56 protein-coding genes and 1 tRNA gene (2 of these 57 only partly in view) are annotated in these 57,671 nt (G+C 40.1%); 36 read left to right on the top strand and 21 right to left on the bottom strand.

The window, feature by feature from the left end:
• A protein-coding gene (locus AC27JP_RS05910; RefSeq protein WP_487113488.1) for an RNA recognition motif domain-containing protein crosses the window boundary here: on the bottom strand, positions 1 to 234 show its 5' portion. 3 nt of this gene lie to the left of the window's left edge; 234 of the gene's 237 nt are visible here — the first part of the coding sequence; it begins with the start codon at positions 232 to 234; its stop codon lies beyond the left edge, outside the window.
• Positions 235 to 436: 202 nt separating this feature from the next.
• Here AC27JP_RS05910 and AC27JP_RS05905 point away from each other — a divergent pair, with 202 nt between their 5' ends.
• Positions 437 to 1,054 carry a MarC family protein gene (locus tag AC27JP_RS05905; protein ID WP_487112962.1) on the top strand — a complete coding sequence of 206 codons (618 nt, stop codon included), beginning with the start codon at positions 437 to 439 and terminating at the stop codon, positions 1,052 to 1,054.
• A 35-nt stretch (positions 1,055 to 1,089) separates the two neighbouring features.
• Here the strand turns inward: AC27JP_RS05905 and AC27JP_RS05900 are convergent, their stop codons facing one another.
• From AC27JP_RS05900 to AC27JP_RS05890, 3 genes are all read right to left on the bottom strand, one after another.
• Positions 1,090 to 2,181 (bottom strand): hypothetical protein, encoded by a 1,092-nt coding sequence (locus AC27JP_RS05900; protein WP_487112960.1) that lies wholly within the window; start codon positions 2,179 to 2,181, stop codon positions 1,090 to 1,092.
• Between the two features lie 133 nt (positions 2,182 to 2,314).
• Positions 2,315 to 3,013, bottom strand: a complete 699-nt coding sequence (locus AC27JP_RS05895; protein WP_487112958.1) for an exonuclease domain-containing protein — start codon at positions 3,011 to 3,013, stop codon at positions 2,315 to 2,317.
• Between the two features lie 15 nt (positions 3,014 to 3,028).
• The gene (locus AC27JP_RS05890) at positions 3,029 to 4,882 is read right to left on the bottom strand and encodes a putative nucleotidyltransferase substrate binding domain-containing protein (protein ID WP_487112956.1); all 1,854 of its coding nucleotides are present in this window, start codon (positions 4,880 to 4,882) and stop codon (positions 3,029 to 3,031) included.
• 348 nt (positions 4,883 to 5,230) lie between these two features.
• Between AC27JP_RS05890 and AC27JP_RS05885 the strand changes: the two genes are divergently transcribed.
• The 4 genes from AC27JP_RS05885 (at position 5,231) to AC27JP_RS05870 (ending at position 11,368) form a co-directional block, all read left to right on the top strand.
• Positions 5,231 to 5,482 (top strand): DUF4212 domain-containing protein, encoded by a 252-nt coding sequence (locus AC27JP_RS05885; RefSeq protein ID WP_487112954.1) that lies wholly within the window; start codon positions 5,231 to 5,233, stop codon positions 5,480 to 5,482.
• Positions 5,482 to 7,218: a sodium:solute symporter family protein gene (locus tag AC27JP_RS05880; RefSeq protein ID WP_487112952.1), complete on the top strand. Its 1,737-nt coding sequence runs from the start codon at positions 5,482 to 5,484 to the stop codon at positions 7,216 to 7,218. Before AC27JP_RS05885 ends, AC27JP_RS05880 begins: the two co-directional genes overlap by 1 nt.
• Before the next feature lie 179 nt (positions 7,219 to 7,397).
• Positions 7,398 to 7,838 (top strand): hypothetical protein, encoded by a 441-nt coding sequence (locus AC27JP_RS05875; RefSeq protein WP_487112950.1) that lies wholly within the window; start codon positions 7,398 to 7,400, stop codon positions 7,836 to 7,838.
• A gap of 92 nt (positions 7,839 to 7,930) precedes the next feature.
• The gene (locus AC27JP_RS05870; protein WP_487112948.1) at positions 7,931 to 11,368 is read left to right on the top strand and encodes a hybrid sensor histidine kinase/response regulator; all 3,438 of its coding nucleotides are present in this window, start codon (positions 7,931 to 7,933) and stop codon (positions 11,366 to 11,368) included.
• A gap of 30 nt (positions 11,369 to 11,398) precedes the next feature.
• Here AC27JP_RS05870 and AC27JP_RS05865 read toward each other — a convergent pair whose 3' ends face one another.
• The 4 genes from AC27JP_RS05865 to coaBC form a co-directional block, all read right to left on the bottom strand.
• Entirely contained in the window at positions 11,399 to 12,061 is a 663-nt protein-coding gene (locus AC27JP_RS05865) for a response regulator (RefSeq protein WP_487112946.1), read from the bottom strand.
• Positions 12,062 to 12,268: 207 nt separating this feature from the next.
• Entirely contained in the window at positions 12,269 to 13,741 is a 1,473-nt protein-coding gene (locus tag AC27JP_RS05860) for an aminoacyl-histidine dipeptidase (protein ID WP_487112944.1), read from the bottom strand.
• 71 nt (positions 13,742 to 13,812) lie between these two features.
• Positions 13,813 to 14,397, bottom strand: a complete 585-nt coding sequence (gene slmA / locus AC27JP_RS05855; protein WP_487112942.1) for a nucleoid occlusion factor SlmA — start codon at positions 14,395 to 14,397, stop codon at positions 13,813 to 13,815.
• Positions 14,398 to 14,513: 116 nt separating this feature from the next.
• Positions 14,514 to 15,752, bottom strand: coding sequence for a bifunctional phosphopantothenoylcysteine decarboxylase/phosphopantothenate--cysteine ligase CoaBC (gene coaBC, locus AC27JP_RS05850; RefSeq protein WP_487112940.1), 1,239 nt, complete (start codon positions 15,750 to 15,752; stop codon positions 14,514 to 14,516).
• Positions 15,753 to 15,833: 81 nt separating this feature from the next.
• On the opposite strand from coaBC, the gene radC reads away from it, so the two are divergent.
• The 8 genes from radC to AC27JP_RS05810 all read left to right on the top strand — a co-directional run bounded on the left by radC (position 15,834) and on the right by AC27JP_RS05810 (position 21,049).
• Positions 15,834 to 16,517: a RadC family protein gene (gene radC, locus AC27JP_RS05845; protein ID WP_487113486.1), complete on the top strand. Its 684-nt coding sequence runs from the start codon at positions 15,834 to 15,836 to the stop codon at positions 16,515 to 16,517.
• A gap of 35 nt (positions 16,518 to 16,552) precedes the next feature.
• Complete coding sequence (locus AC27JP_RS05840) at positions 16,553 to 16,876, top strand: PilZ domain-containing protein (protein ID WP_487112938.1); 324 nt, start codon at positions 16,553 to 16,555, stop codon at positions 16,874 to 16,876.
• A gap of 85 nt (positions 16,877 to 16,961) precedes the next feature.
• Positions 16,962 to 17,630, top strand: a complete 669-nt coding sequence (locus AC27JP_RS05835) for an AAA family ATPase (RefSeq protein WP_487112937.1) — start codon at positions 16,962 to 16,964, stop codon at positions 17,628 to 17,630.
• Positions 17,617 to 18,003 (top strand): hypothetical protein, encoded by a 387-nt coding sequence (locus tag AC27JP_RS05830; protein ID WP_487112935.1) that lies wholly within the window; start codon positions 17,617 to 17,619, stop codon positions 18,001 to 18,003. The genes AC27JP_RS05835 and AC27JP_RS05830 overlap by 14 nt, the downstream gene beginning before the upstream one ends.
• A gap of 238 nt (positions 18,004 to 18,241) precedes the next feature.
• Positions 18,242 to 18,478, top strand: coding sequence for a 50S ribosomal protein L28 (rpmB, locus tag AC27JP_RS05825; RefSeq protein WP_159822134.1), 237 nt, complete (start codon positions 18,242 to 18,244; stop codon positions 18,476 to 18,478).
• Between the two features lie 9 nt (positions 18,479 to 18,487).
• The gene (gene rpmG, locus AC27JP_RS05820; RefSeq protein ID WP_033078277.1) at positions 18,488 to 18,643 is read left to right on the top strand and encodes a 50S ribosomal protein L33; all 156 of its coding nucleotides are present in this window, start codon (positions 18,488 to 18,490) and stop codon (positions 18,641 to 18,643) included.
• 45 nt (positions 18,644 to 18,688) lie between these two features.
• Positions 18,689 to 19,012, top strand: a complete 324-nt coding sequence (locus tag AC27JP_RS05815; RefSeq protein ID WP_487112933.1) for a hypothetical protein — start codon at positions 18,689 to 18,691, stop codon at positions 19,010 to 19,012.
• Positions 19,013 to 19,237: 225 nt separating this feature from the next.
• Complete coding sequence (locus AC27JP_RS05810) at positions 19,238 to 21,049, top strand: metallophosphoesterase family protein (protein ID WP_487112931.1); 1,812 nt, start codon at positions 19,238 to 19,240, stop codon at positions 21,047 to 21,049.
• 94 nt (positions 21,050 to 21,143) lie between these two features.
• On the opposite strand, the gene AC27JP_RS05805 is transcribed toward AC27JP_RS05810, so the two are convergent.
• Positions 21,144 to 22,886: a DUF885 domain-containing protein gene (locus AC27JP_RS05805; protein WP_487112929.1), complete on the bottom strand. Its 1,743-nt coding sequence runs from the start codon at positions 22,884 to 22,886 to the stop codon at positions 21,144 to 21,146.
• A gap of 129 nt (positions 22,887 to 23,015) precedes the next feature.
• Here AC27JP_RS05805 and AC27JP_RS05800 point away from each other — a divergent pair, with 129 nt between their 5' ends.
• From AC27JP_RS05800 to AC27JP_RS05785, 4 genes are all read left to right on the top strand, one after another.
• The gene (locus AC27JP_RS05800; RefSeq protein ID WP_487112927.1) at positions 23,016 to 23,513 is read left to right on the top strand and encodes a hypothetical protein; all 498 of its coding nucleotides are present in this window, start codon (positions 23,016 to 23,018) and stop codon (positions 23,511 to 23,513) included.
• Between the two features lie 67 nt (positions 23,514 to 23,580).
• Positions 23,581 to 24,477: an ATP-grasp domain-containing protein gene (locus AC27JP_RS05795; protein WP_487112925.1), complete on the top strand. Its 897-nt coding sequence runs from the start codon at positions 23,581 to 23,583 to the stop codon at positions 24,475 to 24,477.
• A gap of 1 nt (position 24,478) precedes the next feature.
• On the top strand, positions 24,479 to 25,372 hold the full coding sequence (gene mutM / locus AC27JP_RS05790; protein WP_487113484.1) for a bifunctional DNA-formamidopyrimidine glycosylase/DNA-(apurinic or apyrimidinic site) lyase: 894 nt from the start codon (positions 24,479 to 24,481) through the stop codon (positions 25,370 to 25,372).
• Between the two features lie 107 nt (positions 25,373 to 25,479).
• Positions 25,480 to 26,337, top strand: a complete 858-nt coding sequence (locus AC27JP_RS05785) for a multiheme c-type cytochrome (protein ID WP_487112923.1) — start codon at positions 25,480 to 25,482, stop codon at positions 26,335 to 26,337.
• Positions 26,338 to 26,406: 69 nt separating this feature from the next.
• Here the strand turns inward: AC27JP_RS05785 and coaD are convergent, their stop codons facing one another.
• Positions 26,407 to 26,898 (bottom strand): pantetheine-phosphate adenylyltransferase, encoded by a 492-nt coding sequence (gene coaD / locus AC27JP_RS05780; RefSeq protein WP_487112921.1) that lies wholly within the window; start codon positions 26,896 to 26,898, stop codon positions 26,407 to 26,409.
• Between the two features lie 243 nt (positions 26,899 to 27,141).
• Between coaD and AC27JP_RS05775 the strand changes: the two genes are divergently transcribed.
• Positions 27,142 to 27,798 (top strand): TetR/AcrR family transcriptional regulator, encoded by a 657-nt coding sequence (locus AC27JP_RS05775; protein ID WP_487112919.1) that lies wholly within the window; start codon positions 27,142 to 27,144, stop codon positions 27,796 to 27,798.
• A 28-nt stretch (positions 27,799 to 27,826) separates the two neighbouring features.
• Here the strand turns inward: AC27JP_RS05775 and AC27JP_RS05770 are convergent, their stop codons facing one another.
• Positions 27,827 to 28,582, bottom strand: coding sequence for a 3-deoxy-D-manno-octulosonic acid kinase (locus tag AC27JP_RS05770; RefSeq protein WP_487112918.1), 756 nt, complete (start codon positions 28,580 to 28,582; stop codon positions 27,827 to 27,829).
• A gap of 48 nt (positions 28,583 to 28,630) precedes the next feature.
• On the opposite strand from AC27JP_RS05770, the gene AC27JP_RS05765 reads away from it, so the two are divergent.
• From AC27JP_RS05765 to AC27JP_RS05745, 5 genes are all read left to right on the top strand, one after another.
• Positions 28,631 to 29,719, top strand: coding sequence for a glycosyltransferase family 9 protein (locus AC27JP_RS05765; protein ID WP_487112916.1), 1,089 nt, complete (start codon positions 28,631 to 28,633; stop codon positions 29,717 to 29,719).
• A 35-nt stretch (positions 29,720 to 29,754) separates the two neighbouring features.
• On the top strand, positions 29,755 to 30,162 hold the full coding sequence (locus AC27JP_RS05760; RefSeq protein ID WP_487112914.1) for a GNAT family N-acetyltransferase: 408 nt from the start codon (positions 29,755 to 29,757) through the stop codon (positions 30,160 to 30,162).
• 8 nt (positions 30,163 to 30,170) lie between these two features.
• Positions 30,171 to 30,617, top strand: coding sequence for an NUDIX domain-containing protein (locus AC27JP_RS05755; protein WP_487112912.1), 447 nt, complete (start codon positions 30,171 to 30,173; stop codon positions 30,615 to 30,617).
• Between the two features lie 51 nt (positions 30,618 to 30,668).
• Positions 30,669 to 31,265 (top strand): PepSY domain-containing protein, encoded by a 597-nt coding sequence (locus AC27JP_RS05750; RefSeq protein ID WP_487112910.1) that lies wholly within the window; start codon positions 30,669 to 30,671, stop codon positions 31,263 to 31,265.
• A gap of 86 nt (positions 31,266 to 31,351) precedes the next feature.
• Positions 31,352 to 32,362, top strand: a complete 1,011-nt coding sequence (locus AC27JP_RS05745; RefSeq protein WP_487112908.1) for an alpha/beta hydrolase family protein — start codon at positions 31,352 to 31,354, stop codon at positions 32,360 to 32,362.
• 16 nt (positions 32,363 to 32,378) lie between these two features.
• Here AC27JP_RS05745 and waaA read toward each other — a convergent pair whose 3' ends face one another.
• Entirely contained in the window at positions 32,379 to 33,668 is a 1,290-nt protein-coding gene (gene waaA, locus AC27JP_RS05740; RefSeq protein WP_487112907.1) for a lipid IV(A) 3-deoxy-D-manno-octulosonic acid transferase, read from the bottom strand.
• Between the two features lie 115 nt (positions 33,669 to 33,783).
• Positions 33,784 to 34,212, bottom strand: coding sequence for an Lrp/AsnC family transcriptional regulator (locus AC27JP_RS05735; RefSeq protein WP_487112905.1), 429 nt, complete (start codon positions 34,210 to 34,212; stop codon positions 33,784 to 33,786).
• A gap of 177 nt (positions 34,213 to 34,389) precedes the next feature.
• Here AC27JP_RS05735 and AC27JP_RS05730 point away from each other — a divergent pair, with 177 nt between their 5' ends.
• Genes AC27JP_RS05730 through glpG form a run of 4 tightly spaced genes read left to right on the top strand, consistent with a single transcriptional unit; the run spans position 34,390 to position 37,833 of the window.
• Entirely contained in the window at positions 34,390 to 35,604 is a 1,215-nt protein-coding gene (locus AC27JP_RS05730) for a glycine C-acetyltransferase (RefSeq protein WP_487112903.1), read from the top strand.
• Positions 35,605 to 35,606: 2 nt separating this feature from the next.
• Positions 35,607 to 36,635 (top strand): L-threonine 3-dehydrogenase, encoded by a 1,029-nt coding sequence (gene tdh / locus AC27JP_RS05725; RefSeq protein WP_487112902.1) that lies wholly within the window; start codon positions 35,607 to 35,609, stop codon positions 36,633 to 36,635.
• Positions 36,635 to 36,967, top strand: coding sequence for a thiosulfate sulfurtransferase GlpE (glpE, locus tag AC27JP_RS05720; RefSeq protein WP_487112900.1), 333 nt, complete (start codon positions 36,635 to 36,637; stop codon positions 36,965 to 36,967). The genes tdh and glpE overlap by 1 nt, the downstream gene beginning before the upstream one ends.
• On the top strand, positions 36,967 to 37,833 hold the full coding sequence (gene glpG, locus AC27JP_RS05715) for a rhomboid family intramembrane serine protease GlpG (protein WP_487112898.1): 867 nt from the start codon (positions 36,967 to 36,969) through the stop codon (positions 37,831 to 37,833). Before glpE ends, glpG begins: the two co-directional genes overlap by 1 nt.
• 38 nt (positions 37,834 to 37,871) lie before the next feature.
• Here the strand turns inward: glpG and AC27JP_RS05710 are convergent, their stop codons facing one another.
• Positions 37,872 to 38,252 carry a flagellar basal body-associated protein FliL gene (locus tag AC27JP_RS05710; protein WP_487113482.1) on the bottom strand — a complete coding sequence of 127 codons (381 nt, stop codon included), beginning with the start codon at positions 38,250 to 38,252 and terminating at the stop codon, positions 37,872 to 37,874.
• Between the two features lie 276 nt (positions 38,253 to 38,528).
• Between AC27JP_RS05710 and AC27JP_RS05705 the strand changes: the two genes are divergently transcribed.
• Both AC27JP_RS05705 and ubiA read left to right on the top strand, forming a co-directional pair.
• Positions 38,529 to 39,092, top strand: coding sequence for a chorismate--pyruvate lyase family protein (locus AC27JP_RS05705; protein WP_487112896.1), 564 nt, complete (start codon positions 38,529 to 38,531; stop codon positions 39,090 to 39,092).
• A 12-nt stretch (positions 39,093 to 39,104) separates the two neighbouring features.
• Complete coding sequence (gene ubiA / locus AC27JP_RS05700; protein ID WP_487112895.1) at positions 39,105 to 39,965, top strand: 4-hydroxybenzoate octaprenyltransferase; 861 nt, start codon at positions 39,105 to 39,107, stop codon at positions 39,963 to 39,965.
• Between the two features lie 62 nt (positions 39,966 to 40,027).
• Here ubiA and plsB read toward each other — a convergent pair whose 3' ends face one another.
• Positions 40,028 to 42,469 carry a glycerol-3-phosphate 1-O-acyltransferase PlsB gene (plsB, locus tag AC27JP_RS05695; protein ID WP_487112893.1) on the bottom strand — a complete coding sequence of 814 codons (2,442 nt, stop codon included), beginning with the start codon at positions 42,467 to 42,469 and terminating at the stop codon, positions 40,028 to 40,030.
• 178 nt (positions 42,470 to 42,647) lie between these two features.
• Between plsB and AC27JP_RS05690 the strand changes: the two genes are divergently transcribed.
• The 7 genes from AC27JP_RS05690 (at position 42,648) to AC27JP_RS05660 (ending at position 51,864) form a co-directional block, all read left to right on the top strand.
• Complete coding sequence (locus tag AC27JP_RS05690) at positions 42,648 to 43,139, top strand: NYN domain-containing protein (protein ID WP_487112891.1); 492 nt, start codon at positions 42,648 to 42,650, stop codon at positions 43,137 to 43,139.
• Between the two features lie 158 nt (positions 43,140 to 43,297).
• On the top strand, positions 43,298 to 44,242 hold the full coding sequence (locus AC27JP_RS05685; RefSeq protein ID WP_487112889.1) for a response regulator: 945 nt from the start codon (positions 43,298 to 43,300) through the stop codon (positions 44,240 to 44,242).
• Between the two features lie 163 nt (positions 44,243 to 44,405).
• Complete coding sequence (locus AC27JP_RS05680) at positions 44,406 to 45,056, top strand: cupredoxin domain-containing protein (RefSeq protein ID WP_487112887.1); 651 nt, start codon at positions 44,406 to 44,408, stop codon at positions 45,054 to 45,056.
• A gap of 14 nt (positions 45,057 to 45,070) precedes the next feature.
• A complete protein-coding gene (locus AC27JP_RS05675; protein ID WP_487112885.1) occupies positions 45,071 to 47,389 on the top strand; it encodes a putative bifunctional diguanylate cyclase/phosphodiesterase in 2,319 nt (772 codons plus the stop codon).
• A gap of 9 nt (positions 47,390 to 47,398) precedes the next feature.
• Positions 47,399 to 48,634: a hypothetical protein gene (locus tag AC27JP_RS05670; protein ID WP_487112883.1), complete on the top strand. Its 1,236-nt coding sequence runs from the start codon at positions 47,399 to 47,401 to the stop codon at positions 48,632 to 48,634.
• A gap of 202 nt (positions 48,635 to 48,836) precedes the next feature.
• Positions 48,837 to 51,464 (top strand): reprolysin-like metallopeptidase, encoded by a 2,628-nt coding sequence (locus tag AC27JP_RS05665; protein ID WP_487112881.1) that lies wholly within the window; start codon positions 48,837 to 48,839, stop codon positions 51,462 to 51,464.
• Positions 51,454 to 51,864, top strand: coding sequence for a hypothetical protein (locus AC27JP_RS05660; protein WP_487112879.1), 411 nt, complete (start codon positions 51,454 to 51,456; stop codon positions 51,862 to 51,864). Before AC27JP_RS05665 ends, AC27JP_RS05660 begins: the two co-directional genes overlap by 11 nt.
• A gap of 272 nt (positions 51,865 to 52,136) precedes the next feature.
• Here AC27JP_RS05660 and AC27JP_RS05655 read toward each other — a convergent pair whose 3' ends face one another.
• The 6 genes from AC27JP_RS05655 to AC27JP_RS05630 form a co-directional block, all read right to left on the bottom strand.
• A complete protein-coding gene (locus AC27JP_RS05655; RefSeq protein WP_487112877.1) occupies positions 52,137 to 53,390 on the bottom strand; it encodes a sensor histidine kinase in 1,254 nt (417 codons plus the stop codon).
• Positions 53,383 to 54,066: a response regulator transcription factor gene (locus AC27JP_RS05650; RefSeq protein WP_487112875.1), complete on the bottom strand. Its 684-nt coding sequence runs from the start codon at positions 54,064 to 54,066 to the stop codon at positions 53,383 to 53,385. The genes AC27JP_RS05655 and AC27JP_RS05650 overlap by 8 nt, the downstream gene beginning before the upstream one ends.
• A gap of 184 nt (positions 54,067 to 54,250) precedes the next feature.
• Complete coding sequence (locus AC27JP_RS05645; protein WP_487112873.1) at positions 54,251 to 55,426, bottom strand: alpha/beta hydrolase; 1,176 nt, start codon at positions 55,424 to 55,426, stop codon at positions 54,251 to 54,253.
• A gap of 69 nt (positions 55,427 to 55,495) precedes the next feature.
• Positions 55,496 to 56,269, bottom strand: coding sequence for a MipA/OmpV family protein (locus AC27JP_RS05640; RefSeq protein WP_487112871.1), 774 nt, complete (start codon positions 56,267 to 56,269; stop codon positions 55,496 to 55,498).
• Positions 56,270 to 56,562: 293 nt separating this feature from the next.
• Positions 56,563 to 56,638 (bottom strand) — tRNA-His (locus AC27JP_RS05635).
• A gap of 206 nt (positions 56,639 to 56,844) precedes the next feature.
• Positions 56,845 to 57,671: the final stretch of a methyl-accepting chemotaxis protein gene (locus AC27JP_RS05630; RefSeq protein WP_487112869.1), read on the bottom strand. Its footprint extends 1,102 nt past the window's final position; only the last 827 of its 1,929 coding nucleotides appear in the window; its start codon lies beyond the right edge, outside the window; it ends in the stop codon at positions 56,845 to 56,847.

The following is a 57,671-nucleotide window of genomic DNA, read 5'->3' as shown; positions in this document are numbered from 1 at the left end:
TTGCGCTATTTTTACGCGGATCTTATTTTTAGCAACTCTTGTTTCATGCAAGCTAGACAAAGCTGACTTTGCTTCTACTTCATTTGGCATTTCAACGAAGCCAAAGCCTTTTGATTTACCGGTTTCCTGATCTAATACTAAGCTACATTCAGTCACTGAACCGTGCTCAGAAAATAGAATACGAATTTCTTGTTCAGTGGTTGTGCGAGAAAGATTACGAACTAAAAGTTTCATCATGAACCTTTGATATGTGATTGCGGCCTTAATTGTCTCACAGTTTTACTATAGTCCAAGTTATTTTGTGCATTTAACCAAAATAACTTATGGTGATGTAATCGCAGTAAATCAGCAAAAAAGTAATTTCATAATAATTAACATAGTTTATATACCTTGAATCTTGTTAGCTTTGTTGAGCAGAAAATGGAAACGTTAATTTATGAGTGAGATATATACCCAGGCCATGACAGTGTTTCTAGGTTTTTTCGCCATCATGAACCCGGTAGCCAATACCGCAGTTTTTGCTGGTTTAGTTGGTGATAAGTGTAAAGCTGAGCAAATAAAAATTGCCGCAAAAGCATTAGTGCTCACTTTCTGTGTGATTTTATGCTTTTCGGTACTCGGCAAGGCTATTTTTCATATGTTTGGTATTACACTTTCAGCCTTGAGAATTACCGGTGGCATATTAGTATTCTTGGTTGGTTACCATATGCTGAATGGGCAAGGTTCTAAGCTGCACTCTGCGGAAAGTCATGATGAATCTGATATCGCAGTTTCACCATTAGCTGTGCCCTTGCTGGCTGGGCCAGGCACTATTGCCACAGCGATGAATTATTCTTCCTCAGGTGAAACTACCGGGATTTTAATAACTGTCGCAGTATTTGCCTTGCTCTGTTTAATCACTTTTTTCTGTTTTATTTTTAGCGCCAATATTCTTAAGGTTATTGGTAAGGCTGGCCTCAGCATTGTGACACGTTTGATGGGCTTAATTCTTGCGGTAATAGGCACGCAAATGGTGATTGTGGGCGTAACCGCGGTTGCTAGTAACTTAGCATAATGTCTTGAAAAAGCCTTTTAATCTTGAAGGTTTGTTTATAATAATAGTGCTTTATCTTCTCTAAGGTTACCAATAAGCTTAGTTAGTTTAGGAAGTTTTTGATTCATTTCTGCTTTATTGTAGAGTGCCTGGTCCAATACCGGCATGCGGATCTTTTCTTCACTCAAAAAAATCGTAAGTTGCTTTTTTCTGTCGCCACTTCTCATAGGGTAATTGGTAAATTTACCTTGTGGTTCTAGTGTTGCTAATTCAATGCTTTGCCAGTTCTTATACCAAATGGCGTGGATATCTTTTGCGTTGAGATTTTCGGCCAAAGAAATATTGGCAATTAAATTTTGAAAATTTGCATATTTATTTTGAGCTTTTAGAAAGCTAGTTTGCATCGACTCATGTGCTAATTTGGGTCGAACAAGTGATAATAGTTTGATGCTTTCGGTGGTTAACAGGTCATTTAATTTAATCAATTTATTAGCACCATGATAGCGGGCCAAATTTGAAAAGTAGTTACGAGCTTGAACCGTAAGGTATAGCTGATTTTCTATTGAGCTTTGCCACACTGAAACTTCAGAGATGTTTGTATTAGGTTCTTCATTCTCAATAAGAGTAAGTGCCTTATTTAACTCAATAACGGCTTTGCTGAGCTGTTCAACTGCAGAATTAACTTTGATTAGATCCCAATGTTCTGCAGGATGTTCGCTATATTGCTTAAGTAATTGTTTTAGTTGTTTAGGCCGGTATTGAAATGATTTATCAATACTTAGCTGGGCTTTTAATAAAGGAAGCAGCACTTTGCCTGAACTTAGCAGTATTTTTTTACTATCAAAACTTGGAATACTGCGATAAGACTCATGGCTCGATAAATAGGCTGAGTAGTCATCACCTTGTGTTTGGTAATGTTGTGCTTGTTCAAGTAACTTTTTTGCTTTTTGAGCTTTAGCAAACTCCGCTTGATATTTTTCAGGAGCTAATTGTGCCAAAGTATTTAACGCAATAGTTAGCTGATGAATGTCTTTGCTCGATTTAGCTAATTCGTATAACCGTAGCGCTTCTTTATGCTCTGCTGACGTGCATGAGGTGATCAATAATAATGAAATGACTAACAAAGTGCCTTTACAGCGAGTCAACATGCTAAATATTCCCTTACTTTAATTATTTGATATAACATCAAAAAACTACAAATATCAGAACAATTTAAGGGTTTAAAACATGAAAAGCAAGCGAAAGGCTTTTAGTTGTATTTGGAATCGTTTTGAGAAGGCTTTATAAAATCAATTGTTGCAATGACACATTTTCACCTCGTTCACTAACTTGTGCTAGGAGTAGCTCTGCTGTTGCAATGGCGTCATTTAGTGCGTTGTGCGCGTAATGATCCGGAAAACCGTATTTATTGCGTAAAGCCGATAACCTTAATTCCGATGGATCATAGGCGACATCTCTTTTATCTAGTCTTTTTTTCGCCACGACTAAGGTATCGATCATGGGAAATGGTGGCGCCATACCATAAAGTTCTATGCAAGCTTGTTGTAAAAACTGTCGTTCAATACGGGAAAAATGTACCAGCATGACTTTGCCTGCCAATCGACTCAGTAGTTGCTCTATCACTTCTGCTAAAGGTTGACCTTGGTCTTTTTGATCATCGGTAATTTGATGAATGGTGACATTGTCAGCTTTTAGTCGGCCTTTAGTATTAATTATTTGATGATAACTACTGGCGAGCTTAATTTGGTTGTCGATCAGGTCTACACAGCCAACACTGAGTAATTTGTCAGCTATGGCGTCTAACCCTGTGGTTTCAAAGTCGACGGCTAAAATGGGGATTTGATCAAATGGCGTGTAAAGCGGTGGAAATGGCACACTGAGAAAATCACGCAAAGGCCCATTAGGCGCCTTTTTCAACATGCGCTTGCGTTGGGCTTCGTAGCCAAGTAACCAGCGAGTAAGTGGGTGATGATTAAGCATAATGAATGGCTATCGCTAATAGGTTGATTGACGACTGTCTTGCATGGTTTTGATCACTTTAAAGGCATCTTTTAAGTGCTCACGTTCAAGCTTAGAAATTTCTTTCGGTGGCAAGTAGTTATTCGGTTGTTCTCCTTGCTGCAGTTTCTTGGCTTGATGCTCCATGCGTAACATACTTAAAAATTCATAGGCATCGATAAGGTTTGCCGCAGAGGCTTTTGTTAAAGAAGGTGTACCTGCCGCCTGTTGTAATCGCTCAATAGTATTTACTGAAGATATCCCCTCTGACAGCGCATAAATTCGTGCTAAATCGACAATGGGCGCAATGCCATTGTGTTTTAAATCTAACGTCGCTTTGTTTTCACCGTCTTGAATTAAAACAAAATCACGAAAAAATCCAAGAGGCGGTCTTAAATTTAAGGCATTACGCGACAAATGAGCAATAAATAGCGTACTACCTTGGGTGGTTTTCAACATAGTTTCGCGCACTTGGTCGAGTAAGCGACTATCGCCGTAAACTGTGGTTAAATCGAAGAAAATACTGCAATGCATTAACGCTTTGGGCTCGGGAGTGTTTATCCACTTGGCGAAGTATTGAGACCACTTTTTTTGTGTTTGGCACCATTTCGGGTTGGTTGCCATGACCTCGCCGGGACAGTAAATAAAACCACAAGCGGCTAAGCCATCAGAAACAAAGGTGGCTAGGTCTTTGAACCAAAAACTATGCTGGGGTTGCATATCGTTGGAAATGATCAAGGCATTGTCTTGATCTGAGTGGGCGAATTGCTCTTGTCTTGCTTGTGAGCCCGCCGCTAACCAGGCATAAGGCACGGGTGGTGGCCCGAGTAATTTCTCCGCCATTTCAATTAAGCGAATGGTGAAGGCCATGGTGATGGCACTAATACTTTTACCAACGTGATCTGCCGTTGTGCCAAGTTTCGCCATGCGAATTTGCAATTTAGGGATCATTTTACTGATTTCACTTAGTTCGCTGACAGATTTAGCTTTATGAATAACGCTGGTGATATTAACGGCATTTTGCCCCTCGTTATTCATCAAATCCGTTACGGTCACCATACCTTTAAGCTGGTTGTTGGTGGTAACAGGTAAATGATGAATATGCTTTTGTGTCATCATCATCAAAGCGTCATAGGCTGTGCTTTTAATGTCGATAGTGGTCATGTTATCGGTCATGATTGCACTGACTGGTTGAAGAATGTCTAAGCCTTGGGCGACACAGCGACGACGAATATCTTTATCGGTAACTATACCAAGTGGGTTGTTTTCGTGGGTAATCACTAAACAGGAAAATCCCCGTTCGGTCATCAAAATAGCCGCTTGTTGAATACTAGTATCGGGGCCAACTGTCACTACAGGGCTATGGTAAAAATTAGCGATTGAACTGTTGAGTAGTGAAGAATTGAGAATGGCGTCTTCATTAACTTGTAGCATTTTTTTGTTGAGGCGTTGCTCTGCCGTTTGGTGAAAAAATGCCATAACATCTGGATGTTCACTAACTAATTGCTGAAAATTGTCATAATTAATACTGTACAGTAAGGTATCTTCGTCGGTAGTGACCTTAATACTATTGCCGTTATTATCATAATTACCGAGACAAAATACCGTACAAATATCACCTTCGCCATACTTACCTAATAGCTCATTTTCTTGTGTGACATAGCTCAACGCGCCTTTACGTAAAATGTATAAATTTTTTGCCGTAGTGCCTTGTGGTGGCAGTGGTTGGCCGCGGCGGACATAACAAATACTGATCTCTTTAACGACTTGTTCAATGACATGACTGGGTAATAAATCTAATGGCGGTATCGCTTGTACAAATTCGTTTATTTCGGTTAGTGCTGAGTCCATTGCGATATCTCAAGTAAATTCATTCGTGCAAATGATAGAAGCCTATTGATTGTATTTAGGGGAATTATTGCGCTTAAGTCAACTGTTTAGCCGTTGTCCTAGACTAAAGTTTAATAGGAGCGCTTAAAAAAGGTTGCTAGTGTGTATCTTAGAGTAGGTTAAGTATTCGTTTATTCGACGTTGGTTTTACTGGCTGGTCGAATTAATAGTCAACCTCTCTTTAAACAACAGGTGATACCAATTGGAATAATAGATTAACCCACTTGGTATAAAAGCGTATAAAAATCATAAAACGCTATAACTACTAAGCAACAATAGCTTAATAGGAATAATTGCTAGGAGAGAATGATGGAAGGTAATACAACATATTGGCAGGAAAATCTGCGCTTAATATTTATATGTCTTGCCATTTGGTTCGTGGTTTCATTTGGTTTTGGTTTACTTCTTGTCGAACCACTAAATGCAATACGTCTAGGTGGATACAAACTAGGTTTCTGGTTTGCGCAACAAGGGTCTATTTATACCTTTGTCGGTTTAATTTTTTGGTATACCAAAAAAATGAACGAACTTGATCAAAAACATAACGTGGAGGAATCATAATGGATGAGTTAAAACTCTATACATACATTGCTGTATTTGGTTCTTTTGCCGTTTACTTTGGTATTGCTTGGTGGGCAAGAGCAGGCTCTACCAGTGATTTCTATGTCGCCGGTGGTGGTGTAACGCCAATGCAAAATGGTATGGCCATTGGTGCCGACTGGATGAGTGCTGCGTCATTCATTTCAATGGCCGGAATGATTTCTTTCCTAGGTTACGGTGGCTCAGTATTCTTAATGGGTTGGACTGGTGGTTATGTGCTACTCGCCATGCTACTTGCACCTTACATGCGAAAGCATGGAAAATTCACCGTGCCAGAATTTATTTTTGATCGTTATTATTCAAAAACAGCACGTATTGTTGCCGTTGTATGTTTAATTATCGCGTCACTAACTTATATTATTGGTCAAATGAAAGGTGTTGGTGTTGCTTTCTCTCGTTTCCTAGAAGTTGATTATGATTTAGGTCTATATATCGGGATGTTCGTGGTATGGGTTTATGCCGTACTTGGTGGTATGAAAGGTATTACTTACACGCAAATCGCTCAGTATTGTGTCTTGATTTTTGCTTATACCATTCCAGCAGTATTTATCTCGCTACAATTAACTGGTAATCCAATTCCACAATTAGGTTTAGGTTCTACACTAGCCGACGGTAGCGGTGTTTACTTACTTGATAAGCTAGACATGGTAGTAACCGATCTTGGCTTTAAAGAGTACACCACTGACAATTTGGGCGGCACAGTAAATATGTTTGCTTATACCATGTCGCTTATGATTGGTACTGCAGGCTTACCGCACGTAATTATGCGCTTCTTCACTGTACCTTCAGTAAAAGCAGCACGTCAGTCAGCAGGTTACGCATTAGTTTTCATCGCATTATTATATACAGTTGCTCCGGCAGTTGGTGCAATGGCACGTTTGAACCTAATGAATACTATTGAACCGGCAGCAGGTCAAAATATGGCTTATGCTGAACGTCCACAGTGGTTTAAAGACTGGGAAAAAACTGGTTTATTAAAATATGAAGAAAAAAATGGTGATGGTAAAGTTCAATACACTGCAGACAAAGCGACCAATGAAATGGTTAAAGTTGACCGTGACATTATGGTGCTAGCTAACCCTGCGATTGCGAACTTACCTAACTGGGTTATTGCACTTGTTGCTGCCGGTGGTTTAGCCGCGGCGCTATCAACTGCCGCCGGATTACTATTAGCAATTTCGTCCTCTATTTCTCATGACTTGATGAAAGGTATATTAACCCCTGATATGTCAGAGAAAAATGAGCTACTTGCAGGACGAGTGGTGATGACACTATCGATCGTTGTTGCAGGTTGGCTTGGTTTAAATCCGCCTGGCTTTGCCGCAGGGACGGTGGCGCTAGCCTTTGGTTTAGCTGCATCATCTATCTTCCCGGCACTAATGATGGGTATTTTCTCTAAGAAAATGAGTGGTAAAGCAGCCGTTGCAGGTATGATCTCAGGTATCGGTGTCACTATGCTGTACGTGTTCCAACACAAAGGTATTATGTTTATTCCGGGCACGTCATTCTTAGGTGATATGGGTCCTAACTGGTTCTTCGGAATTTCACCAAATGCCTTTGGCTCAGTTGGTGCGTTGGTTAACTTTGCAGTGGCATTCACTGTCTTGAAATCAACAGGACCAGCGCCGGTTCATATTCAGCAAATGGTTGATAACATGCGTATTCCTCACGGAGCAGGTGCAGCACACGATCATTAGTCTGATGTGATTGTATTTTGTACCACATGGAAGAAAGGCTCCCTTTGTGGAGCCTTTAGTTTTTCACCTTGATGAAGAGTAAGGCAAGCTAAAAGTTGCCAATTTAGTTGGTAGTAGCAGTCATTGTTGGATGCAATGCTGTGCAGTAAAATGAAAACAACAGAAAACTAAGGATGATTATGAACCGTCATACAAAAGTAGCTCTAATGGTGGCACCGTTTCTTATTTTGGGTGGCTACATCGCGTCAGATTTTTATATTGAAAACCAAGCACAACAACAGCGAATTTTCAATATGGTACCGTTTGGGCATTGTGATGTTATTAATCAAAAATGTATTTTGAAGTCGGGTGATTTTGAGGTCAACATTTATGATGAAAATGGCAATACCACGTTAAATTCAACGTTCCCGCTTGATAGTGCCACGCTTTTTCTAGTGAATAATGATAACGAAATGAGTCCGTACCCATTGGGTATGAATGATAGTCCATATTATTGGCAAAGCCCGACGCCATTGCGAGAGAAAATTAGCGCTAAAGGTGAAAAATATAAATTGCGGGTGATTGCTAACATCAAAGGCGGCCAATATATTGCCGAATTTTATACGCAAACTGTTAATTAACAGTGAAACTTAAGGGGAGCAAAGACAATTAATGACTTGCTCAGCTAAATCCCTATAATTAAATGATTAATAGCGTTAAATAGAGATACTGTATGTTTCCAAATTGGCAATTAGCGGGCTTAAGTTTTGCTTATATCGGTTTGCTGTTTTTTATTGCTTATATGGGAGATAAGTATCGTCATAAATTGGTTCGAAAAAGCCAAGCGATAATTTATGCGTTAACTTTAGGGGTTTATTGTACTTCGTGGAGTTTTTTAGGCACCACTGGGCAGGCATCAAGTAATTTCCTTTCTCACTTACCGATATATCTTGGGCCCATTTTACTGTTTATGTTTGCCTGGCCTTTTATTCAGCGCATTATTCACGTCAGTTTAAAGCTTAACTTAACCTCGATTGCCGATTTGCTAGCGGCACGTTTTGGTAAGTCTCATAACCTCGCGATATTGGTGACCATTGTGGCACTAATCGGCACTATGCCGTATATCGCGCTGCAACTAAAAGCGATTGTTTATTCGTTTCAACAACTCCAAGCCGAGCAAAGTTTATCCAACTGGCATTTTGGTTTAATCGTGAGTTTGGTGTTAGCGGGCTTTACTATTGTTTTTGGTATTCGAAATATTGATGTTACCGAGCGTCATCCTGGTGTGATGTTGGCGATCGCTTTTGAGTCACTGGTTAAGCTCTTTGCATTCCTCGCCGTTGGTATTTTTGTTACCTACGTTTTGTTTGACTCACCGATGGAAATTTGGCGGCGTTCGTCAGCGAATATTCAGCTCGATGAACAGTTAAATTTCCCCAATATTATGTCGATGTTTGCCATGCTAGTGATTGCAATGGCGGCATTTTTGTCGTTGCCACGCCAATTCCAAGTAATGGTGGTAGAGCTGAAAGATGAAAAGGACACTTGGCTCAGTCGTCGGATATTTCCACTTTATTTATTAGTGTTTGCAGTGTTTGCCGTGCCCTTGGGTTTGGCGGGGCACTTGTTATTAGGCGATAGCGTTCCCTCTGATGCTTATGTGCTATTTTTACCTTGGTATCAACAGCAGCCTTGGTTAACCTTACTCACTTTTTTGGGGGCAATATCTGCCGCCAGTTCTATGGTGATTATTTCATCCATCGCCTTGAGCACTATGCTCAGTAATGAAATTGTTTTTCCTTGGATTTATCGCGCCAATAAGCATAGCCATACCGACTACGATAATTTTCGCTTGCGCTTGCTGACCATTCGAAAATTCTTAGTGCTATTCGTGATCATGCTAGGTTACTGCGTGTTTTTAATGGCCTCCCCCGATACTCTTAGTTCTTTAGGGGAAATCGCCTTTGGTGCTTTTGCCCAATTAACTCCCGCATTAGTCGCGGCCTTTTATTGGCGACGAGCGACGTTAACTGCCGTTTATGGTGGTATTGTTATCGGTTTTTCAGCCTGGTTATTGCTTAACTTTATTCCTCAGTTTGGGGTTTATCCACACCCTTTTCGAGATGGTTTTTTGCCCGCGAATTCTTTAGCGAGCTTGTTGTCGTTGTCAGTAAATATCATTTCAATGTGGCTACTTTCTCATGTTAGTCGCCAAAGCGTACAAGAGCGTATGCAAGCGTCATTGTTTATGGAATACCAAGCGCCAAAAGCGTTGCAATCACAACGTAATAAGCAAATTAATTATCAAGAGCTCGAACTGTTAGTTTCGCGTTTCGTCGGGGAAGAAAAAGCCAGTGTGAGTTTTGCCCAGTTTCAACGTGTAACGGTTAAAGGCCAAATGAGTAACGTGACCTACAATCAGCAACTTTTGCAGCATACTGAAAATACTTTGGCGAGTGTGATGGGCGCGTCATCGGCACGTTTGGTACTTTCCTCGGCATTGGAAGGTCGAGATATTGCCTTAGACGAAATTGCCGTGTTAGTTGAAGAAGCCTCGAGTCAACGCCAACAATATAGCCAAGACTTGTTACAAAGCGCTATTGAGAATGCCAGTGAAGGCATTTCGATAGTTGATAGCGATCTCAACCTTGTCGCGTGGAATAAAAAGTATGTCGACTTATTTGATTATCCCAGTGAACTTATTTATCAAGGCAGCCCAGTCCGCGATTTAATCAGTTATAACGTTCGCCGAGGTTTATGCGGTGTTGGCAAAATAGCTCAGCAAGTCGACAAGCGCTTAGCGCACTTACGCAACGGTAGTCCGCATAGTTCAGAACGGGAGCATAGTGATGGACGGGTGATCCGCATTGAGGGTAATCCGTTACCTGGTGGTGGCTTCGTGATGTTGTTTTCTGATATTACCGCGTATCGTCAGGCAGAAAGAGGCTTAATTGAAGCGAATGTTGACCTAGAAACACGGGTATTAGAGCGCACTCAAAAGTTAGAGCAAACCAATGAAGCGCTGGCGTTAGCGAGAGAAAAAGCGGAACAAGCCCATGTAAAAAAAAGCCTCTATTTAAAAGCCTGCAGCCATGACTTAATGCAGCCTTTGGAAGCGGCACGATTATTTACTTCTGCTTTATCTAGCCAAGGAAATTTAACCGATACTCAACAACGACAAGTCGACAACATTGATCACTCATTAAAAGTGGCTAATGATTTAGTTGCTGATTTAGCTGAAATTGCCCGTATTGAAAGTGGCAATATTAAACCGAATATTAGCTCATTCTCGGTTAAGTCTTTATTTGATGACTTAGCGAAAGAATTTTCCGCCAGTGCCGTTGATCTCAATGTTGAATTTCGAGTGCATTGTAACTCACTATGGTTACGTTCAGATCGAAACTTATTGCGTCGTATGTTACAAAATTTAATTGGTAATGCCTTTCGTTATGCGAGCCCCGGTAAAGTGTTACTGGGGGCGAGAGCAAAAAGTAATAATGTTGAGATTCAAGTGCTGGATAATGGTCCGGGCATTCCCGTTGATAAGCAAGAGATGGTGTTTGAACAATTTACTCAGCTTGATAATCAGCAAAGTTCATCAGCAGTTGGCTTAGGCTTAGGGCTAAATATTACCCAAAGTTTAGCGCAATTACTGGGACATTCCTTAGCGCTGCAGTCAGAAGTGAGTATGGGTTGTAAATTTACTGTTGGTGTAGAACAAGCCCAAGCACAAGTGGAAGCTGTCGTTGTGAAACCAATTAGTAATATTGGCTTAAAAGGCGTTACCGTGATGTGTATCGACAATGATCCTGATGTGCTAAATGGCATGGTTGAACTGCTAACAGCATGGGATTGTGATGTTATCGCGGCAGGTTCATATCATCAAGCCTTGTCACTTTACGATGATCATAAAAATGATATTGAAATATTGTTAGTTGATTACCAGCTGGATTATGATTTCAACGGTATCGCCTTAATTGGCGAGTTAAGAAAACAAAGTAGCCACTATGTACCTGCCATCTTAATTACCGCAACAACGGATAGTGATCTAGAAGAAAAAGCCTTACTAGCCGATATTGGTTTTATGCGTAAATTGGTTAAACCTGCGGCACTAAGAGCAATGATGAGTGCCATGTTAACGAAAAAGCTCCAAGCAAAATATTTAGAATAATTTGCTTGGAGTCTTTAGAAATGAATTTATTTATTCGTTGCCTTGAAGTTGCACATCGGCAATATCAAGCTGGGCAATAGCTATAACTGCTTGAGTTCGGTTGCGTACGTCAAGCTTGCGAAAAATTGCCGTGGCATGTGCCTTGATGGTCGCTTCTGACACATTCAAATCATAAGCAATTTGTTTATTGAGCATACCTTGGGCAAACATCATTAAAATGCGGTATTGCTGTTGAGTAAGACTGGCAACACGTTCAGCGATGTCGTTATTGTCCTGCATTGGCGCTGATTCATTGTATGCTTCAGGCGTCCAAATATTGCCTAATAGTACATGTTGAATAGCAGTATAAATATCGTCAACGGGTGTTGATTTTGGAATAAAACCAGAGGCGCCATAGCCCATGGCTTTATTGATAGTTTCATGGTCTTCATGCGCTGACACGATCACAACCGGTATTTGAGGAAAGTGATTTCTTACATGAATAAGGGTATTAAAACCGTGTGCGCCGGGAATATGCAAATCTAGCAAGACTAAATCGCTATCGTTATGTGCGCTAAGCTGTTGTTCTAGCTCGGCAATTGTTTGTGCTTCCAACCATTGTGTTTGCGTTAGTTTTAATTTTAATGTGCTTAACAACGCTTGCCTAAATAATGGGTGATCGTCAGCTATTATAATTTTTTCTGGCTGAATCATGTCATCGTTTCCTATAAAAACCCCAACTTTAGTTTAGTACGTAAAAAGCGGTTTGGTTATTAGACTTTTGGCTAATGCTTGATATCTTGATCTGGTCGACCTTTTAATAGCATTCAACTACGTTGCTTTAAGTTTAGCTTATCACCAGAAATTTGAGACAGGGAATAGTAGCGCGATATCGTTAAATACCGCGCTAAGGTATAAAAGTTAGTTCTTTTCAGGGATATTGGCTAATACCGCCACTAATAATTGCCAGTATTGCTCAACCGTGGCAATTTGTATTTTTTCATCAGGTGAATGTGGAAACTTGATGGTTGGGCCAAATGACACCATATCCCAATGTGGGTATGCGGTTTTAAATAAGCCACACTCAAGACCGGCGTGAATCACCATAATTTCAGGCACTTTATTAAATAATGACTGATAAGTATCACGAACGGTTTGCATTAATGCTGAGCTAGTATCTGGCTTCCAACCAGGGTATGCGCCAGAAAAGGCAATGTTAGCGCCAGATAATTCAAATACAGATTGCACCATAGTCTGCGCATCTAAGCGACCATCATCATGTAAGCTACGAATCAATGTCATGGCAACAAACTTATTACCTTTACTGCGCATAACACCTAAGTTTAGTGACGTTTCGACAATGCCTTCAATATCATCACTCATACGCAATACCCCGTTAGGGCAGGCGTTAAGAGCACGTAAAATAGTACTTTGAGTGTCGACAGTCCAACATTCATCAAAAGTTTCAGGTGAAATCAGAAGCATCTCAATGTCGGTTTCGATTGAACCTAAAGACTGACGCATAGTTGCTAAATAGTCTGCTAATTTAGCTTTGAACGCTTCAACTTGCGTAGAATTAATAACAAAACTTGCATCGGCTTCACGTGGAATAGCGTTACGTAAGCTACCGCCATTTAATTCCGTTAAACGTAAGTCAAATTCATTACTGGCATCGAGTAAAAATCTCACTAAAAGCTTATTAGCATTGGCGCGACCGGTATGAATATCAACACCTGAATGGCCGCCTTTTAAGCCTGATATTGATAAGTTAAATGATTCAACATCAGCTGGTGCGTCTTCATTGGTAATCGTGAATGTTGCTTCACCATCAATACCTCCGGCACAACCCATGTACACTTCACCTTCTTGCTCAGAGTCGGTATTGATCAGTAAGTCACCTTCTAACCAGCCTGCTTCAAGACCAAAAGCACCAGTCATGCCGGCTTCTTCATCAATGGTTACTAAAACTTCTAGTGGCCCGTGCGGAATGTCATCACTGGCTAAAACCGCTAATGCTGACGATAAGCCAACGCCATTATCAGCACCTAAGGTTGTTCCTTCAGCCGTAACCCAATCACCGTCACCTTCAGTAACTATGTAAGGTTTAATTGGATCAACAAGGAAGTCATGCTCGGTATCAGAATTTTTTTGCGGCACCATATCCATATGAGCTTGTAAAATAACACCCTTTCTATTTTCCATCCCCGCAGTGGCAGGCTTTTTAATAATTAAGTTGCCGACAGCGTCTTCTTTAACACTTAGCCCTAACTCAGTTGCCCACGATTGGATCCAAAGTGATATTTTTTGCTCGTGTTTTGATGGATGTGGAATGCTGCAAATTTTTTCGAAAATTTGCCATAACTTGCTTGGTTTTAATTGTGCTAACTTACTCACGATGTTTCCTTAAATATTGCAGTTGCCAATGCAGATTGGCGTATAGTTGACAATGACAGGCTTAAATTAGGCTATTTATCAGCCATTAAAAATTGCCATTGTTCATTAAAATCGTTACTGGGTTTCTTGGCAAAATTAGAACGAACATATTGATTAATTTTGCCTTCCGCAAACGCCATTAAGGTATTGGCTAATGCTTGTTCTGAAATAGTGAAACCTTTACCTTCGCGCAGCTTTCGTTCTCGTAATACTTGTTTAAATTGAGACTCTAATTTTTCAAAAAACTGATTCACTCGGGCACGTAAACGTTCATTTTCACCCATTAAAGCATCGCCAGCAAGAATACGGCACATGCCTGGATTACGTTCGGCGAATATTAATAATACATGCAAAATATGGTGACAACGCACAAGAGCTTCTTTGTGATCGGTTAATATTAAATTTACCCGAGAAAAAATAGATTCTTCGATAAACTCAATTAATCCTTCGAACATTCGAGCCTTAGAAGGAAAGTGGCGATAAAGCGCGGCTTCTGAAACACCGACTTCAGCGGCAAGTTTTGCTGTGGTAATGCGCTGTCCTGCGCTGGTTTGCAACATATGTGCAAGGCATTCTAAAATTTGTTGTTTACGATTGGGTTTTTGAGTCACCGGCATAAAACTGATTCTCTTATTTTAATTTTTATTCTCAGTGTTACTACTGAAAAGTTAGCGTAATTGTATAGTGAGAATAAGCTGTGATTCAACAAGAACTCAGCTTTTCCATGGTTAGATTAACTTTTCTTTGCGCTTTGATAATTTTGATCAATAAGCTGCACTAATTGCTTAGCGAGTTCATTTTTACTGGTTAAAGATAAGTCTTTTTTATCTTGTGCTGTAAACACCGTTAGGGCATTGTCGTCACTATTAAAACCTTGGCCCTGTGTGGCAACATTATTCGCAGCGATCATATCAAGATTTTTACGAGCTAATTTACCTCGAGCATAATGCTCAACATCTTGTGTTTCTGCCGCGAATCCGACCGTAAAGGGTTTATTTTTCATGGCTGCAACGTCAGCGACAATATCTGGATTTTTCACTAAGTTAAGTTGCATGCTATCTTGAGATTTCTTTATTTTCTCATTGGCGATGGCATCAATGCGATAGTCTGCCACGGCGGCACAGGCAACAAAAACATTGGCGTCAGAAGCTAAAGCCATGGCTTGCTGATGCATATCAAGCGCGCTGGTAACAGCGATTTTCTGACAATACTCTGGTGCCGCTAAACTAACGGGGCCAGAGATAATAGTCACCTCTGCGCCTAATTGTTGTGCGGCACTGGCGATTGCAAAGCCCATTTTCCCGGAACTGTGATTAGATATGTAACGCACTGGGTCAATGGCTTCGCGTGTTGGACCGGCGGTAATAAGCCATTTTTGCCCAGCTAAAGGCTGATTTTCTACTACGCTGTTATTGTTATCTTGCACTGATAGCTGCTGGCAGGTTAACGCCACTAGTTCGGGCACTTCTAGCATGCGTCCTAGGCCAATATCACCACAGGCTTGTTCGCCAGCGCCGGGGCCAAAAAACATATAATTCCATGCTGCTAATGTTTCGATATTCTTTTGCGTCGCCGGGTTATGCCACATTTGCTGATTCATTGCTGGAGCAATCGCCACAGGGGCTGAAGTTGCGAGGCACAATGTTGTCAGTAGATCATTTGCCATACCTGCGGCTATTTTAGCAATAATGTCAGCGGTTGCTGGGGCAATTAAAATAAAGTCAGCCCATTTTGCTAGCTCGATATGGCCCATCGCCAATTCTGCTTGGGTATCCAACAAGCTATCAGATACTGCGTTTGCCGACACGGCTTGTAAGGTTAATGGCGTGATGAAGGCTTTTGCACCTTCGGTCATCACCACACGCACGTCGGCGCCTTTGTCTTTTAAACGACGAACCAGTTCTGGCGTTTTATAGGCAGCAATACCACCACTGATACCCAATAGAATTTTTTTACCCTGAAGAATCTGCATAAACTGCTAATCTTAATAACGACAATTGGCGATAAGATAGCATTATTCACACTTTTTTTAAAATCACTTTGCAAGGATGCAATTATGTTAAAAGACTGGCCCAGCGATGAAAAACCTCGGGAGAAGTTACTGCAATATGGAGCAAAAAGCTTAAGTGATGCTGAATTGTTGGCAATATTTTTGCGCACCGGTGTTAAGGGCTGTCATGTTGTTGACTTAGCGAGGAAACTGTTGAAAAGCTTTGGTAGTATTTCGCGAATATATCAAGCGGAACTAGATGAGTTTTGTCAGCACCATGGCTTAGGGGCCGCAAAATATGTGCAATTACAAGCATGCTTAGAAATGTCTAAACGTTATTTGGCCGAACAAATGCAAACCGGACATGAGCTAACGTCTTCATTAGCAACACAAAGTTTTTTAAAGGCTGAATTGCGCAATGAAAGCCGAGAAGTGTTCGCTATTTTGTTCTTAAATACTCAGCATCAAGTGATTAAATTTGAACGCTTATTTCATGGCACGATCAATGCGGCTGCTGTCTATCCACGTGTTGTTGTCGAAGCGGCAATAAAACACCAAGCGGGTGCTGTGATCTTGGCTCATAATCATCCTTCGGGTATTGCAGAGCCAAGTATTGCGGATAACCAAATAACCGATCGATTAGCGCAAGCGCTTGCTTTAATCGATATTAAGGTACTCGATCATATAATAGTTGCGGGTTGCCATTGTTATTCGTATGCTGAACATGGGCGAATAAATGTACAATAACTCTGCTTTGATGTGTGAGTATACAAGGAGTCTCTATGAGCGATATTGACAATACATTAGTTAACGAAGAAAACGAGCGCCGACAAGCTTTTCGAATTGATATGGAAAAAGAGCTAGTTGATATTGTTTGGCTTGATGTTAGTGGCAATGAACAGCGTAAAAAAATTGCTTGCTTGGATTTTTCTCGTGGCGGCTTGAAAGTCGATTGTGACTGTGAAATAGCGGCGAATACGCAAGTGACGATAATATTTAAAGCGGCCAACCCCAATAGCCAAAAGCTGTTTGGCCGAGTATTGCGTTGTATTAAACAAGATAATGGCTGGTTTGAGGTTGCAATACAATTAACAGATCTTGATTAATCTGTACGGCATAAGTCGACCGTTAATTCTTGAACTATAATGAAATGGTTGTTGTGTTTTCAGTAGTTAACAAGGAATTACCAAAATGATGATTTTAGTCGGTGGGGAAAAAGGTGGCAGTGGTAAAAGCTGCCTAGCACAGAATTTAGCTGTCTATTTTGCCCGAGAGAAAAAAGCCATTGTCTTAATGGTTGATTGTGATCCCCAACGTACCACGTCTGATTGGATACAAGCGCGAAATTCTGATCCATCACTACCGGCGATAAACTGTATCCAACTGTATGGCAAAATTCGCAACGACCTACTGAGCTTAAATCAGCATTATGATTATGTGGTGGTGGATTGTGGTGGCCAAGATAACCTAGCACTGCGAGCGGCAATGTCAGTGGCGGATCATGTGGTTATTCCATTACGACCTAAACGTCGTGATTTAAAAACTGTGCCTCATATGGAAGATATGCTCAGTACCTGTAAAATGGTTAATCCCAAAATGTTAGCGTCATTTGTTATTACCCAGTGCCCTTCGCTGCCTAATCAAGCGGGACGTATTCTTGAAGCCAAAGAAGTTTGTTCTTCATTTGGTATCAATGTCCTCAATGCCGTTACCTTTAATCGCAATATTTATGATGATAGCGAAGAGCAAGGTTCATCGGTATTAGAAATAGACCCAGAAGGTAAAGCGGCTACTGAAATGGTTGCCATAGCAGAAGAATTAATGGCGATGAAACCGGACAACTCCCATGAGTTTAACTGATCTAAAAAAGTCCAAGAATGGTCCAAAAAAGAAAAAGCAATTCACCGTTGATGAATTTATTGCTGATGCGGAAAATTATGCTCAAGGTAAACCCAAAATAGTGAGTTCGGAGCAAAAAGATTTATCGCTGCAAGAGGCCATTTTGGCGGCAAAAGCACATGCCGCCAATAAACAAGAAAATAAAGCAGAAGGTGGTCGGCGTTTTCGCCATGCGACCTTCACCTTGAGTGAATCAGCTATCGAACAATTACAAACATTGGCGGCAGAGACTAAATTAGCTAAGTCGCATATTATCCGTATTTTGATTAATGAACTGTGCAATCAGGATCAAAAAGAAAAATTAACCAAACTATTGGACTCTAAAATAGACTAAATGTGCTGCAATATTATTCGACTCGGATGATATTACAGCAGATAACAGGCGATTAAAGGCTGTTTTCTTCACTTAAGCTATTGAAATATAGTTGTTTTCAAATCTATCTGCTTTAAATGCTATTAATGCTGGTATTCGTTTTTCAGTTTCTCTATAATATGCCACCTTTTTCAGGATCCCGAGGCGACGGTCTTGGGGAAATATAGCTCGAGCTGAAATTAAATTTGGAGTGACTCACATGTCTAAAGTTTGCCAAGTAACAGGCAAAAAGCCAGTCGTAGGGAACAACCGTTCTCACGCAAGAAACGCAACACGTCGTCGTTTCTTACCAAACCTTCAATCTCACCGTTTTTGGGTTGAGAGTGAAAACCGTTTCGTTAAATTACGTTTAACTCCGAAAGGAATGCGTATTATCGATAAAAAAGGTATTGATGCAGTATTAACTGACATTCGTGCCCGTGGCGAAAAAGTTTAAGGAATTACAATGCGTGATAAAATTCGTTTAGTTTCTAGTGCTGGTACAGGTCATTTTTATACTACTGATAAGAATAAAAAGACTATGCCAGAAAAAATGGAAATCAAAAAGTTTGATCCTAAAGCACGTAAGCACGTGATTTATAAAGAAGCTAAAATCAAGTAATTGATAACTTCTGATTTAAAAACCCGGTTTTTACCGGGTTTTTTATTGCCTGAAGAAAATGATTTACTCGTCTCCAACGCAAAATTTATATTTACTTACTTTTCTCTTTATGGCGAAGTTGCCATTACATTTTTATCTGATGTATACCCGTTCCACTTCAAAATACAGCTTTCAGCAAGTCGAGAAAGAGTTAGCACCAAGGCATTGGTTGAAGATAATAGTTATTCTATTTTTAAAATCAACAACGACGGAGATAACCCTTTATCGGCTTACCCAAAGGGAGCTAAGCTAGAAAACCAGTTCGGTGTTGCAATATTTGATAAGGGAATAGCCATTAACTTCATATTGCGCCTTGATCTGACTTCCTAACTTAGCTCTGAAATTGCATTTTGAAGTTGTACGGGTATAAACTAATAACAAAGAATAAAGAGCTTTTATACAATTTATACCTGTATGTTAAAGCCATAATAAGTTTATTTCGGAGTTATTATCAGTACTTGCCAACCTATTCCATCAATTATAGCTGGGCCTATCGTTAGGCATGTTAGCGAGCATCAACTGACTTTCTGGCTAGTCACTAGCCAACCTTATCAGTTGCAGTTTCAGTTATTTGCTGAAGATGAAAACACCTTGCTGACTGACATGACGCTAGATAGTAAGCAAAATCAACAAGTACGTATTGGCAAGCAAGCTTTTGTTAATTTAGTCTCGATAAACTTCCCTGACGCTTTGCCTCTTAATACGCTACTCGCATATAACTTTATTTTCACTGCAGAAGGGCAACAGCTGTCACTTGTTGAATGTATGCCTGAAATTTTGTATTCGGGACAAAAGTATCCTAACTTCGCGATTAAATCCGATATTAAACAAATGCTGCATGGCTCATGTCGCAAGCCGCATTTTGATAGTGGTGATGGCTTAGTACAGGTTGACCATGTCATTGCCGATTCTGTGCTTGATGCAGAAGCTAGGCCTGCCATGTTAATGATGTCTGGCGATCAAATTTATGCAGATGATGTGGCGGGGCCAACGCTAGTTGCGATACATCAAGTGATTGAATTGCTAGGTTTATATGATGAGCAATGGCAGGGCACTGTGGTAAATTCTAGCGATGAACTTTTTGCTAGCCCACTTTGCTACTATCAGCGTGATCAGCTGCTACCACATGACTCAGCCAATAAAGCGGTTTATGACAAAATATTTGCCGCCAGCAAAAAACCGATATTTACCTCAGTGAATGCGAAAAATCATTTGGTTACCCTAGCAGAAGTGTTTGCTATGTATTTACTGACATGGTCACCTGTAATGTGGCGCTTTGTTGATGTAGAAGCTCATCAGATAGCTGATGAATTTTTAGATACCTACGGCACAGAAGCTAAAATTATTGCGCGATTTGTTGATGGCTTATCTGTGGTGAGCCGAGCATTAGCGCATATTCCAACGTATATGATATTTGATGATCATGACATTACCGATGATTGGAATTTAACTCGGGGTTGGGAAGAGGCAGCTTATGGTCATCCATTTTCCAAGCGAATTATTGGCAATACCTTAGTGGGTTACTGGCTATGCCAAGGCTGGGGTAATGCACCGGAAAAATTTACTGAGCTTAATGACGATGTTGGGCAATATTTTTCAACTAACGGTTATCAACAACAAGATCATTTAATTGATGAAATTCTCGCTTGGGATCGGTGGCACTTTAGTTTAGCTACAACACCTAAAGTTATCGTGCTTGATACCCGAACACAGCGTTGGCGCTCAGAAAGCAATGCTGGCAAACCATCTGGACTAATGGATTGGGAGGCATTGTCGGAATTACAACAAGAGTTAATTAATCAACCTGAGGTGATATTAGTTTCGCCTGCGCCGATTTACGGGGTGAAAATGATCGAAACCATTCAACGAATTTTTACCTTTTTAGGCTTGCCGTTAGTGGTTGATGCAGAAAACTGGATGGCGCACTCAGGCACCGCTAATGTCATGCTGAATATTTTTCGCCACTACAAAACACCACCGCATTTTATTATTCTTTCCGGTGATGTACATTATTCATTCTTTTATGAAGTCACTCATAGATTTAGGCGCAGTAGTTCGCGTATTTTTCAAATCACCTCTAGCGGCATTAAAAATCAATTTCCTCGTGGCTTGTTGAACTGGCTTGAACGACTTAATCGTTATTTATATGCCAGCAATTCACCATTAAACTGGTTTACTAAGCGACGTCGAATGAAGATAAAAGTGCGTAAGCCAGATCCTGACCAGCGCAATACTTTAGTCAACCAAAGTGGCATTGGTTTAATTACCCTGACCTCAGATGAACAAGTGGTTAAGGCGGAGTTGTTAACGGCAAACAACGAACGGGTGCAGTTTCATGCGCTAAAGGCTAGTGAACGAGAAGACTAGTCGTTTTTTCAATCAAATATATCCTCAATAAAAAAGGAGAAAGCACATCATGTGTTTTCTCCTTTATTTCTATCAATCGAATAATGATTCTATTTTAAGCTTTTTGTTGCTTAATCCAATCCATGGTTAACTCTTCAAGCAATGCCATAGGTAAGCTACCATTTTTCAGCATTTGGTCATGAAAGGCTCTAATATCGAACTTGTCACCTAGTGCTGCTTCAGCTTTTGCACGTAACTGACGAATTTTAATTTCACCAATTTTGTACGACAAAGCCTGTGCTGGCCAGCTAATGTAGCGATCGATTTGGCCAATAACATCAGCCATGCTTAAGGCAGTATTCTCTGCTAAATAATCAATCGCTTGTTGGCGCGTCCAACCTTTTGCATGAATACCGGTATCAACCACTAAACGACACGCGCGCCATGCTTCATAGGTTAAACGGCCAAAGTCACTGTAAGGGTCTTGATAAAAGCCAATTTCTTTGCCTAAGCGTTCAGAATATAACCCCCAACCTTCACCATAAGCGGCGTGGTAAAGCGTTTTGCGAAATTCAGCCATATCAACTTCTTGAGCAATAGCACTTTGAAAATGATGACCGGGCTCTGCCTCATGGAAGGTAAGTGCTTCTAAGGTGTATAACGGCTGACTTTTTAAATCTTTAGTATCTAAAAAATAAGTACCGGGCGTGGTACCGCTGCCATCTGAAGCAACATAATAAGCACCGCCATTAGGACTTGATTTAATATCAAAGGTTGAGCGTGGTAATACTGAGAACCACTTGGGTAATTGCGCAGCCATCTTACGGGTGATATAGCTAGCTTTTTCTATCATGTCTAAGGCACTGTCAGTATAAAACTGCTCATCAGTGCGTAGGAATTGAATAAAGTCTTTAAATTGCCCTTTAAAACCCACTTCTTTGATGATTTGCTGCATTTCTTGACGAATGCGGCTCACTTCATCTAAACCGGTTTGGTGTATTTCGTCAGCTGACAAGTTGGTAGTGGTGTAATATTCAATTAAGTATTGGTAGTAGTCATCACCATCTTTAACACTACTAATGCCTGCTGTGGTCCGGCAGTTCGTCATATATTTTTGAGTAAAGAAATCGTAGAAGGCTTGGTATTCAGGTAATACGGTATTCGTTATTAAGGTTTTTACTTGTTGACGATATTTTGTTTGCTGCGCTGCTGAAATAGCCTTAGGCATATTTTTCATTGGCGCATAAAAAACACTGTCTTCAACATGATCAACTAAGTGCTTACTAATCGATTTCTCGTAACCTTTAAAACTTTCGCAGTAGTGGGTGTGACCTAAAGCAATCGCTTGTTTCAAATCGACAATATGTTCTTGGTTGTAACGCGGGTAGTCAGCCAAGCTAATTAAATAATTGCTATAGTCTTTTTCGGTTAAAAACGACATATTGGCCGGCGCACCAGCGAAGTAGCTATGAAAGCCTGAGTAATAGGTTAATGGATATAAGTGGTCTTGAAATTGATAGCTTTTTGCTTCCGCTTCACGTTCGTATTTAAACAGGCGGTAGGTTACTTGATCAGCAGCAGATAACTGAGTTACACCAATACTTTCAATACGCGCTAATAATTCATTATTGTATTTTGACCGACGTTCGCGACCATTTGCCGACATTTCTGGCAATTTTCCATTCATACGAAATGCGTCAGGGTCTTTACGGAAGAATATTTGTTCTTTATTAGCCGTTTGCCAATGTTCGTCTAGCAATTGGGTAAATTGCGTACTTGCTTGATTGGCAACAGCGCTTGATGCGCAGAACAAGCCACTGAGCATTAACATGCCAGCACTTAATTGTTTTAATTTCATTGATAAGCCTTACGTTAGGTATTTTTTATTATTGGATACAATATTCGTGCTTGCTAGTGTAAAGCTAAGTACAATTAAGCTCAATTATTTCGTATGATAGTTATTGGTTTAAATGCTTATTGTGGTGCCATGATCAAATTATCGAAAACCGGTTGGAATAACGTCATTATTTTTGCAGTAATGGGCTTTATCTTATTAATCAATGCGACACATAAAAATGTCTATTCACCGAATGGTGATAGCGAAGAAAATAGTCTTCAAACTATTGCCTTAGTGGGTCCGCAAAATGTTATTTTGACCTTAAGCATTAATAATGTTGTTACCGTTGAACGCATTGGCCGAACTTGGCGGGCGAAACCTAGCAGTATTTCAGGGCAAGCGTTAGAGCAAATGATGATGTCGTGGCAACAAAGTAGCGGCGAAGCCATAGTACAAGCGCCAGAAATTGATCGGCAGTTTTCGCTTGATGTTATGTTAGATATTGCTGGCGTTGCCAAGCCGTTGCAACTAAATGTTTATGCAACAGAGCAACAGTTGCTGGTTTTCAAACCCGCATCTCAGCAATGGCTTTCATTACCGATAGAGATTTATGCTCAGTTATTTCCTCAGGAAATTTTTGCTGACTAAGTGGTCGTTAGGCCGCTAAATTATTAAGCCATATTCACCAGTTACATTAAATAGAGACCGTTATTTTATGAGAAAATGTGCAATTTTATCAATGGACAGCCTAGCTGATTTTGAAGCGTATGATGATTTGATTGATGAGCCGATGTTAGCTTTAGGTTGGCAAACCGAAGTCATATCGTGGCGCAATCAAAGTGTTAATTGGTCTGACTATGAGGTGGTCATTATACGCAGCCCATGGGACTACCAAGATGATATGGAAAGTTTTGTTAAGGTTCTCGCTAACATTGAACAGTCTAGCGCTCGATTAGAAAACAGTTTAACTGTGGTGCAATGGAATATTAATAAAGACTACTTAAAAAGCTTAGAAGCGGATGGTGTTACTATCGTGCCAACGCTTTGGCCGGAAGTGTTTGATGTTAACAATATGGCCGGCTACTTTTCTCACTTTTCAACTGAGCAAATCGTACTAAAACCCCGTGTTAGTGCTAACGCCGATAATACCTTTTGGCTGACTAAAGAAAATTATTTAGGCAAAGTTGCAGAATTAAAGCAAGCGTTTACCAATCGAGAATTAATGGTGCAACCTTTTATGGCTGATATTTGCCAAGAAGGTGAGTTCTCATTGTTTTATTTTAATGGCGAGTTGAGCCATACCATTTTGAAAACGCCGGCAAAAGGCGATTTTCGCGTCCAAGAAGAGCACGGCGGCGGCTTATTAGCAGTAACACCTGAGCCTGCGCTACAAGCGGCAGCAAATAAAACCATGCAAGCGATTAGTAAATTGCATGGTGAGCTACTTTTTGCGCGAATTGATTTTGTGCGTCATCAAGACACTTTTGCCTTAATGGAAGCTGAACTTATTGAACCGTCTTTATATTTCAATATGGATGTTGATTCGCCGCAGCGATTTGTTGATGCTTTTTCTGCTCGTATTGGCGATTGTTCAAACATGGATGCAGTTTAAGATGCCAGAGTTGCCAGAAGTTGAAGTTTGCCGTTTAGGAATTACACCACATATTGCTGGTCAGAAGGTTGAAGATGTTGTGGTACGCAATGCTAAACTGCGTTGGCCTATTCCAGCAGAAGTGCACAGTGTTGTTGGTAAAACCTTAGAAAAAATTGAACGTCGTTCTAAGTATTTATTACTTAGATTCTCAGATGGCACTTTGTTGCTGCATTTAGGCATGTCGGGCTCAGTGCGAATTTTGGAGCAAGATACGCCAGTTGTTAAGCATGATCATTTTGAAATGTTGTTCGACAATGAAAAAATATTGCGGCTGAATGATCCGCGTCGATTTGGTGCGGTATTGTGGTTTCCAGAACATTTAGATCAACAAGGGCTATTAGCAAAACTCGGACCTGAGCCGTTAACAGAAGACTTTAGTCACGGGCATTTGTTTACTAAAGCGCATAATCGTAAAGTGCCAATTAAAACTTTTTTAATGGACAACCATGTTGTTGTTGGCGTCGGGAATATTTATGCCAATGAAGCATTATTTATCGCCAGTATTCACCCAGCAACGCCGGTAAATAGCATTAGTGAGCAGAAGTTTAATGAGCTTACTGACATCATTAAGCAAGTGTTAGCTGCTGCCATTGAACAAGGTGGCACTACATTAAAAGATTTTACCCAAGCCGATGGCAAACCAGGCTATTTTGCACAAAAGCTGTTTGTTTATGGTCGTGCCGGTGAAAAGTGTGATGGCTGCCAAACGGTACTAGAAGAAATTCGGCAATCAAATCGAAGTTCGGTTTTTTGTCCGCAATGCCAAGTACTGCCGAAACAAAAGATAAAACGAAAAGCAAAGCCGAAAACTAAAGTGGTGAACAGTAAAGTGCCTAAAAAGGATAAGCCGTAGGCCTAGTGGCATAAAATAAATCTTGCGCCTGATCAACTGCTTATTTGAATTCTTGGTATACAATTATTTATATATTGCCTTTATAGCTGACATTGAGAATAGCAAACATGAATAGATGGATTTACTTTATTGTTCTACAAATAATCCTTGTTTTAGTCTTGGCGGGGGTTATTTATCAGCATAAGGATAAGGCAGCTATTATCAAAACGCCGCCGAAAGCGCTCGGCCAATGGTACAAACCGGAAAACAAACGGCAAGTGTGGTTGCACAATATGTTTAAACTACGCCGAGAAATGCAAGCGGTAGCTTTTTACGCAGAGCAAAAAGATATTGAACATTTGCAGAAATGGACTAAATCTCTCAACGAACATTATCTTAAAATTGCTGAAATGGTACCTAGCTGGAATAAGAAGTTAGACACATCGACACTTGCAAATTTAAGGCATAGCGTCGCAGAGCAAGATTATACTAGTGCTTTAACCGCAGTAGATACACTGCAAGAAAGCTGCGATTCTTGTCATGATGATTATCAAGCTATCACGGCATTAACCTATCGTGCTCCTGATTTTTCTGCAATTGAAGTCACAACGGGGTTGTCATTTAGCTCACATATGCAAGCATTAATAAAGCAAGTTAACCAAATTAAAATTGCATCTGAAGATGGCATGACAGAGTTAGCGCTCTCTTCGTTAGTCGATCTTAAACAAGGTATGCAGAGTCTTGGGCAGGTATGCACTGATTGTCATAAGCAAGACAAGCAAAGCTACCCAAGTGAAGAAATGAATAATACTATGCTAAGCCTAGAGACTAGTTTGAAAACAGGCACACTTAAAGATCAAGGCATGGATTTAGGGGCGTTAGCCGTTCAGGCATGTGCCCGTTGTCATGGAACGCATAGATTAACAACGGGCGCTAAAACTTTGTTGTCAAAGGAACAGAGTTTAGCTGAGCTACTCAAGCATTAAGATTTTGAAAGTGGGTATGGCAAGAGTATTTTCATAACACGCTCTTTCCATATTTTATGCTGATTTTAGTTACTTTTTTTCTTGTTGTAATGAGCTCTCAAGTGCTTGTTTAACAACTGGGTGAACGAATTGACTAACATCGCCATTATGCAGGGCAACTTCTTTTACTAAGGTGGAAGAGATAAATGAGTTTTCTTCAGCTGGCGTTAAAAATACCGATTCTAGGTCTGGTGATAAGCGACGATTCATATTAGCCAACTGAAATTCGTATTCAAAATCTGAAACCGCGCGTAAGCCACGAATAAGCACATTGGCTTGATGATCTTTGGCAAAATCGACTAATAAGCCACTAAAACCAACCACAGTAACATTTGGCAGATGCTTGGTTACCGCTTCTAGTAATTCAACACGTTGCTTTAAATCAAAACGTGGCTTTTTACTTGGGCTAGCGGCTATACCGACAATTACTTCACCAAATAAACGACTAGCTCGCTCGATTAAATCGGCATGACCATTGGTGACTGGATCAAATGTTCCCGGATAAATTGCTTTTACTGACATATTTTTAAGACGATTTTAATAGGACAAACTTCTATTGTAATTGCTGACGGCTGTAAATTCAAAGTAATCAAAATGATAGAAAATTTGATGAAATTTTATCATTGGTAAAAGAAGCTAAAATCAGGGCTCTGTGGCAGATTTGTTTGCTAGCAACTAAAGTATTTACTCGAAATGCTTTAATTTTGGCTAATTTTGATAGTATGATAGAAAAATCTATGTCAATAAATACGAGAAGCAGTATCGATGAAAACTCGGGATAAAATAATTCAAGCCAGCATTGCATTATTTAACGAACAAGGTGAACGTAATGTTACCACTAACCACATTGCTGCAGATCTTGGTATTAGCCCTGGCAACCTCTATTATCACTTTCGTAATAAAGAAGACATTATTTTATCAATTTACGAGGAATACGCGCGTAACTTATTGATAGAAACCATGCCGGAAGTAAGTCCTGATGTTAAACCCCTAGATGCCATTATTTTGTATATGGATGTGGTTTTCCAAGCGATGATGAAGTTTCGCTTTTTCTATAGTAATTTGCCGGTATTGTTGGCGAAAAATCCCCTGTTGCATGACAAATACGTTGAAGTGCAAGGATTCATTGCCCAGCGTGTTAGTGAGTTGTTACTTTCACTACGCGATGCGAATATGATGGAGTTTGCTGATGAGGATTTACCTGATATTGTCAGTATTTTACGTTTAGTAAATACCTTTTGGCTAAGTTTTTATCAAACCCAAAATAATGATACTGAGATCAATGATTCGGTTTTCTATCAAGGGGTATTGAAAATATTAGTCATTATTCAGCCGTATATTAGTGAGTCGGCACGCAATGAATTTTTGGAAGCTCGGGCTATGTATCGTCAACGCTGCCAAGATAGTTTAAATGCGGCATAAGCACACTTAGAGAACATCTTTGCGACTATTAAGACTGGTAACCGTTTAACAACGCTTGCCAGTTTTTTTCGCGCCAATGAAAATTGGCAACACGAATGCTTTCTTTACGAAAAGATCTTAGTAGTCGTGCCATATTCTGCTCAGGCCATTTATTTTTATTTTCTCGTTGTTCGCCACGATCAAAATCGATCAGCCAAACTTTATTGTTATCATCCACTAAAATATTGTGGGCATTTAAATCATGATGATATATACCGTGCTGATGGAATGACTTAATGATTTTGCCAATTTCAAACCACAGGGTATCGTCAATGGCGTTTTTAGTTAAAATTCCGACTAAATCGCTTGCGTTTTCGATGCGTGAAGACAGTAAATCAGCGCGATAAAATAGCCCATGTTTTGCGACCCGAAAAGCCACGGGTTTAGGGGCTGGTAGGCCTAATGAGCGCATAGTTTTTAATAAGCTAAATTCACTTGCCGCGCGGGTTTTTTCCATGCCAGTGAACAAGTACTGATCGTTAATAACTTTGCCAATTAAACCGCCACGATAATAATGGCGTAATACCCAATTTAGCGTTACATTTTTTGAGTTTTCTGTGGCGATAAACCAAGTAGTACCGCGCCCCTGGGCACTGCCAACAATGGCATTTTTTTCTTGCCAATATGCCCCATCAAGCATTGCTGGAGAAAAAGCATCAATTTCTTCATTGTCATAACGACAGTAAATATTGCCACGTTGAAAAGATTTTTCCTGACAGGGTTTTACAATTGCGGGCTGGTTCAAGATAATAGACCTATATTATATATCTGCTCCTATTGTGGTGATTCCTTTATGCTGGGTCAATTATCTGTGCCAAAAAATTTATGTTTATTACGCCTATCGGCAATTGGTGATGTTTGCCATGCTGTTGCTATGGTACAAAATATCCAACGACAATGGCCAAAAACTAAGATTACTTGGGTTATTGGAAAAGTCGAAGCGAGCTTATTACAAGGTTTAGAAGGTGTTGAGTTTGTTATTTTTGATAAGCGGGCTGGACTAAAAGGCTACCGTGATTTACGTCAACAATTAAAAGGCCGACAATTTGATGTTTTGCTACATATGCAAGTGGCTTTGCGCGCCAGTATTGCTAGTTTATGTATTCCCGCGAAAGTTAAAATTGGCTTTGATAGTCAGCGGGCAAAAGAAGCACAGTGGTTATTTACCAATAAAAAAATTGCTGCACAGGCTGAGCCACATGTTTTAGATGGTTTTATGGGCTTTGCCGATGCTTTAGGATTAGATGTTACGCCGCCATTATGGCATATGCCAATCACCGACGAAGATCAACTATGGGCGAGTGAAAAGCTCAGCGCCAACAACCCTGCCGACAAACCCATTGCAGTTATTTGTCCGGCGGCAAGTAAAGCTGAACGTAATTGGCATGCAGAAGGTTATTCGCAAGCGGCTGAACACTTGAGCAAGCGTGGCTTTAAGGTGGTTATTTGTGGTGGCCCAACGACCATGGAAAAATTGCTCGCCGAAGCCATTATTAGCCGCAGTAAATTTAGTACGGGTGACAATGAAATACTTAACTTGGTTGCTGAAACCAGTCTTAAGCAATTACTAGCGGTATTAAATGTTGCTCATTTAGTGATTGCACCAGATACCGGCCCCGCGCATATGGCGGTAACGGTTGGCACACCTGTTGTTGGTTTATACGCACATAGTAATCCAAAGCGCACGGGCCCCTATTTATATCCCCAATATGTTGTCAGTGCTTATGAGTCTGCCATTCAATTGCAGTATAACCAAAGTGCTGCTGAAGTGCCGTGGGGAATGCGCGCTAAAGGTAAAGACTTAATGATGCAAATTAGTATTGCAGAAGTAAATAAAACCGTTGATAGGCTCATTGCTGACAACTATTCTGATCTCTCTTAGTTAAAACAATTGCCTCTATAATTACAAGGACGTAAATGACAGTAATCTACAGCTTTACAGCTAAACATATTGAACAGGTTTATTTATTACATAAACAAGCGTGGTGGAGCAGCGGCCGGACAATAGCAGACACTCAGCGTTGCATTGAAGGTTCGCAAGTTTGTATTGGTATCTTGGATGATAATCATAACTTAATTGCTTTTACTCGCGTGATCAGCGATTTTATTTTTAAAGCAATTATCTTTGATGTCATTGTTGACGAATCCCACCAAGGAGCAGGCTTAGGGCAACAACTGATGCATTTAGTTAAGTGTCATAAAGATTTACATGCTGTTCAACACTTTGAATTATATTGCTTGCCAGAAATGACGGCATTTTATGAAAATTTTGGCTTTTCAACGGATATAGACGGTATTAGTCTTATGCGTTGTGTTAATTCTTAGTAGGGTTTGTGTTGAAAAAATACGTTACCGGTTTTATGTTTTCCCAAGACGCTAGCCATGTTGTGTTAATTAAGAAACTTAACCCGCAATGGCAACGAGGTTTCTTTAATGGTGTTGGCGGTAAAATAGAAGCCAATGAATCATCGATTGGTGCCATGATGAGAGAGTTTTCAGAAGAAACTGGCGTATTAACCCAACCACAAGATTGGACCTGCTTTGCTAATGTATTTCGTGCTAACTGTTACGATGTTGATATGTATTTTGCTCAATCCGACCTCGCATTTGATGCGTTAACTGTTGAAGCAGAAGAAGTTCATATCCTAAAAGTAGCAGCGTTACCTAAAAACATAATCCCTAACTTACAATGGTTAATTCCATTGGCGTTAGATAAGCAAGCGGATTTTTCAACGCCAATTAGAATACAAGAAATAGCAGAAGAGCGCATAACTGCTTAGTTGTGCTGCTCCACAAAGGCACTATTAAAATACTACAATAAGAAGAATAAAGTGATAAAAAGTAGAAAGCTCCACAAATTTATTGGCTTAATTTTAGTGTTACCTATGCTAGGTTGGTCAATCACAGGTGTAATATTTTTTATAAAGCCAGGGTATCAAGGTGCCTATGAGCAACTTTCAGTTAAAACCTATCCGCTCAGCGAGTTTATAGCGCTTCAACCAAAGCGCGATTGGCAAGAAATGAAATTAGTCAGCACCATTTTGGGCGATCATTTATTGGTGAAGACTAAAAGCAAAACAAAGCATTTAGACCCTAATTCGCTACTCCCTAAACTTGAGCCTTCTGAAACTGAATTCAAAGCCTTATTGCTTGATGCCTTTACTGATAATAGTGCACGTTATGGTGAAGTTGTGACATTAAATGGTTTATCAGCTCAAACCAATACCGGTGTTGAAGTTAAGCTTGATTGGAATAGCTTACGTTTAAGCCAAAAAGGCCAAGACACTGAATTAATAAACCTGCTGTACAAGGTGCATTATTTGCAATGGACTTCACATAAAGGGGTAGACCAAGCCTTAGGTATATTTGGTTTAATCTTACTGATTTTATTAACTATTTTAGGTGTTAGGCTTTACCTTAAAAAATAAACCTGTATTGTAAAGTCAACGGCATGGCTCAATGAATGAGCCATGGTATCCAACTCTCTATTTTCATTCATTTATAAGGACTTAAGGTGAATAAACCCTTCATTACATTGTTTTTTTTGCTATTGACACTATTCGGTCATACCGCTGAATTCATTAACGACAAAAGCGTTCTCGCTGAAAAAAATTGTTTCCGTCAAAACTTTAATGACTATGATACTTGGCGTGAGAGTATGGTGCGAAAGTATAAAAAAAAGTTTAAAACAGAAGAAAAAATAAAGCGTGCTTTAGTTCGTTTTGACAGAACATTTACGCAAGAAGCGTTTATTGCTTTTAAAGAGCAACTTACTTGCCAAACATTTGAGTATTTAGTTGATGGTATTAAAGTTAGCGGTTTTATAATAAAACCAAAAGGCAGTACTGAAAAATTACCCGTGTTGATTTATAACCGTGGCGGTAATGGCGACTTTAGTGCGGTTAAGTTTGCTTCTATGATGCACAATTTATTCCCAATAGCTCGGCAAGGTTTTGTGGTTATTGGCAGCCAATATCGCGGTACTTTTAATAAAAATAAAGCGCTTGACGATGAGTTTGGTGGTAAAGATGTTGAAGACGTAACGGCTTTGCTAGATTTGATCCCGAGCATAGCTGGCGCAGATGCTGACCGAATTGGTATGTTCGGCGCTAGTCGTGGCGGCATGCAAACCTATTTGACACTACAACGAACGGATCAAATCAAAGCTGTGGCGGTTATTGCTGGTGTCGCGGATTTAACTATTCAGCTAGAAGAGCGACCAAGAATGGAAAGGGTTTATAAACAACGTATTCCTAATTATGCACAGAATAATCAGGCCGAGCTTGAAAAACGTTCTGTGCTTTATTGGCTTGATAAAATCCCTCAAGATGTACCCATTTTACTTCTTCACGGGATGTCTGACGAACGTGTTTCAGTTGAGCAATCGATAACTTTGGCTGAAGCATTAGAGAAAGCTGGTATGCCGCATAAGCTGGTACTTTATCCTGGCGATAACCACGGGCTAATTCAAAATAAAACCAAGGCGACGCAGGAAATTGTCGCTTGGTTTGATAAGTACTTATAAACGTATTTAGTGAATGTTAAGCAATTAGCTTTTGTAAGGCAGTCAAGGAACGCTTTGTCGCTCCTTGATTTGCTTGCACGACTTGATAAGCATTTTCCCCAAGTGATAGTGCCGCCTTGTTGTCAGTTAATAAGCGTATAACTGCAGTGGCTAATGCTTGTGACATATCTTCATTTTCTTTAAGTTGCACAATTCCTTGCGCACCGATCAGCTGTGCTAAAATCTCTTTAAAATTACTCATATTTGGGCCGACGATAACTGGTTTTTGAAATAATGCTGGCTCTAATGGGTTATGACCGCCAATTTCACTGAAACTTCCACCCATGGTCACCACATCTGCCAGTGCACAGGCTGGCAGAAGTTCACCTAAAGTATCAATGACCCAAATATTAGTATCAAGCGCAACTGCTTGTTTGTGACTGCGTTTGAGCACTTTATTACCAGCGTCTTGTGCTAACTTAACAACTTGTTCAAAGCGTTCAGGGTGGCGTGGCACAATGATCAGTAAAGCTGTTTGATCTTGCTGTTTTACTTGTTCAAAGGCTGCTAACGCTAACGCTTCGTCGCCAGGATGGGTGCTGGCAATTAGCCAAACATTTCGTTGTTCGGTTATTAAGTTTTCTAATTCTGCTTGCTTCGCGGCAACATCATCGTTCAGTGAAATATCGAATTTTAAATTGCCTGATAACTGACACCGCTCTGTGTTTGCTCCCATGGCTAAGTAGTTATCTTGATTGACTTGGCTCTGGGTTAATATACTGTCAAAGTGTTGAATAGCGGGCGTAATTAACCAGTTGAGTTTTTGATAACTGCGCATTGAATTATCAGATAAACGCCCGTTCACTAGCATTAGTTTAATATTTTTAGCTTGGCACTGAGCGATTAAATTTGGCCACAATTCTGTTTCCATAAAAACCATAGCTTGAGGTTTCAAGCGCCGCAAAAATAATTGCGTTGAAACAATATTGTCGAGTGGTAAATAGCAGTGCTGTACTTGTTTACCAAAAAGCTTGGTGACTTGTGCTGAGCCTGTTGGTGTAAAGGTTGTTACCGTAATATTGTTATTTGGGTATTCTGCAATAAGCTGAGTAATAAAGGGTTTAAGCGCAATAACCTCACCAACACTTGCGGCATGAACAATAATGCCACCAGATTTCATCTTTTTTGAAGTTAAACCTAAACGCTCAGTAAGTCGCTGGCGATATTCAGGGTGATTAATTGAACGGATCAGCAATACCATTAAAAGTACTGGTGTTAACAACAAAAATAATAAACGGTAAAAAAATAAAGCTAAAAAATTTCGCACTCAAACGGACTCAAAATCAATTGTCTATGTCAACTAGTATACCTAAAGATGATGTTTAACGGACTAATTCTTCCATTTTGATAAGGTAATTAATTTGTTTGCCTGGTGCTAATTGCTAACGTTCAAAGATAGTATCAAGAATAATAGAGGAATTTGTTCTTTCAACCCCTTCCGTTGAACATACCATATTAAGTACTTCACTTAGTTTTTCTAAGGTACTGGCTTGAATGGTAACCAATAAATCATATTCACCACTAATTGAATAGATATGACTAATTTGGTGTACTTTTCTTAAGGCCACACAAATGGTTTTTCTAAGGTTTGGATTTACTTTTAATGACACATTAGAGGAAATGAGCCCACTGGTATATTCGCTGCCTAAAACTACGCTGTAAGCCTTGATAACATTGTTGTCTTCGAGTTTATTAAGGCGGTTTTGTATTGCTGTTCTGGAAACGCCTGTTGCTCTAGCAATATCTGAAACACTGGCTCTGGCATTGACTCGTAAAATTGCCAGTAGTTCTTCATCTTTTTCGGTTAGCAAACTACACTTCTCTCTAGTATAAATTCATAAAACAGCCCTTAACTTACACTTTGACATGGTAATATGTCAATTTAACTATTTAAAAGTGCATATCAACAATTATTGTCACTTTTATTGACGGGCTGACTAGACTGATAATACAAGTATTGAATGACCATAATTTATTAAGGAATTAACGTGACTGATTCTGCATCAACAAAAGGTTTTTACTCGCATTTAACTGCACAAATTGAGCAAGTAAAAGAAGATGGCTTATACAAAGCAGAGCGTGTTATTACTACCGCTCAACAACCACAAATAGCAGTAAATACTGGTGAAGATGTGGTTAACTTTTGTGCCAATAACTACTTAGGTTTGGCTAATCACCCATCATTAATTGCTGCTGCTAAACAAGGTTTAGATGAGCATGGCTTTGGTATGGCGTCGGTGCGCTTTATTTGTGGCACGCAAGATATTCATAAAACTTTAGAGCAAAAGTTAAGTGCCTTTTTAGGTATGGAAGATACTATTTTGTATTCTTCTTGTTTCGACGCTAATGCTGGCTTATTTGAAACATTATTAGGCCCAGAAGATGCGATAATTTCTGATTCTTTAAACCATGCTTCAATTATTGATGGCGTGCGTTTATGTAAAGCAAAACGTTTCCGTTATGCCAATAATGACGCGGCAGAACTTGAAGCCCGTTTAATTGAAGCTGATGAAGCTGGCGCTCGTTTTAAGTTAATTGCTACTGATGGCGTATTTTCAATGGATGGCGTTATTGCCAACCTAAAAGCTGTTTGTGACTTAGCTGATAAATACAATGCCATGGTAATGGTTGATGACTCACACGCAGTTGGTTTTGTTGGTGAACAAGGCCGTGGTAGCCATGAGTACTGTGAAGTAATGGGGCGCGTCGATATTATTACCGGCACGCTAGGTAAAGCTATGGGTGGCGCTTCAGGCGGTTATACTTCGGCGAAAAAAGAAGTAGTTGAGTGGTTACGTCAACGCTCACGCCCTTACTTATTCTCAAACTCGTTAGCGCCAGCGATTGTTAACGCCTCAATTAAAGTGATTGATTTATTGGCTGATGGAGACGAGTTACGTAAAACCTTAAAAGACAACGCTGCTTATTTTAGAACACAAATGGAAGCGGCTGGCTTTACTTGTGCCGGCGCCGATCACGCAATTGTGCCAGTGATGTTAGGTGATGCGAAAGTAGCTAGCGATATGGCTGATCGTTTATTAGCAGAAGGCATTTATGTTATTGGTTTCTCATTCCCAGTGGTACCTAAAGGCCAAGCGCGTATTCGTACACAAATTTCGGCAGCGCATACTAAAGCTGAATTAGATAAAGCGATTGAAGCGTTTATTCGTATCGGCAAAGAAATGAAAGTGATTGAGGGTTAATCATGAAAGCGTTAGCAAAATTAAAAGCAGAACCGGGCATTTGGATGACCGACTCGCCAATGCCAGAGCTAGGACATAACGATCTGCTGATTAAAATAAAGAAAACCGCGATTTGTGGTACAGACATTCATATTTATAACTGGGATGAATGGTCACAAAAAACCATTCCAGTTCCTATGGTCGTTGGGCACGAATATGCCGGTGAAGTGGTTGGCATTGGTGAAGAAGTAAAAGGCTTTGCCATAGGCGATCGTGTTTCAGGCGAAGGACATATTACTTGTGGTCATTGTCGAAATTGTCGCGGTGGTCGCACCCATTTATGTCGTAATACTGTCGGTGTTGGTGTCAATCGCGAAGGTTCATTTGCTGAATACTTGGTTATTCCAGCGTTTAACGCCTTTAAATTACCTGACGAAATCTCAAATGATTTAGCTGCGATATTTGACCCCTTCGGTAATGCAGTACATACCGCATTGTCGTTTGACTTAGTCGGTGAAGATGTATTGATCACAGGCGCTGGCCCTATTGGTATTATGGCGGCGGCTGTCGCTAAACATGTCGGTGCTCGTCATGTGGTGATTACCGATGTTAATGAATACCGTTTAGACCTTGCCCGCAAAATGGGCGCAACCCGTGCCGTTGATGTTAGTAAAGAAAAGCTAGCAGATGTTATGGCTGACTTGGGGATGACTGAAGGTTTTGATGTTGGCATGGAAATGTCAGGTGTTTCTATGGCCTTTACCGATATGTTAGCCAATATGAACAATGGTGGAAAAATCGCCATGTTGGGCATTCCTGGTCAAGATATGGCAATTGATTGGAGTCAGGTAATATTTAAAGGCTTAACCATTAAAGGTATTTATGGGCGAGAAATGTTTGAAACTTGGTATAAAATGGCAAGCTTGATCCAGTCTGGCTTAGATTTAACGCCAATTATCACGCATCACTTTAATGTTGATGATTTTCAGCAAGGGTTTGATATCATGCGTTCAGGACAATCAGGTAAAGTTATTTTAAATTGGGAAGCATAATGGCAAGTAGCGAAGAAAATTTTAAACATATGCAAATTAGTGAACTGCATCAGGCATTGGCTGATAAAACGCATGTGGTAGTTGATATTCGCGATCCAGCGTCATTTCAAGCCGGGCATATTCCCAATGCTTTGCATTTAAGTAATGAAAGTTTGCCTGAGTTTTTACGTACCGCTGACTTTGATGCACCTGTGGTTGTTTGTTGTTACCACGGCATTTCCAGTCAGCAAGCGGCACAGTTTCTGATCAGTCAAGATTTTACCGAAGTGTATTCACTTGATGGTGGCTTCACCGATTGGCAGTTACAATATCCGGATACTGTTGCACGTTAATGATAACTGAAGATCTGCGCCCACTGGTAAGCGTTAAGCAACACAACATTGCCTTGTTGTTTTGTGATTATATACGCACGCTTGAGGTACAGGCGCAGATTGAATCTGAAGATGATAGCTTTGTTATTTATTGCTCGCCGGATAAGTTTGAACTGGCAATGACTGAATTTAAGCAGTTTATTGAACAACCTTATGATAGTAAATATCAACAAGCAGCTTGGCAAAATGGCAGTGTTACTGATGTTAATCCGCATTCCCCGCCTTTATTAAGTAGTTTTAAAAGCCAGTTTTTTTCTCATGCGGGCTTGGTGACCTTAACGGTGTTTAGTGTCTGTTGGCTGGTATTTGTTGCCAGTTTGCTTGGCTGGTCTGGCGTTATATTTCAGCAATTAAAGTTTTATTCCTTATTCAATATTGAACAAGTTATTCAAGCTCCTCATCGCTTATTTGGCCCAGCACTATTTCACTTTTCATGGTTACATATTGCTTTTAATACCATGTGGTGGTGGCAGTTAGGTGGCTCAATAGAAAAAACATTTGGTGGCGCAAGCTTAATTAAGGTGTTTTTAGCGACCGCATTAATATCTAATATTGGCCAGTATATGGTTGATGGGCCGAATTTTGGTGGTTTGTCTGGTGTTGTTTATGGCTTAGTTGGTTATGTTTGGTGGCTTGGCTGGTTATGGCCAGAAAAGGGCTTGACGCTATCTAAACCTATCATAGGTTTTATGTTGTTTTGGTTACTCTTAGGTTATACCAATATTTTACCATTCAATATGGCCAATACAGCACATTTATTGGGGTTGATAAGTGGCTGCGGTTTAGGGTACATCAAAGTATTAAAAGAAAAAAAGCACACTAGTTGAAACTAAATGTGCTTTTATGATGGTTAACATTCTTAATGTTAGTTATCTAACCATTGTGTAAATAAAAGCTTTTTAATTAGAGGCTTGCCGGTTTCTTTTTCCAATAATTGTTTGACTTTTTCTTCACACAAACGCTGAATTTCATGACGGCCATTAATCGATTTAACTTTTGATTCTGGCTGCTGACCAATAATGTTGATAATAGCGTCGCGTAGCAATGGTGAGTGATGTTCAACAACCTCGTAATTCGAGGAATCTTCAATCATTAGTTCCACCGTTAGGCGGACATAGCCCATTTTCTTCTTTACCGCGACGTAATTAGTCACAATAGAGGGCTCAAAGCCAAAGTAGGCGTAATCAGCCGCCTTAGCAGGGGCTGAACTTAATAGCACTAACAATAGAATAATGGGCATTTTCATAACAATAAAACTCAAATCAAAAACCGTTAATTGCTTAAGCTAACTGCTTAAGATAAATACGTAAACATGGTAAGTGTCTTCAATAATAACGCGAATTTTACTTGCGCGCTGAATTATTTAGTAATTATTTCAACCGACCCGATATTACCGCAAGGTAATAGCGATGTCAGCAAATAAGAAATATAGCCTAATCAGTTATTAGGCTATATTTCTAGCATGCTAAACGCTATCATACGTCGTTTTTGGTAACTTTAGTGATAGGTATTGTTTTCAGGCATGACAGCACAGCATTTTTTATTTCCTGTTGAAATGAGCGCAATTTGGCATTCGCCAAGTACCGTGATAATTAATCCTACTTTACGCGATTGGTTACTTGATCCTACTTCTCTAACGGCAAGATTAAAGCGACATAGCAAACAATTTCGTGTCGAAGTGCTAGGGCAAAAAATCGAGGCTTGCAACGCTGTTGAAGCCAATGATGATATTCTTGTTGGTGAGCAAGTATTGGTGCGCGAAGTACTTTTATATTGTGACGACATACCGCAAGTTTTTGCTCGCAGTTTATTGCCGTTAAAATCGCTTACCGGCGAACAACAGCAGCTTGCGCATTTAGGTACGCAGTCGTTAGGGCAAGTATTATTTAATCACCCTGATTTATTGCGAAAAAAAATTGAAGTGGCGGCATTTAGTGAGCAATCAACCGTGGCAAAAATTGCTGAGCATTTATCACTAACGGTAGAACAACCGCTGTGGGGGCGTCGTTCAGTATTTATGCTAGATGCTAAGCCGCTTATGGTGGCTGAAGTGTTCCTGCCTGGCGCCTTTGCGTATCAGGAATAAAAGGGTTTTAGATTGAGTGAGTTAACAGAAAAATTAACGGCAATTAAGCAAATTACCCGTATGGATAAGCCCATTGGCACCTACTTGTTGCTGTGGCCTACGTATTGGGCATTGTGGATCGCGTCCGACGGTTGGCCAACATTACATATGTTGTTGGTGTTTAGCTTAGGGGTCTTTTTGATGCGTAGCGCAGGTTGTGTGATTAATGATTTCGCCGACCGTAAAATCGATGGCGCGGTAAAGCGCACGCAAAATCGTCCGCTGGTTACTGGGGCATTATCTAGCAGTGAAGCGCTGCAGTTGTTTGCAACATTTGTGTTAATTGCCTTTGGTTTAGTGCTGACCTTAAATCATTACACTATTATGCTGTCTCTGGTGGCGGTATTTCTGGCGGCAAGTTATCCTTTCATGAAACGCATAACTCACTTTCCACAAGTGGTGCTAGGAGCGGCATTTAGTTGGGGCATGATTATGGCTTTTGCCCAAGAACAAGGTCAAATCCCTACCGTTGCTTGGTTACTGTTTAGCGCTAATGTTTTGTGGACAGTGGCATATGACACTATGTATGCCATGGTTGACCGAGATGATGATGTTAAGATTGGTGTTAAGTCGACAGCGATCATTTTTGCGCATAACGATAAGCGCATTATTCTATTTTTACAGCTCATGACCTTAGCATTATTGTTTACGGTTGGTGATATGTTGGCCTTTGGTTGGCCTTATCAGTTGTCGTTAGTTGTGGCTGCAGGCTTCTTCTGCTATCAACAAATATTAATTGCTGGTCGTGAACGTGAGCGTTGTTTTCAAGCTTTTTTAAATAACCACTATGTCGGTTTGATAGTATTTGTCGGCGTAGCCATCGAATATTTATAGTACTATTGCAGTAATAAAATAAGCATTTGTTCAGCAGAGCAAATGCTTATTTTTGGTTAAGACTAACGCATAATACTTTGTAAAACTTCGATATCAACTAAATTACTGACCGAGTTTTTCAGTAAGCCTAAGGTGCTGCTATCAACGAGTTTGTCATCTTCATCTTGCATAATGTAGCCATGCTCTTTCATCGCTAAAATCAGTGTCGATTGTGCTTTTTTATCGATAAACTCTGGAGCGTTGATATTATTGAGTACTGACAGTCGCTGGGCAATTGCCACAACTTTACTATCCAGTTCTGATTTTGCCACTGGGGCTAATCGGCTCAATAATGAGGTGATTATGGCGAATCTTTGCATGGTTTCGTTGACACACTCTGCCATTAGGCGAACTTGGGCACGAGTTTCACTTGTATTTGCTAATGACCAAAAACCCGCTTTAGTTTGCTTAGCTAACTCTGTGTCAGCGAGAAACTGACAAATAGCTTGCACCTGTGCCTGAATATCATCAGCAGATTGCCATAAGAACAAATCAGTTTTTAGCAGTTGAGTTATTCGCTGTATTTGTGCAACTAAATCTTCTTGGCTAATTTTTGCATTGCGCTCCAATAATCGACAAACCAATGAAGGAACAATAAAGGTGTGCAATATATTATTACGGTAGTAACGTAATTCTAAAACAGCACTTTCGGTTAACGAGACAATTTCTCCAAAACTGTCTTGATTAATCGTAACTTTATTTAAGGTAATTACATGTTCAAGTAACTCTGCTCCGCTCTCACTCGGTATGGTTAATTCTGCATGGTAAGGCGTTGCTCGTTGTAGCGCTAAGAAGAAGTCTAGTTGGGTGATTAGCTCTGCTTTGGTTAACGCTTTGTTTTCGGTGGCGTGTAAAATCAAGGAAATTAATGCCACGCCATTTAACGCCGCACATTGGTTAATTGATGTCATCACCTGATGAGCTAGTGTGTTAACACTTGGCGTTAACCATTTTGGCTTTTGTGGATCGATTGGGTCAATTGCTTGCTTCCAGTCAGGTACTTGTTTATTTAAGAACTGATTGATGTTAATTGGCTCGCCAAAATTAACATAACCTTTACCGTAGTTTCTTAAATTGCGGATCGCTTTAATAACACCAAATATTGATTCGCCTTTCTTTTGGCTACCACTTAGCTCTTTGTGGTAAGTGCCGACTTCCATCACGTGCTCATAACCTAAATAGACCGGCACCAAAGTGAGCGGTCTATCAATGCCGCGCAGTAAACTTTGTATGGTCATGGCGAGCATGCCAGTTTTAGGTGAAAGTAATCGACCGGTGCGGCTACGGCCACCTTCTGAGTAATATTTTACCGAGTAACCACGTTCAAAAAGCAGCCCTAAATACTCTCGAAAAATGGTTGAATATAAGCGATTGCCTTTGAAGCTTCGGCGGATGAAAAATGCCCCCGCTTTTCTAAAAATAGGTCCGGCCGGCCAGAAATTTAAGTTAATACCGGCGGCAATACGTGGCGTTACTAAACCTTGTTGGAAAATGACATAAGTGAGCAACAAATAATCCATATGGCTTCGATGACAAGGCACATATATTATTTCATGACCTTCTTGGGCCAAATTGCGCAGGCGCTCGGCTTTGTTAACTTCAATACCATTGTATAATCGGTTCCACAGCCAGCCTAGAATACGCTCACCAAAGCGAACCGTTACATCACGATAATCACCGGCAATTTCATCCATAATGACCAGTGCTTGTTTTTTTATTTCACCTTCGCTCACTGATTTGCTTTTTGCTTCGTCACTGATCAAACGTTTAATCGCCGGGTTTACCAATAAGGTTTCAAACATTTGTTGGCGGTGCATTAACCTTGGGCCGGTGGCAGCAATTATTTGACGGTGAAAATGAAAGCGTGCGATACGCATTAATTTTCGTGCGCTAGCTTCGTCACTACCATGCTTGTCGGCCATATGACGAAAGGAAATCGACTCACTAAAGCGCACCATGGTATGGCGTCCTAAAAACAGTACGATAAAAAATTTCCGTAACCAAGTGGGTGATTCTTGATCCGCTAACAGCGTACCAACATTAGTGGTATTTTTTTCTTTAGTGGGGGTGCGGCCCCAAATAACATTCGCAGGTATTAGCTGGGCATCGAGTTTTTCATCTTTTGCGTGCGCATTTAATAACTCAAAACCTTGCGATATTGCCGTTGTCTTTTGTGGTTTTCGCCAATGAAATAGTGCGGTAGGTTTTTCTAAAAATAGCAGTCGAGACAGTGCTTGGCCATTAACCGATACGCGTTCAAGAGGGTCAGGTAAGTTAGCTTTTTTACAGGCGGTACGTAGCGAAAGTACATCACTGGCTGACTGGTGCCTTAGGACATAAAACACCGGCTGCTCTGGCGTGAGTTGGCCAGAGTTGATTATCTTATCGGCAACAATTTTGCAGCGAACCAATAAGGTAATTGGTAAGCGAAGCAATAAATAGAATATTTTACGAATGGCTAACATCTTGTTTACTCAACTTTATTTGACTTGTAATTGTAACACTTAGCGGCAATATTGTCTCTTTTTCACGAATATCACGACAAATTTTTAACAACAAACCTGCTAAAATAAAAAATTCAAAGTACCATAATGAAAATTAAAGAAATTATTATCTTCGGATTCATTACCTTTTAGGCCATTTATGCAAAAAGATCTACCAGCGAAGAAAATTGCTATTTTTGTTGATGTACAAAATATTTATTACACCACGCGTGATACCTTTGCCCGTCAATTTAATTATCGCGCTTTTTGGCAACAAATAAGTGAACAAGGCGATATTGTTATTGCTAACGCCTATGCAATACAGCGTAGTGATGATCAACAACATAAGTTTCAAAAAGCACTGAAACACATTGGTTTTAATGTCAAATTAAAGCCCTTTATTCAGCGTCGTGACGGCTCGGCAAAAGGTGATTGGGATGTCGGGATTACCATTGATGTTATGGAGGCCGCAGCTGAAGTTGATATTATTGTCTTACTGTCTGGTGATGGCGATTTCGAAATGTTATTACGGAAAGTCATGACTCGTGATGGTGTTGAAAGCTATGTTTATGGCGTGACAGAATTGACTGCGCAAGCTTTGATACAATCTGCCAGTGAATTTTTTCCTATTGATAGCCAACTATTGATTTAGTTTTTTGTTCTGGCTTTAGCAACAAAATGAAGCAAACCGACCTGTGAATTGAGCAATAATTAGTGGGCTAACTGTCTTTGATTTGTAATTGTTGTTAGAGATTAGTATGGTATTTCAACTATAACGATACAAAATAACAATAATAATGAGGAATCGTGATGTCTGTTGAAGCGCTATACAAAGTTATTCTATACCCATTTATAAACGAGTCACTTGCTAGCTTGAAAGCTATGACCAACTTAACCGGCGAGGCTGGTGAAGCCTTTGTTGATAGTGTTGATGATTTTCGCTTTAAAGGCTATGCCGTTTGTTCAGAAGTTACCGGTGGATTAGATGGTGTCATTATGATGCATCATTACCCTGAAACTGCTATCGCAATCGGTAATTCGGTTTGCGAAAACATGTTTGAAGAAAGTTATGAATTTACTGAAATTAACGAAGATTTAAGTAATGCGCTAGCTGAGTGGGGCAATACCATTGTTGGCCGTTCAACCGACTTGCATGGTCGTTATAGTTTAGATTACAAATTCTCAAGCCCTTATTTTGTTCATGACGTTAATGACATGGATAAGTACTTAGTGGGCGTAAAAGAAGTGATTACTGTGCCAATTACTGTGGCTGGTGTTGGGCGTTACTATTTTAATTTGCTTATTCGTCATGTTGAATATCAATCGGTTGGCATTAAACGTGAAGCCAGCACAGGTATTGCTAATGTTCATAGCAAAACCTTACCACTTGAAAGTAAGATTTTATTAGTCGATGACAGTGCCATGATCCGTAAAGCACTAAGGCGTTATTTGTCACAACTGGGTTATAACAATGTCGTAGAGGCTGATGATGGCGCTATGGCGGTAACTATGGTGGCCGAACAACAACCTGATTTTATGATCATGGATGTAGTTATGGGCGAAATGAATGGCGATAAAGCATTGGCGCAAATTCGTGCTAATGGCAGTACTGTACCTGTGGTTATGTTGAGTTCGGTGACTGATAAGGCGCTGGTTAGTCAATGCCAAGAGCATGGAATTTCAGGCTTTATTTTTAAACCTATTCAAGCCGACAATGGCGCAGAAATCGTTAAAAATTATTTGAAAATTGCATAACAAGCTTATAGTTAGTGTCACTAGATGCTGCGTCTGTTGAATGCAGCATCAGTCATTGCAGTTATAATTGTGGAAGATATAACGAAATAATTTTGCAACGATGAAACAATATTAGTGTTTCCGGGGTCATTGTTAGCTACTTTAAATCATTTTTGGAAGAGAAGTGCGCAGTTTTTGTTTTACAACTTTATTCATTCTATTTAGCTTTAAGCAAGCTATGGCCGCCGACTTTACAGTAACGCTTGTTGATAACAACAATGCACCCTTGCCAGAAATGGTGGTATATTTTCAGCCTCTGGATAATATGACGTTACCTTTGAGTAATAAAGTAGTTGAAATCGGTCAGTTAGATCGTACTTTTACGCCTTATATCAATGTAATGCAGTTAGGGAATACGGTAAGCTTTCAAAACAAAGATGACATTACCCACCATATTTATTCACCTATCGGCGAAAATAAGTTTTCTTTTAAAATACGTGCTGGACAATCACAAAGTAAAAATGATTTTCAACAGCTGGGTGAAGTTGCTATGGGTTGCAACATTCATGACTGGATGAGTGGCTATTTATACATAGTAGATACGCCTCTTTTTGGAAAAACTAATGCGCAAGGCTCGCTCAGTATTGCAATGGCGCAAGAAGGTAAATATCGGCTAGTTGTATGGCATCCCCAACTAGAGGTTGAAGGTAACCGTGTTAGCCAAGTTGTTAATTGGCCTGAAATGACTGACGTTACAATAAAAATTTCCCATAAAATAGCAAAAATAGCTGAGCAAAAAAATGAAGAAGACTTCGATTTTTTATCTGACTATTAAGGATGATTCTCTCAATGAAGAGTCTACAAACTAAAATATTTCTATTTTTTGTTCTGTTATTGCTCTTGGTGCAAGCCATTGCATTTTGGACAATCATGGCCGGTAATGAAAGCCAAGAAAGGCAAGAGATCACTAATCGTTTAGCGACCGCAAAAACGATCTTTAATGCTCAATTTGATAGCCGGAGAGATTATTTAACTGCCTTCGCTGAAACCGCCGCAAAAGATTACGGGATTAAACAAGTTTTTGAAGATGAGCTGCGTAGCTTGTTAGTGGCGATGAATAATCATCGTAAGCGTATTGATGCTGATATTGCCATGGCAATTTCTGTACAAGGGGTTATTTCCGCACAATTAATTGTTGAACAAAGCGAATCAGGAAAAGTAAAAGTTAAGCAAGGGAGCGAGCGTGACCAAGCTTTTCGTTTTCCTCAGTGGTTAGAAAACCAAGAACAATCGCATTTATATGTAGTTGATAATAGTGTTTATCAAGTGAGCTTTTCACCGATGACCGTTGGTGCACGTACCATAGGCTGGTTAGCATTTGGTTTTGAAATTGATCAACAACTTGCGCAACATTTTTTCGATATTACCCAACTGCATACCGATTTTGCCATTATACAAAATGATCAGTGGCGTTTAATTGCCTCATCAAACCCAAACGCTGAATTGGCCTTAACGCAACAAATCGTCAATAGTGTTACCCCTGATGAATATATCGCCATTGGCCACCTGATTGATGAAGCCGATCATGTACAATTAGCTTTGTCGATGTACGGCTTACGTGCCGATATTGTTGAAGTATTGCAAAAACAATGGTGGCAGTTTTTAATGCTCACTTTTGTCACTTTACTGTTATCACTTGCTGTGGCTTATATTATCGCTGCGTCTATTACTAAGCCGATCAAGCAACTCGTTAAGCAAGCTAAAATTGTTGCTAGTGGTGATTATCACCAAACCGTTAAAGTGAATGACAATAGTGAATTAGGCCAGTTGGCAAACGAGTTTAATGCCATGCAGTCTGCGGTATTGTCACGGGAAAAATCAATTACCCACAGGGCTAATCATGATCCATTAACTGACCTACCCAATCGCAGTGTTCTAAAATTAACCTTACAAACATTAGCCGATAAACAACAAGCCTTTACTGTTTTTCACTTGAATTTAAGTCGCTTAAAAGACGTTAACGAAACCCTTGGTCATGATGTCGGTGATTGGTTGATTAAATCAACAGCCAAAAGGCTTAAAACATTGCAAGAATTTCAATTGCTTTGTCATGTTGGCGCGGATGAGTTTGTATTATTAGCTGAAATCAATCCTGAGTTTTCAAAAGAAAACTTAGTTGAAAAAATTTATCAAGTTTTAGAAGAAAACTGCGAGTATCAAGGTATTAGTTTACAGTTGCAGGTGCGTATTGGTATTGCTGCCGTGCCAGAGCATTGTCAGAGTACTAAATCAGTTTTACAAATGGCAGATACTGCCTTGCATCATAGTCATAAAGTAAACCAATTGGTGCAAACCTATCATCAAGATTTGGACGTTAACAGTGTTGAGCGTTTAAATCTGATCAATGACCTTAAAGATGCAATTGCTAGCGACCAACTTGAATTACATTATCAGCCTAAACTAAATTTACGCTCAGGCATTGTCACGCATGTTGAAGCGTTAGTGCGCTGGCGTCATCCAAGTTTAGGTATGGTGCCACCTGATAATTTTATACATATTGCAGAACAAACAGGGCAGATCAACGCGTTAACACAGTGGGTGTTTATCACGACATTGAAGCAATATCAGTTATGGCGAGAATTAGGCCTCAATATTAGTGTGGCGGTAAATATTTCAGCAGAAAACCTTAAAGATAGTCATTTTTATCAGTTTATTTGCCAGTCAGCTGAGGCATATAAGGTTCCTGCGGATAAAATCACTTTAGAAGTAACTGAAAGCGCGGTTGTTGATGATCCTGAAACAGCCATTGCCTTATTACAACAATTTAAAACTCGTGGTATGCGCATATCGATAGATGATTATGGTACGGGTTATTCATCGTTAGCACAGTTAAAGCAATTACCTGTACATGAGCTTAAAATTGATAAATCTTTTGTACAAAGATTAGCTGAGGATGAAGATGATCGTATTATAGTGCGTTCAACGATCGAGTTAGCTCACAACATGGGCTTGAGTGTTGTTGCTGAAGGTATTGAAGATGAGTTCGCACTTAATTGGTTGGCGAAAAATCAGTGTGAGTTGGGCCAAGGCTATTTTATTAGTCGACCTAAGCACGCCAATGAGCTTACACCTTGGCTATTGGAGCAAGAGGCATATGCTTTTGAATAGGGATATACTTTGTTAAAAATATTGGCTGTTGTTGGTCTACTGTTATCTACCTTCTTTGCTTATTCTGTTGAATATAAAGTACATGGTGTATTGGATATTCGAGCGACAAGCGCAAATACGCTTACCAGTTATCTCGATGGTGGCTATGGCAAATTTTCTAGTCATAACGGTGAAAATATATCATTAGCGCAGGCGGGTGCTGAACTCGTTATTGACTGGGATATGGGGCTTAGCGCGCATTTAATTGCGAATAGTTATAGTGATGAAAATGACACTGCACTGGGCTTAACAGAGGCTTTTGTTAAATATCGTAGTTTACCTAATAATGCTGGTTATCGCTGGCAGAGCAAAACCGGCATCTTTTATCCCGAAATATCATTAGAAAATAACGCATTCGCTTGGGCCAGTCGAAATACTTTGAATTCCTCGGCAATTAATACCTGGATAGGCGAAGAAATTCGAGTATTAGGCAGTGAGTTAGCGCTAACACGTTTAGGCAAGTTTAATGATAGCGATTTTGATTTTACACTGGCTGGCACGGCATTTGTTAATAATGACCCAGCAGGCGCTTTGCTATCATGGCATGGTTGGACAGTCGGCAATCGACAAACTTTGTGGACAGAGTCAAAAAAGATTTCTGATTTTCCTGCCCGACTACCTGGTTATGATCTCAATGGCCAAGCGGCAGAGTCAGATCCATTTCTAGAGCTTGATGATAATTGGGGCTTTCATATTCGAAGCAAAATTAAATTTCATCAAAAAGGTCAGATAGCGGTTGGTTATTATGATAATCAAGCGACCCCATATATGGTTGAAAATGGCCAATACGGCTGGCGTACTCGCTTTACTCATTTTGGCTTAAGCTGGCGGTTACCTCAGGCTATAGAGCTTAGTGCGCAATATCTTGTTGGCGATACCTTGATGCAGAGTCCGATGCGAATGGATGTAGTCAATAATGATTATGCGAGTGGTTATATTGCTGTGTCGAAAAGAATTAATAAGCATCGCGCAACATTAAGGCTAGAAGAGTTTTCGGTGACTGATAACGACCAAACTATTGGTGACAACAACAATGAATATGGCAAATCAGCGACGATAAACTATACCTACCGTTACAGTAAACCTTGGTTATTGTCTGTTGAATATAATTGGATTAACAGTCAACGTCAGGCACGGATGTATGTTGGCCAACCCGTAAAATTGCTTGAGCGTCAATGGCAACTTGCCGCGAGATATTTTTTCTAAATCGTATGTGTACCTCCGATATAACTGTCGCGTTTTTTATTTCTTAATTAATGCCACTTGTTAATCTTCTGTTAACCTGTGATAAGCTATATTGAACCTTCTATCTATCAAAGTGGATACAGAAATTAAACAATTCGTTACTAACATCTACTTTCATTAACGCTATGTTGTCAATTCAAAGTTGTAAAAGCAGGAATTAAAAATGGTTAAATCAAAATTATTTATTGGTATTTATTGTTTGCTCGGTGCGCTGAGTATTGTCCAAGCAAATGAATATTCAAATGCGGTAATCGACAAACAGTTTTGGCAATCATCGAATGTGACCGTTTCAGTACAAAACTCTAGCGCAAAAGCGAATAGTAAAGCCTCTTCGGGCTTATATTTTGATGTTGATTTCGCTTTGCTCGAGCAACAGTTATTAAATAACGGCGATATCGTGCTAGATTTACCTTTACCTGACGGCAGTTATGCCACTTTTAAGTTGACTTCATCGCGAGTGATGCATCCTGAGCTTGCCGCTAAATACCCATCTATAAAAACATTTTCAGGCTATCATATTGACGCCCCAGCAAACAAAGGACAATTTGATATTACGCCGCAAGGCTTTCATGGCGTTTTCAATATTGGCAATGAACAAGTATTTATAGATCCAAGCAATAGCACAAGTAATCGTCAATATCACAACTATTATCGTAAAGATGCACAACCTTTGGCACCTGCAGAGCTAACTAAACGCCTGCCGCCAAGAAAATATAGTGGTGAGCTTGTAAATAAAGCTCAAACAAGTACCGAGGTTACTAGTAATGCAATAACAACCCAACTAACAACTTATCGTTTGGCAATAGCGACGACTGGTGAATATGCGGCTTTTCATGGTGGCACCACGGAAAGCACGCTCGCCGCTTTGGTAACCTTAGTGAGTCGCCTAAATGACGTTTACCAGCGTGATTTGTCAATGACGTTTGAATTAGTCGCTAATAATGACAGTATTATTTTTACCGATAGTAGTAGTGACCCTTTTGACAATACCGACAATGATATTGAATTGAATGCTGGTGTTATTGATGGCGCAATTGGCGCAAATAACTATGATATTGGCCATCTAGTTGGTACAGGGGCTGGTGGTCTTGCTGGTTTTAGAGTGGTATGTACCAGCATTAAAGCTGAAGGTGTAACGGGCAGTAGCAGGCCAACATCAGATACTTTTTATATTGATTATGTGGCTCATGAAATAGGCCATCAATTTGGCGCTGATCATACTTTCAACGGTGGCTCAGGGTTTTGTGGTGGTAACTGGGCATTTGATAGTGCTTTTGAACCCGGCAGCGGTTCAACTATCATGGCTTATGCTGGTATTTGTGATGGACAAAATATACAGAATAGTTCAGATCCCTATTTTCATATTCACTCCATTGATCAAATTCGAAATTATGTTGCGCCATTAGGTAGTTGTGGCAGTACTAGTACTTTTAGCAATGATGCTCCTAGTGTCGATGCGGGCGCTGATTATACTATCCCGGCTAGAACACCATTTACTTTAGTGGGTAGTGCAACCGATCCTGATAACGACAGTTTGAGTTATAGTTGGGAGCAGTTTGATTTAGGCGCGCAAAGCAATAGCGCAAGTGATGATGCTACTGATGACGGTCAACGACCATTGTTTAGAGCTTTTAGCCCAGTAGACCATGCTGAGCGAACTTTTCCTAAGCTTAATGATATTTTAACCAATACGCCGACACATGGGGAGGCATTACCGACGCAGACGCGTGAGCTTAACTTTCGCTTAGTGGTACGTGACAATCAAAATAATTTAGTTGATGACGCGATGAAAGTGAATGTTGTCGCTGTATCGCAAGGTTTTAGTGTTAATGATATTGGTAATTGGAATGGTTCAAGTCAAACTGTGACATGGCAAACCGCCAATACCGAAAATGCGCCAGTTTCTTGTTCCGCGGTTGATATCTTGCTTTCAACAGATTCAGGGCAAAACTTTAGCCAAACATTGGCAAGCGGTGTTAGCAATGATGGCAGTCACGAAATCAATCTGACTAACCTAACAACAACACAAGCGCGAGTAAAAGTTGCTTGTAACAATAATATATTCTTTGCTATTAATAATAGTGATTTTGCCATAAACATCACTGATTCAGCACCCACTAAGCCAGTTTTCTCAGGCCAGAATAGTATTACCACAAATGAAGATACCAGCATCGCACTAAATGCCGCCATGTTGTCGTTTGAAAACAATCCGAGTATAGATACGCTACAAGTTTTAGCAGGTGACAATTATTCATTCAGCGACCTTAACGTATTACCGAACACAAACTTTAACGGTAGTATCATGGTTAACATGACAGCGACGACTAGTGGTTTAGTGAGTGACGTTTTTCAAGTCACAATCAATGTTACACCGGTGAATGACCAACCGACGGCGGAGGACGATACTGCAACGGTCGCACAAGATTCGAGTGCAAATAGTATTGATGTTCTGCTCAACGATAGTGATCTTGATGGCGATACCTTGGCACTAAAAACCGTAACCACAAATGGTAGTGGTAGCGTGCAAGTCATCGATAATAAAGTCAGTTACACACCCGCTGCCGGTTTTAGTGGCAGTGAAACTATTACGTATACTGTGGAAGACGCAGTACAAGCTTCCGCCACGGCAGAATTAGTGATTAGTGTAACAGCGACACCTGTAGTACCGACTCCTACTGAGGTTGAAACAGAAAGTAGTTCTTCTGGCAGTGGTAGTATCTTCTATTTACTGTTTCTAATGTTAATTGCCGCTAGCCAAAGATTTAAAGCAGAGGTGAGTCATGAACAATAATCGACAACTATTGCTAGCCATAATGTTTATGATGTCATTGCTTAGCGCCTGTAGCGCTTATGATAAAGCGCCAAAAAACGAAACTGGTGTGGCTGAGGAAAGCACAGACTCCACTAAGCCCTTAGACGATAATGTTAGGGTAGCGATTGAGCAGGCTAAAGCTAATGCTGATTATCGATTATTACACAGTAAAGGCCGAAGAATGGTCTTGCCGGGCCTTGAACAGCATGATTTGTCGCTACTGAAATCACAATGTGGTGTAAAGCCTATGCTAGTGAGTGGTGATGTTTTAAAAACAGCAGAACAAAGGCAGCAGCGAAAAGTAGAATATGAATTTGCTAAACAGTTTAACCAGGCGGTTTATACTATGTGTTTGGCAAGCTTGGATAACAGCAGATAATAGTATTTTTACCAGTCATTGACACCATTTAAGACGGCCTGCGATTTAATTTATTAATTCAAGGCCGTTTTCCATTCTTATCGCCATTTGATGAAATAGGTGTTGCTGTGCCTAAGCATAGTGAAGTCAACTTTATGTAAATGGCGAATTATTCGGTCTGTATTTGATGGTAGTGGATTTTTGGTGACTCTGGCGGTCAACCTTCGCAATAACGCATCTATGGTCATTTATTAGCAGAAACGAGCCTTACCACTTTTTTGAGTGGCAACCGGTTAGTTAAAAGTAATGCTGGCAGTTAAACTATGTTCTGTTTCCTCTAGCGTAAAAGTCCAGCCTTGCTGCTCACATATGCGTTGAATAATAATTTGCCCTAAGCCGTATCCTTGGGTTTTTATGTGCTGATGATCGTGACTGGTGTCATTACAAATACTGATAATATTTTCTGATAATTTAATGTCAATATTTCTGCCGTCGGAATACTTAATGGCATTAATTAATAAATTTTCCATCGCAATATTAAAGTGTGTGCGCGGTACAGATAATGTTGGGTCAATGTTACCTTGGCAGAGCAAATGTTTATTCTGTTTGTTGGCTCGTTGTTGGTATGAATTGACTAAATCATTAATCAGGCTATGAACTTGCGCCGATTCAACATTAGTCTCTTGGCGTTCTCTGGCTAAGCTTAACAACACATTGATCATATCCTCCATCTCTTGTGTTGCCCGTTTAATACGCTGTATTTGTTTTGTAGTGCCCGGTTGCTGTTGCAATTCGAGCAATTCAGTAGCGCCTTTGATGATGGTAACAGGTGTTCTCAATTCATGGCTGGCAAAACCAGTAAATTCACGCTCACGCTCAACAAAACTTGATAGGCGTTCGCTGTATTCATTCAGAGTGCGATAAAGTAAACCTATTTCTTGATCATTTTCTGCAAATCCTGGGTTAACAAAGGAGTCAACCGTTGTGCCATCGGTATTTTTAATTTGGCTGATAAGCGTAAACATTGGCTTTAACGCTTTGTTAATGGTGCTTTGAAAAATAATTAAGAGCACCAGTAATAACAGCATAAACAAGCCTAAGGCTATTTCGACAATAACAATTTCTGACGCTTCACTTATTTCTAAGTCGTAAACATCGTAAAAGAAGTAGAGCTTGGAGTTTTTGCTAGGTACGACAGCGATGTGAAACTCTTCACTAACGGAAAATTCAACGTCATAAATGCCAGGGCTTAAATTGGTGAGCTTATTGCGAAATTGTGACGGTACTTGCGCTAAGCTGCGATATATCCTCAGGTTAATACTGGAATACTTTTCCTGTTGTGCGGGAGTGAGGCTTTGATATTGATTAACAATTGACTGTAATTGATTTTCAAAAATATGATCTTCGATTGATTTACTGATCACCACTAAGGCAATAGAGCCGAGCAATGCAATAACAAGAAAACCCGTTATTAAAGTAAATTTAAGTCGTTGACTTAAGCTAAGTTTGTTGAGCTTGGCTGTAATTTTATTGGTACTGTTATTCATGAACAACTTTCTCTAATTTATAACCTTGACCATGTTTTGAGGTGATTTTTAAGTTAGGTAGGTGAATCGACAATATTTTTCTCACCTTATAAATGTGACTACGCAGCACATCATTTTCTGGTTTTAAATCGCCCCAGAGTTGAAATTCAATTTCTCTTTTCTCGACTATCTCCGGCTGCTTTTTAACAAGCAATTGTAATATTTTAAAACTCGCTAGAGTAAGCGGTAACTCTTGCTTACCTACCCAGCCGGTTTTATTGCTTTGGTTTAGTGTTAACTGCTGAAAGCTTAATTCGTTAACATAATCGTGATTTATTCTGCGTACCTGTGCCTGTAAGCGAGCATATAGCTCAGCCATTGCAAAAGGTTTAACAATATAGTCATCGGCGCCGGCGTCAAAACCCGCGAGTTTATCGGTTAGAGTATCGTTGGCTGTTAACATTAAAATAGGTGTTGAAGGTTTGTCACTTTGGCGAATTGCGCTAGTCGCCGCTAAGCCATCCATTTTAGGCATATTAATGTCCATGATAATCGCGTCGTAATCATTCTCAGCAGCGAGTGTCACCGCCATTTGTCCGTCGTAGGCATAATCAGACTGATGGCCTTTAGTTTCTATGAAGTCACCAATATTTTCTGCAAGGTCAAGATGATCTTCAGTGATTAATATTCGTAACACAGGTGTTGTCCTTAGAAGTTTTGTTAGTTTGAGCTTATCAGTGTTTTTTAATAATAACCTTGTTTGTACTCAACTTTATTTATAGTTACATCCTTGCAGTATAGACGGGAAAAGTAGCCAAGAAAGTTCCATTAATAATAACTCTCTTGGCTTATTGTGCACTTGATAAATTTAAGCCTGCTGACTAGATCGGAAATTGCTGATTTAACCAGTTGACGACCAGTGGCATGGTTAAGCTGTCAGATGAACAATGCCCTTGTGTAATATCCTCTTCAACAATGACATACTTTCCTTGTGTAGATGACTCGGCAATTAAACGCATATCACTTACCGGTGAAATTTTGTCGTTGCCTTGGTTAATCGCCAACATTGGCACCTTGGTTTTTACTTTGCCCAAATACTGTGAAGATAACGCTAGTGCTTTGCCTTGCTGCGACAGTTTATCTTGCGGTAGGTCAAAGCGAGACAATAAGGCATCTCGGGTCATATCAGGCAACAAGGTCATGATAAAACCGAACTTTAGAAATGGACCATTCACCGCACCACACCAGCTAATAGCACCAGCAATATCATCACTATTGGTAAAGGCGGTTTTAATTGCCGCGTTACCCCCAAAGCTTTTGCCCATTAAGACAATTTTATCTGACTGTAGTCGAGGGTCTTGCTTAAGCTTTTGAATAAGTTGCTGATGAATAACATTAGTGCGACCAGTGTGTTGTGCAAAGCTGTTGTTACTCCCTAAGCCTGGTAAATCAAAAGTTACCATGGCCCAACCCGCTTGCTTAATATAGTCGCGATAAATCGGGTAAAGCTGGGTTAATGCGTGGTCACTGCCATTGGTCATTACTAAAACTGGCATCGCCTTATTAGGTTGCTGTTTAGGTAAATGTAAAAATGCTTTTGCTTTGCCATCTTGAGTTGAAACGGTGATCTGCTCCAATGCAGAGCCATCGCTTTCAACAGCTTGTTGATAATTTTTTAAGGCATTTTGGTATGAATCATTAGAGCGCGGTTGTTCATTGATAAATGGGTAAGCCGCTATGGTGTAGTACATACTTGCCGCTAGAAAGTCACCTTCGGCATTTGCCTGCTGACCTGCGCTGTCCCATTCATAATGCCAGTTGCCACTTTTATATTCGCTGGTTGCAAGGTCAAAACGAGCCTTTTGGTTTTGATTTTTCTCTTCAATACGATTAATAACTTGCGCTACGGTTTGTTTGTTCGCGCCAGATGCTTGCCAGCCGTCAAGACGTAAGTCGCGGTACCAATCATCTTGGCCTTGAAAATAACGCATAGATGATGAACATGCCGTTAATGCTAGTATTGCCGTCAGGCAAAATAATTTTGTTGTTTTTTTCATTACGAAACCCTGATCAAATATAGCAGGAGTTTCCTCCTGTATGTTTTAGCTAAAGGTATAAGCCAGTGATTAGAATCGATAGCCGATGCCTATTGCCGCGCCAAAAGTATTGGTGCTATCAACCAGGCCAGAGTCGGTGATAGAGCTGTCTAATTTACCGGCTTCTAGTAAACCTTGAACGTAGAAACTTTCACTAATTTGATAAGAAGCAATGGCTTTAACACCGTAACTGATGCCACTGCCGGCTTTGTATGCGCTATTAATTTTATGGTTTAGTGGATTGTTCATCTCATCTTCAGTAATACCAAAGTAATAGTTTTGGTAGTCGGCACTGTCGTATCTAACATAGCCTTTTAATTTGAAAACATAGCTGTCTGATACCCATTTACGACTTGCGTCTATTTCAAGTGACATACCTTCGCCGTTGTATAGAGGGGTAATGGTGGTAACAACCGGGCCAGTATTAAAAGCCGCGCTGAAACCGTATTCCATTTTACCTTCGCGTTCTTCAAAGCCTTTGTAGCCTTCTGATAAATCATCAGCTTCTAAGTCAAAACCTTCAAATGGTCGAATTATGGTTGCGAATTGAAAATTCTTGTTTTCAATAAAACGATAGCCAAGTTCGTTGCCTTGCCAATAAAAACCACCTTGTTTAATGCTGCCAGCAATAATGGGAATACTGTCGTTACTAACGTCAACGAATGGAGATGATTCAACTTTAATACCTAAGCCGATGTTTAAGCGGTCAGGGCCGTTTGATATTTCGACGCTTTGTGCGGCAGAGGAAACTAAAGCGAGTGTAGGAAGCGTGATAGCTGTCAAAAATTTATTTAACGTATTCATAATAAACCTTTATAGATGGATATATTGACTAATGTGCGGCGATTATAGAGAGGCAAATGTCAACCAAATGTCACTTGGCGAAAATTAAGTAGCAGGGTATGTATAGGTTGTATTTAATTTATTGAAATAATTTGATTATTTATGTTTTTTTTGCGTTAACGGTAGCTATACAAAACTGAAAAAATGATAGGGTGAATGGAAAAAAAAGGGATAAAAAATTTAAGGTGTTAACTGAAAATGTGCAGTCGTTGTATTGGAAATAGAATGATTTAGCAGCTTTAGCAAATAAAAGATGGGGTGGCTAATGGGACTTGAACCCACGACAACCGGAATCACAATCCGGGGCTCTACCAACTGAGCTATAGCCACCACTGATATTACTTGGAGCGCCTCTTGATAAGGCGCGAGGATTGTATTGCATTTTATGGGCGATTGACAAGAAAAATATCGACTTTCCGGTAACTTTTAGCAAAAAATTTGTGCTTAATTAACCTTTGCCGACAAATTATGGTACTTACCTGTCATGTTGGCCTTTAAAAATCTAGCCAAGATAACCGATATCTTGGCTAGATACATTACACCTTAAAGGTTTTTACTTGGTCCGACAGATCTGCCGCTAACTTTGCTAATTCGTCACTGGCGGCAGAAATTTCTTTTGCCCCGTCTCCTGTTTCAACAGAAATATCACTGATTTGTACGGCTTGTTGGCTGATATCTCTTGCCACTTCACTTTGCTGTTGAGTGGCGGTAGAAATTTGAATATTCATATCTGATATCAGTGAAACCGAGGCTTCAACTTCGCTTAAAGATTGTGTAACTTCATGAGTTTTCTCAACAATACTTTTGGCTTGTTCACTACCTAAGTTCATTGAGTTTGTGGCTTTGCTTACCTTGCTCTCTAGTGACTGGATCATATTTTCAATTTCAATGGTTGAGTTTTGGGTGTTTTGTGCCAAAGTGCGCACTTCATCAGCAACCACGGCAAAACCTCGGCCTTGCTCTCCAGCTCTTGCCGCCTCAATCGCTGCATTTAACGCGAGTAAATTGGTTTGGTCGGCAATGCCTTTAATAACGACCAGAATATTAACAATGTTTGCTGTGCCGGCTTGTACTTCGTCGATCATGGTTTTAGATTCTAAGATGCCGTTGGAAAGCGCTCGGATCTGTTCTATGGTTTCATTAACCGCTGTTGAGCTAGTGTTGACCAAGCGTTTAGAGTCGTCGGCGGCATTTGAAGCTTCCGCCGTTCGACTGGTGACTTCATCGATAGATGCACTCATTTGGTTTATTGCGGTTGCGACTTGGTCTGTTGCTTGGTGCTGCTGGCTGACATTATTATTGGTGTGTGCTGTGATACTGGAAAGCTCTTGCGAGGCGGCTGCTTGCTGTTCAGCTGAAGCTG

Source organism: Colwellia sp. SU-HH01172, assembly GCF_057553355.1.
This window is presented reverse-complemented; position numbering and strand designations above follow the sequence as displayed.

Excerpts from the sequence above, each read along its gene's own strand:
- AC27JP_RS05905 (WP_487112962.1), top strand. The coding sequence starts at position 437 with ATGAGTGAGATATATACCCAGGCCATGACAGTGTTTCTAGGTTTTTTC.
- AC27JP_RS05900 (WP_487112960.1), bottom strand. The coding sequence starts at position 2,181 with ATGTTGACTCGCTGTAAAGGCACTTTGTTAGTCATTTCATTATTATTG.
- AC27JP_RS05895 (WP_487112958.1), bottom strand. The coding sequence starts at position 3,013 with ATGCTTAATCATCACCCACTTACTCGCTGGTTACTTGGCTACGAAGCC.
- AC27JP_RS05890 (WP_487112956.1), bottom strand. The coding sequence starts at position 4,882 with ATGGACTCAGCACTAACCGAAATAAACGAATTTGTACAAGCGATACCG.
- AC27JP_RS05885 (WP_487112954.1), top strand. The coding sequence starts at position 5,231 with ATGGAAGGTAATACAACATATTGGCAGGAAAATCTGCGCTTAATATTT.
- AC27JP_RS05880 (WP_487112952.1), top strand. The coding sequence starts at position 5,482 with ATGGATGAGTTAAAACTCTATACATACATTGCTGTATTTGGTTCTTTT.
- AC27JP_RS05875 (WP_487112950.1), top strand. The coding sequence starts at position 7,398 with ATGAACCGTCATACAAAAGTAGCTCTAATGGTGGCACCGTTTCTTATT.
- AC27JP_RS05870 (WP_487112948.1), top strand. The coding sequence starts at position 7,931 with ATGTTTCCAAATTGGCAATTAGCGGGCTTAAGTTTTGCTTATATCGGT.
- AC27JP_RS05865 (WP_487112946.1), bottom strand. The coding sequence starts at position 12,061 with ATGATTCAGCCAGAAAAAATTATAATAGCTGACGATCACCCATTATTT.
- slmA (WP_487112942.1), bottom strand. The coding sequence starts at position 14,397 with ATGCCGGTGACTCAAAAACCCAATCGTAAACAACAAATTTTAGAATGC.
- coaBC (WP_487112940.1), bottom strand. The coding sequence starts at position 15,752 with ATGCAGATTCTTCAGGGTAAAAAAATTCTATTGGGTATCAGTGGTGGT.
- AC27JP_RS05840 (WP_487112938.1), top strand. The coding sequence starts at position 16,553 with ATGAGCGATATTGACAATACATTAGTTAACGAAGAAAACGAGCGCCGA.
- AC27JP_RS05835 (WP_487112937.1), top strand. The coding sequence starts at position 16,962 with ATGATGATTTTAGTCGGTGGGGAAAAAGGTGGCAGTGGTAAAAGCTGC.
- AC27JP_RS05830 (WP_487112935.1), top strand. The coding sequence starts at position 17,617 with ATGAGTTTAACTGATCTAAAAAAGTCCAAGAATGGTCCAAAAAAGAAA.
- rpmB (WP_159822134.1), top strand. The coding sequence starts at position 18,242 with ATGTCTAAAGTTTGCCAAGTAACAGGCAAAAAGCCAGTCGTAGGGAAC.
- rpmG (WP_033078277.1), top strand. The coding sequence starts at position 18,488 with ATGCGTGATAAAATTCGTTTAGTTTCTAGTGCTGGTACAGGTCATTTT.
- AC27JP_RS05805 (WP_487112929.1), bottom strand. The coding sequence starts at position 22,886 with ATGAAATTAAAACAATTAAGTGCTGGCATGTTAATGCTCAGTGGCTTG.
- AC27JP_RS05800 (WP_487112927.1), top strand. The coding sequence starts at position 23,016 with ATGATCAAATTATCGAAAACCGGTTGGAATAACGTCATTATTTTTGCA.
- AC27JP_RS05795 (WP_487112925.1), top strand. The coding sequence starts at position 23,581 with ATGAGAAAATGTGCAATTTTATCAATGGACAGCCTAGCTGATTTTGAA.
- mutM (WP_487113484.1), top strand. The coding sequence starts at position 24,479 with ATGCCAGAGTTGCCAGAAGTTGAAGTTTGCCGTTTAGGAATTACACCA.
- AC27JP_RS05785 (WP_487112923.1), top strand. The coding sequence starts at position 25,480 with ATGAATAGATGGATTTACTTTATTGTTCTACAAATAATCCTTGTTTTA.
- coaD (WP_487112921.1), bottom strand. The coding sequence starts at position 26,898 with ATGTCAGTAAAAGCAATTTATCCGGGAACATTTGATCCAGTCACCAAT.
- AC27JP_RS05775 (WP_487112919.1), top strand. The coding sequence starts at position 27,142 with ATGAAAACTCGGGATAAAATAATTCAAGCCAGCATTGCATTATTTAAC.
- AC27JP_RS05765 (WP_487112916.1), top strand. The coding sequence starts at position 28,631 with ATGCTGGGTCAATTATCTGTGCCAAAAAATTTATGTTTATTACGCCTA.
- AC27JP_RS05760 (WP_487112914.1), top strand. The coding sequence starts at position 29,755 with ATGACAGTAATCTACAGCTTTACAGCTAAACATATTGAACAGGTTTAT.
- tdh (WP_487112902.1), top strand. The coding sequence starts at position 35,607 with ATGAAAGCGTTAGCAAAATTAAAAGCAGAACCGGGCATTTGGATGACC.
- glpE (WP_487112900.1), top strand. The coding sequence starts at position 36,635 with ATGGCAAGTAGCGAAGAAAATTTTAAACATATGCAAATTAGTGAACTG.
- glpG (WP_487112898.1), top strand. The coding sequence starts at position 36,967 with ATGATAACTGAAGATCTGCGCCCACTGGTAAGCGTTAAGCAACACAAC.
- AC27JP_RS05710 (WP_487113482.1), bottom strand. The coding sequence starts at position 38,252 with ATGAAAATGCCCATTATTCTATTGTTAGTGCTATTAAGTTCAGCCCCT.
- AC27JP_RS05705 (WP_487112896.1), top strand. The coding sequence starts at position 38,529 with ATGACAGCACAGCATTTTTTATTTCCTGTTGAAATGAGCGCAATTTGG.
- plsB (WP_487112893.1), bottom strand. The coding sequence starts at position 42,469 with ATGTTAGCCATTCGTAAAATATTCTATTTATTGCTTCGCTTACCAATT.
- AC27JP_RS05690 (WP_487112891.1), top strand. The coding sequence starts at position 42,648 with ATGCAAAAAGATCTACCAGCGAAGAAAATTGCTATTTTTGTTGATGTA.
- AC27JP_RS05685 (WP_487112889.1), top strand. The coding sequence starts at position 43,298 with ATGTCTGTTGAAGCGCTATACAAAGTTATTCTATACCCATTTATAAAC.
- AC27JP_RS05675 (WP_487112885.1), top strand. The coding sequence starts at position 45,071 with ATGAAGAGTCTACAAACTAAAATATTTCTATTTTTTGTTCTGTTATTG.
- AC27JP_RS05665 (WP_487112881.1), top strand. The coding sequence starts at position 48,837 with ATGGTTAAATCAAAATTATTTATTGGTATTTATTGTTTGCTCGGTGCG.
- AC27JP_RS05660 (WP_487112879.1), top strand. The coding sequence starts at position 51,454 with ATGAACAATAATCGACAACTATTGCTAGCCATAATGTTTATGATGTCA.
- AC27JP_RS05655 (WP_487112877.1), bottom strand. The coding sequence starts at position 53,390 with ATGAATAACAGTACCAATAAAATTACAGCCAAGCTCAACAAACTTAGC.
- AC27JP_RS05645 (WP_487112873.1), bottom strand. The coding sequence starts at position 55,426 with ATGAAAAAAACAACAAAATTATTTTGCCTGACGGCAATACTAGCATTA.
- AC27JP_RS05640 (WP_487112871.1), bottom strand. The coding sequence starts at position 56,269 with ATGAATACGTTAAATAAATTTTTGACAGCTATCACGCTTCCTACACTC.